The organism is Pseudomonas plecoglossicida NBRC 103162 = DSM 15088 (assembly GCF_000730665.1).
In the GTDB taxonomy this organism is placed as follows: Bacteria; Pseudomonadota; Gammaproteobacteria; order Pseudomonadales; family Pseudomonadaceae; genus Aquipseudomonas; species Aquipseudomonas plecoglossicida.
In genome coordinates, this window is the sequence record NZ_BBIV01000029.1 from 1 (window position 1) to 57,671 (window position 57,671).

47 protein-coding genes and 2 tRNA genes are annotated in these 57,671 nt (G+C 62.3%); 28 read left to right on the top strand and 21 right to left on the bottom strand.

Annotation, left to right across the window (positions count from 1 at the left end; translation table 11 throughout):
• Positions 1-60: 60 nt before the first annotated feature.
• The 3 genes from PPL01S_RS16580 to PPL01S_RS16590 form a co-directional block, all read right to left on the bottom strand.
• Positions 61-2,871, bottom strand: a complete 2,811-nt coding sequence (locus tag PPL01S_RS16580) for an FAD-binding and (Fe-S)-binding domain-containing protein (RefSeq protein WP_016391768.1) — start codon at positions 2,869-2,871, stop codon at positions 61-63.
• A gap of 74 nt (positions 2,872-2,945) precedes the next feature.
• The gene (lldD, locus tag PPL01S_RS16585) at positions 2,946-4,091 is read right to left on the bottom strand and encodes an FMN-dependent L-lactate dehydrogenase LldD (protein WP_016391769.1); all 1,146 of its coding nucleotides are present in this window, start codon (positions 4,089-4,091) and stop codon (positions 2,946-2,948) included.
• A 63-nt stretch (positions 4,092-4,154) separates the two neighbouring features.
• Positions 4,155-5,825 (bottom strand): lactate permease LctP family transporter, encoded by a 1,671-nt coding sequence (locus tag PPL01S_RS16590; protein WP_016391770.1) that lies wholly within the window; start codon positions 5,823-5,825, stop codon positions 4,155-4,157.
• Between the two features lie 257 nt (positions 5,826-6,082).
• Between PPL01S_RS16590 and PPL01S_RS16595 the strand changes: the two genes are divergently transcribed.
• Entirely contained in the window at positions 6,083-6,850 is a 768-nt protein-coding gene (locus tag PPL01S_RS16595) for an FCD domain-containing protein (protein WP_016391771.1), read from the top strand.
• 39 nt (positions 6,851-6,889) lie between these two features.
• Here the strand turns inward: PPL01S_RS16595 and smpB are convergent, their stop codons facing one another.
• Positions 6,890-7,372, bottom strand: coding sequence for an SsrA-binding protein SmpB (smpB, locus tag PPL01S_RS16600; protein WP_016391772.1), 483 nt, complete (start codon positions 7,370-7,372; stop codon positions 6,890-6,892).
• 163 nt (positions 7,373-7,535) lie between these two features.
• Between smpB and PPL01S_RS16605 the strand changes: the two genes are divergently transcribed.
• On the top strand, positions 7,536-7,970 hold the full coding sequence (locus PPL01S_RS16605; protein ID WP_016391773.1) for a type II toxin-antitoxin system RatA family toxin: 435 nt from the start codon (positions 7,536-7,538) through the stop codon (positions 7,968-7,970).
• A 64-nt stretch (positions 7,971-8,034) separates the two neighbouring features.
• On the opposite strand, the gene PPL01S_RS16610 is transcribed toward PPL01S_RS16605, so the two are convergent.
• A complete protein-coding gene (locus tag PPL01S_RS16610) occupies positions 8,035-8,583 on the bottom strand; it encodes an outer membrane protein assembly factor BamE (RefSeq protein WP_028625878.1) in 549 nt (182 codons plus the stop codon).
• A 97-nt stretch (positions 8,584-8,680) separates the two neighbouring features.
• Here PPL01S_RS16610 and fur point away from each other — a divergent pair, with 97 nt between their 5' ends.
• Positions 8,681-9,085 (top strand): ferric iron uptake transcriptional regulator, encoded by a 405-nt coding sequence (fur, locus tag PPL01S_RS16615; RefSeq protein ID WP_016391775.1) that lies wholly within the window; start codon positions 8,681-8,683, stop codon positions 9,083-9,085.
• 167 nt (positions 9,086-9,252) lie between these two features.
• Here the strand turns inward: fur and recN are convergent, their stop codons facing one another.
• Positions 9,253-10,926 carry a DNA repair protein RecN gene (recN, locus tag PPL01S_RS16620; RefSeq protein WP_016391776.1) on the bottom strand — a complete coding sequence of 558 codons (1,674 nt, stop codon included), beginning with the start codon at positions 10,924-10,926 and terminating at the stop codon, positions 9,253-9,255.
• 191 nt (positions 10,927-11,117) lie between these two features.
• On the opposite strand from recN, the gene grpE reads away from it, so the two are divergent.
• The 8 genes from grpE (at position 11,118) to PPL01S_RS16660 (ending at position 21,477) form a co-directional block, all read left to right on the top strand.
• Positions 11,118-11,672 carry a nucleotide exchange factor GrpE gene (gene grpE / locus PPL01S_RS16625; RefSeq protein ID WP_016391777.1) on the top strand — a complete coding sequence of 185 codons (555 nt, stop codon included), beginning with the start codon at positions 11,118-11,120 and terminating at the stop codon, positions 11,670-11,672.
• A 101-nt stretch (positions 11,673-11,773) separates the two neighbouring features.
• Complete coding sequence (gene dnaK / locus PPL01S_RS16630) at positions 11,774-13,699, top strand: molecular chaperone DnaK (RefSeq protein ID WP_016391778.1); 1,926 nt, start codon at positions 11,774-11,776, stop codon at positions 13,697-13,699.
• 201 nt (positions 13,700-13,900) lie between these two features.
• On the top strand, positions 13,901-15,025 hold the full coding sequence (gene dnaJ / locus PPL01S_RS16635) for a molecular chaperone DnaJ (protein ID WP_016391779.1): 1,125 nt from the start codon (positions 13,901-13,903) through the stop codon (positions 15,023-15,025).
• 13 nt (positions 15,026-15,038) lie between these two features.
• Positions 15,039-15,845 (top strand): 4-hydroxy-tetrahydrodipicolinate reductase, encoded by an 807-nt coding sequence (gene dapB / locus PPL01S_RS16640; RefSeq protein ID WP_016391780.1) that lies wholly within the window; start codon positions 15,039-15,041, stop codon positions 15,843-15,845.
• Positions 15,846-16,106: 261 nt separating this feature from the next.
• On the top strand, positions 16,107-17,243 hold the full coding sequence (carA, locus tag PPL01S_RS16645) for a glutamine-hydrolyzing carbamoyl-phosphate synthase small subunit (protein WP_016391781.1): 1,137 nt from the start codon (positions 16,107-16,109) through the stop codon (positions 17,241-17,243).
• A 106-nt stretch (positions 17,244-17,349) separates the two neighbouring features.
• On the top strand, positions 17,350-20,571 hold the full coding sequence (gene carB, locus PPL01S_RS16650; protein WP_016391782.1) for a carbamoyl-phosphate synthase large subunit: 3,222 nt from the start codon (positions 17,350-17,352) through the stop codon (positions 20,569-20,571).
• Positions 20,568-21,050 (top strand): transcription elongation factor GreA, encoded by a 483-nt coding sequence (gene greA / locus PPL01S_RS16655; RefSeq protein ID WP_008098898.1) that lies wholly within the window; start codon positions 20,568-20,570, stop codon positions 21,048-21,050. Before carB ends, greA begins: the two co-directional genes overlap by 4 nt.
• Positions 21,028-21,477 carry a hypothetical protein gene (locus PPL01S_RS16660; RefSeq protein WP_028625879.1) on the top strand — a complete coding sequence of 150 codons (450 nt, stop codon included), beginning with the start codon at positions 21,028-21,030 and terminating at the stop codon, positions 21,475-21,477. Before greA ends, PPL01S_RS16660 begins: the two co-directional genes overlap by 23 nt.
• A gap of 121 nt (positions 21,478-21,598) precedes the next feature.
• Here PPL01S_RS16660 and yhbY read toward each other — a convergent pair whose 3' ends face one another.
• Positions 21,599-21,907, bottom strand: coding sequence for a ribosome assembly RNA-binding protein YhbY (yhbY, locus tag PPL01S_RS16665; RefSeq protein WP_016391784.1), 309 nt, complete (start codon positions 21,905-21,907; stop codon positions 21,599-21,601).
• Positions 21,908-22,009: 102 nt separating this feature from the next.
• Between yhbY and rlmE the strand changes: the two genes are divergently transcribed.
• From rlmE to PPL01S_RS16745, 16 genes are all read left to right on the top strand, one after another.
• Positions 22,010-22,636, top strand: a complete 627-nt coding sequence (gene rlmE, locus PPL01S_RS16670; RefSeq protein WP_016391785.1) for a 23S rRNA (uridine(2552)-2'-O)-methyltransferase RlmE — start codon at positions 22,010-22,012, stop codon at positions 22,634-22,636.
• A 201-nt stretch (positions 22,637-22,837) separates the two neighbouring features.
• Positions 22,838-24,742 (top strand): ATP-dependent zinc metalloprotease FtsH, encoded by a 1,905-nt coding sequence (ftsH, locus tag PPL01S_RS16675; protein ID WP_016391786.1) that lies wholly within the window; start codon positions 22,838-22,840, stop codon positions 24,740-24,742.
• 8 nt (positions 24,743-24,750) lie between these two features.
• Positions 24,751-25,602 (top strand): dihydropteroate synthase, encoded by an 852-nt coding sequence (folP, locus tag PPL01S_RS16680; RefSeq protein ID WP_028625880.1) that lies wholly within the window; start codon positions 24,751-24,753, stop codon positions 25,600-25,602.
• 16 nt (positions 25,603-25,618) lie between these two features.
• Positions 25,619-26,959 carry a phosphoglucosamine mutase gene (glmM, locus tag PPL01S_RS16685; protein WP_016391788.1) on the top strand — a complete coding sequence of 447 codons (1,341 nt, stop codon included), beginning with the start codon at positions 25,619-25,621 and terminating at the stop codon, positions 26,957-26,959.
• 66 nt (positions 26,960-27,025) lie between these two features.
• On the top strand, positions 27,026-27,781 hold the full coding sequence (tpiA, locus tag PPL01S_RS16690; protein WP_016391789.1) for a triose-phosphate isomerase: 756 nt from the start codon (positions 27,026-27,028) through the stop codon (positions 27,779-27,781).
• A gap of 4 nt (positions 27,782-27,785) precedes the next feature.
• Positions 27,786-28,178 carry a preprotein translocase subunit SecG gene (secG, locus tag PPL01S_RS16695; RefSeq protein WP_016391790.1) on the top strand — a complete coding sequence of 131 codons (393 nt, stop codon included), beginning with the start codon at positions 27,786-27,788 and terminating at the stop codon, positions 28,176-28,178.
• Positions 28,179-28,199: 21 nt separating this feature from the next.
• A tRNA-Leu gene (locus PPL01S_RS16700) sits at positions 28,200-28,285 on the top strand.
• Positions 28,286-28,383: 98 nt separating this feature from the next.
• Positions 28,384-28,460: transfer RNA gene (locus PPL01S_RS16705), tRNA-Met, on the top strand.
• Positions 28,461-28,592: 132 nt separating this feature from the next.
• Positions 28,593-29,051, top strand: coding sequence for a ribosome maturation factor RimP (rimP, locus tag PPL01S_RS16710; protein WP_016391791.1), 459 nt, complete (start codon positions 28,593-28,595; stop codon positions 29,049-29,051).
• A gap of 59 nt (positions 29,052-29,110) precedes the next feature.
• A complete protein-coding gene (gene nusA / locus PPL01S_RS16715; protein ID WP_016391792.1) occupies positions 29,111-30,592 on the top strand; it encodes a transcription termination factor NusA in 1,482 nt (493 codons plus the stop codon).
• Positions 30,593-30,619: 27 nt separating this feature from the next.
• Positions 30,620-33,154: a translation initiation factor IF-2 gene (gene infB, locus PPL01S_RS16720; protein WP_016391793.1), complete on the top strand. Its 2,535-nt coding sequence runs from the start codon at positions 30,620-30,622 to the stop codon at positions 33,152-33,154.
• 116 nt (positions 33,155-33,270) lie between these two features.
• Positions 33,271-33,669 (top strand): 30S ribosome-binding factor RbfA, encoded by a 399-nt coding sequence (gene rbfA, locus PPL01S_RS16725; RefSeq protein ID WP_016391794.1) that lies wholly within the window; start codon positions 33,271-33,273, stop codon positions 33,667-33,669.
• A gap of 3 nt (positions 33,670-33,672) precedes the next feature.
• Entirely contained in the window at positions 33,673-34,590 is a 918-nt protein-coding gene (gene truB, locus PPL01S_RS16730; protein WP_016391795.1) for a tRNA pseudouridine(55) synthase TruB, read from the top strand.
• Positions 34,591-34,739: 149 nt separating this feature from the next.
• Positions 34,740-35,009 (top strand): 30S ribosomal protein S15, encoded by a 270-nt coding sequence (gene rpsO / locus PPL01S_RS16735; protein WP_016391796.1) that lies wholly within the window; start codon positions 34,740-34,742, stop codon positions 35,007-35,009.
• A 249-nt stretch (positions 35,010-35,258) separates the two neighbouring features.
• Positions 35,259-37,364, top strand: a complete 2,106-nt coding sequence (pnp, locus tag PPL01S_RS16740; RefSeq protein WP_016391797.1) for a polyribonucleotide nucleotidyltransferase — start codon at positions 35,259-35,261, stop codon at positions 37,362-37,364.
• A 260-nt stretch (positions 37,365-37,624) separates the two neighbouring features.
• Positions 37,625-37,975 (top strand): BON domain-containing protein, encoded by a 351-nt coding sequence (locus tag PPL01S_RS16745; protein ID WP_016391798.1) that lies wholly within the window; start codon positions 37,625-37,627, stop codon positions 37,973-37,975.
• Between the two features lie 76 nt (positions 37,976-38,051).
• Here the strand turns inward: PPL01S_RS16745 and PPL01S_RS16750 are convergent, their stop codons facing one another.
• Entirely contained in the window at positions 38,052-38,354 is a 303-nt protein-coding gene (locus PPL01S_RS16750) for a heme-binding protein (protein WP_016391799.1), read from the bottom strand.
• Between the two features lie 60 nt (positions 38,355-38,414).
• Between PPL01S_RS16750 and PPL01S_RS16755 the strand changes: the two genes are divergently transcribed.
• Complete coding sequence (locus tag PPL01S_RS16755) at positions 38,415-38,828, top strand: VOC family protein (protein WP_016391800.1); 414 nt, start codon at positions 38,415-38,417, stop codon at positions 38,826-38,828.
• 108 nt (positions 38,829-38,936) lie between these two features.
• Here PPL01S_RS16755 and PPL01S_RS16760 read toward each other — a convergent pair whose 3' ends face one another.
• The 13 genes from PPL01S_RS16760 to dksA form a co-directional block, all read right to left on the bottom strand.
• A complete protein-coding gene (locus PPL01S_RS16760; protein WP_028625881.1) occupies positions 38,937-41,873 on the bottom strand; it encodes a DUF748 domain-containing protein in 2,937 nt (978 codons plus the stop codon).
• Positions 41,874-41,951: 78 nt separating this feature from the next.
• Positions 41,952-42,821, bottom strand: a complete 870-nt coding sequence (locus PPL01S_RS16765) for an oxygenase MpaB family protein (protein ID WP_016391802.1) — start codon at positions 42,819-42,821, stop codon at positions 41,952-41,954.
• A gap of 42 nt (positions 42,822-42,863) precedes the next feature.
• Positions 42,864-44,798, bottom strand: coding sequence for an acetate--CoA ligase (gene acs / locus PPL01S_RS16770; RefSeq protein ID WP_016391803.1), 1,935 nt, complete (start codon positions 44,796-44,798; stop codon positions 42,864-42,866).
• A 176-nt stretch (positions 44,799-44,974) separates the two neighbouring features.
• On the bottom strand, positions 44,975-46,639 hold the full coding sequence (gene pgi / locus PPL01S_RS16775) for a glucose-6-phosphate isomerase (protein ID WP_016391804.1): 1,665 nt from the start codon (positions 46,637-46,639) through the stop codon (positions 44,975-44,977).
• A 144-nt stretch (positions 46,640-46,783) separates the two neighbouring features.
• The gene (gene panC / locus PPL01S_RS16780) at positions 46,784-47,647 is read right to left on the bottom strand and encodes a pantoate--beta-alanine ligase (RefSeq protein ID WP_016391805.1); all 864 of its coding nucleotides are present in this window, start codon (positions 47,645-47,647) and stop codon (positions 46,784-46,786) included.
• A complete protein-coding gene (gene panB / locus PPL01S_RS16785) occupies positions 47,644-48,444 on the bottom strand; it encodes a 3-methyl-2-oxobutanoate hydroxymethyltransferase (RefSeq protein WP_016391806.1) in 801 nt (266 codons plus the stop codon). Before panB ends, panC begins: the two co-directional genes overlap by 4 nt.
• Before the next feature lie 251 nt (positions 48,445-48,695).
• Positions 48,696-49,175 carry a 2-amino-4-hydroxy-6-hydroxymethyldihydropteridine diphosphokinase gene (gene folK / locus PPL01S_RS16790; protein WP_016391807.1) on the bottom strand — a complete coding sequence of 160 codons (480 nt, stop codon included), beginning with the start codon at positions 49,173-49,175 and terminating at the stop codon, positions 48,696-48,698.
• Positions 49,172-50,560: a polynucleotide adenylyltransferase PcnB gene (locus PPL01S_RS16795; RefSeq protein WP_028625882.1), complete on the bottom strand. Its 1,389-nt coding sequence runs from the start codon at positions 50,558-50,560 to the stop codon at positions 49,172-49,174. Before PPL01S_RS16795 ends, folK begins: the two co-directional genes overlap by 4 nt.
• Before the next feature lie 787 nt (positions 50,561-51,347).
• Positions 51,348-52,787: a sigma-54-dependent transcriptional regulator gene (locus PPL01S_RS16800; RefSeq protein WP_016391809.1), complete on the bottom strand. Its 1,440-nt coding sequence runs from the start codon at positions 52,785-52,787 to the stop codon at positions 51,348-51,350.
• A gap of 4 nt (positions 52,788-52,791) precedes the next feature.
• On the bottom strand, positions 52,792-55,767 hold the full coding sequence (locus PPL01S_RS16805) for a sensor histidine kinase (protein WP_028625883.1): 2,976 nt from the start codon (positions 55,765-55,767) through the stop codon (positions 52,792-52,794).
• Positions 55,751-55,927 carry a hypothetical protein gene (locus PPL01S_RS25170; RefSeq protein ID WP_003250005.1) on the bottom strand — a complete coding sequence of 59 codons (177 nt, stop codon included), beginning with the start codon at positions 55,925-55,927 and terminating at the stop codon, positions 55,751-55,753. Before PPL01S_RS25170 ends, PPL01S_RS16805 begins: the two co-directional genes overlap by 17 nt.
• A 162-nt stretch (positions 55,928-56,089) precedes the next feature.
• The gene (gluQRS, locus tag PPL01S_RS16815) at positions 56,090-56,977 is read right to left on the bottom strand and encodes a tRNA glutamyl-Q(34) synthetase GluQRS (RefSeq protein WP_016391811.1); all 888 of its coding nucleotides are present in this window, start codon (positions 56,975-56,977) and stop codon (positions 56,090-56,092) included.
• 63 nt (positions 56,978-57,040) lie between these two features.
• Positions 57,041-57,487, bottom strand: a complete 447-nt coding sequence (dksA, locus tag PPL01S_RS16820) for an RNA polymerase-binding protein DksA (protein WP_016391812.1) — start codon at positions 57,485-57,487, stop codon at positions 57,041-57,043.
• Between the last annotated feature and the right edge of the window lie 184 nt (positions 57,488-57,671).

Genomic DNA, 57,671 nt, shown 5'->3' on the forward strand with positions numbered 1-57,671 from the left:
CGCTCGATCTCGAGAGCGCCCAAAAGCTATCGCCAGGCGCCTCCAAGCCATCTCCCTATTTCAAATACTGCGCGGGCGGGTCACGCGATCTACCAGGTAGACCAGGCCGTGGTAGTCGATCCCACTATGGCTGGACAAGCCAATCTCGCAGGTCCGGCTGGTGGAAATCCCTTCACTGCAATACTGCACCGCATCCTTCAGGGTACGCAGCGAATGCGCATTGAGCTCAGGCGTGGTGAACCCCTTGTCCCCGGCAAACCCGCAGCAGTGAATACCTTCCGGAATCACCACCTGCTTGCTGCACAGCCGCGCCAGATCAATCAGCGCCTGGCTCTCGCCCAAGTGCTGGGTGCTGCAGGTCACATGCACGGCCACAGGTTCCTGCTGTGGGGTGAACTCCAGCTTGTCCACCAGATGGGTGCGAATGAAGCGCACTGGATCATAGAGATCCAGGCGCGTGTCTCCCAAATCCTGCACCAGGCGCAGGGTGCAGGGGCTGGTGTCGCAATAGATCGGGTCGAGCCCGCCGCGGCTGGCGTGCAGCAGCGCGGTGACCAGCTCCTGGCGCTTGTGCTCGGCCTGCTCGGGGTAGCCTTTGGAGGCGAACGGCTGGCCGCAGCACAGGCTGTCGGCGTTGTCGGGGAACACCACCTGGTAGCCGGCCTTTTCCAGCAGGGCGCGGGTCTTGTCGAGCAGGGAGCTTTGCTCACGGTCGGCGTAGGCGGGGCCCATCACGCGCGATACGCAGGCGGCCAGGTACACCACGCGGGGGCGGGCGTCGTTGCTTGCCGGGCCGAAGTCGATGCTGCGCAGGGGCTGCGGCATGGCCGGGGTCCATTGCGGCAAGCGGCCTTTGCTGGCTTTGCTCAAGCTGGCGCTCAGGCGGCTCAGGCGCGGGGCACCGAGCAGTTTGCGCGCGGTATTGGCGGCGGTGAGGGTCAGGCGGGCGCCGCCCAGGGCGGTGTGGAAATGCTCGGCCAGCCAATCGGCTGTCTTGCCGTGCTCGGCGGCCTGGCTGCGCAGCTTCTTCACCAGCTCGCCGGTGTTGATACCCACCGGGCAGCGCTGGGCGCACAGGCCGGTGGCGGCGCAGGTGTCGATGCCCTGGTACTGGTAGGTCTGCAGCAGCTCGCGGGTGTCGATGCCGGCGCGTTTCTTGGCCTGGATATCGCGCCACATGACGATGCGCTGGCGCGGGCTCAGGGTCAGGCCTTTGGATGGGCAGACCGGTTCGCAAAAGCCGCATTCGATGCACTTGTCGACGATCTCGTCGGCAGCCGGAAGCGGCTTGAGGTTCTTCAGGTGAATGTCGGGATCTTCGCTCAGCACCACATCGGGGTTGAGGATGCCATTGGGGTCGAGCAGGTGCTTGAGTGCCCACATCAGCTGGTAGGCATCGTGCCCCCACTCCAGCTCCACGAACGGCGCCATGTTGCGCCCGGTGCCGTGCTCGGCCTTGAGCGAGCCGCCGAACTCCACGGCCACCAGTTGCGCCACGTCGTCCATGAAGGCCTGGTAGCGTGCGACTTCCTCGGCGCTGTTGAAGCCCTGGGTGAAGACGAAGTGCAGGTTGCCCTCGAGCGCATGGCCGAAGATGATCGCTTCGTCGTAGTGGTGCTTGTCGAACAGCTGGATCAGGCGGTTGACGCCCTCGGCCAGTTGCTCGATGGGGAAGGTCACGTCTTCGATGATCACCGTGGTGCCGGTCTGACGCACAGCGCCGACGGCGGGGAAGGTGTCTTTGCGGATTTTCCACAGCTGGTTGTACACCGCCGGGTCTTCGCTGAAGTCGACCTTCTGTTCCAGCGGGTAGTCGTCGATCGACGCCATGACCTGTTGCAGCTGCTCATGCAAAAGGCTCTGGCTGGCGGCGCGGGATTCGATCAGCAGGGCGCAGGCGTTGTCCGACAGGCCTTTCACCCACAGCGGCATGCCCGGCATGTTCTGTACCGAGCGCAGGCTGCGGCGGTCCAGCAGCTCCACGGCAGACACGGGCTGGCGCTTGAGTACGGTGACTGCGCGGCAGCAGCTTTCCACGCTGGGGAATACCAGCAGGGCGCTGGCCTTGTGCGGGTGGTCGGGCACGGTGTCGTAGGTGACGGCGCTGATGAAGGCCAGCGTGCCTTCGGAACCGACCAGCAGGTGCTGCAGGATATCCAGCGGCTGGTCGTAGTCCACCAGTGCGTTGAGCGACAGACCGGTAGTGTTCTTCAGTCGGTACTTGTGCCGGATGCGGTCGGCCAGTTCGGTGTTGGCGCGGGTCTCGCGGCCGAGGCGGGCCAGTGATTCGAGCAGGTCGGCATGGCTCTTCTCGAAGGCCGCGACGCTGGACGGGTCTTCGCTGTCGAAGCGGGTGCCGTCGGCCAGCACCAGGCGCAGGCCGGCGAGGGTGTGATAGGTGTTCTGCGCAGTGCCGCAGCACATGCCGCTGGCATTGTTGGCGACGATGCCGCCGATCTTGCAGGCGTTGATCGAGGCCGGATCCGGGCCGATCTTGCGCCCGTAAGGGGCCAGCCAGGCGTTGGCCTGGGCGCCGATCACACCGGGTTGCAGGCGGATCTGCTCGCCCTGGCCGCGAATTTCCTTGCCGCCCCAGTTGTCGCCGAGCACGATCAGTACCGAGTCGCTGATGGCCTGGCCGGAAAGGCTGGTGCCGGCGGCGCGGAAGGTGACCGGCACGCGCTCGCGCTGGGCCAGCTGGATCAGACCGACCACTTCGTCCTCGGACTCGACGCGCACCACCAGCTTGGGGATCAGGCGGTAGAAGCTGGCATCGGTGCCAAAGGCCAAGGTCGAGGTCGGGTCGTCGAAGCGGCGTTCGGCGGGAATCAGGTGCTCGACATCACGCAGGAACGCGGCGGGCAGGCTCATGCAATCTCCTCGCGGGGCCACGGCGTCTGGCGCGCCGTGTGCCCCGGTCATTCAGGCGGTGTGGTGGCGGGCGCTCAGGCGCCCAGTTCGCGGACCAGCGAGTCGCGGCTGATTTCGCTGATCGACTTGGCGCCGGTCAGCACCATGGCCACGCGCATTTCCTTCTCGAACAGCTCCAGCAGGTTCTTCACCCCGGCCTGGCCATGTACGGCCAGGGCCCAGAGGAAGGCGCGGCCGATCAGCACGGTGTCGGCGCCCAGGGCGATCATGCGCACCACATCGAGGCCGCTGCGGATGCCGGAGTCGGCGAGGATCTTCAGGTCGCCTTTGACCGCATCGGCAATCGCCGGCAGGGCGCGGGCGCTGGACAGCACGCCGTCGAGCTGGCGACCGCCGTGGTTGGACACGACGATGCCGTCGGCGCCGAACTTGACTGCGTCACGGGCGTCGTCGGCGTCGAGGATGCCCTTGATGATCATCGGGCCGTCCCAGAATTCGCGGATCCACTCCAGGTCCTTCCAGGAAATCGACGGGTCGAAGTTGGCGCCCAGCCAGCCGATGTAGTCGGCCAGGCCCGTGGGGTTGCCACGGTACTTGGAGATGTTGCCCAGGTCATGCGGGCGGCCCATCACGCCAACGTCCCAGGCCCATTCGGGGTGGGTCATGGCCTGCAGCACGCGGCGCATCGGCCCGTTCGCTCCGCTCATGCCGGAGTGGGCGTCGCGGTAGCGGGCGCCGGGCACCGGCATGTCCACGGTGAACACCAGGGTCTTCACGCCGGCGGCCTTGGCACGTTCCAGGGCGTTGCGCATGAAGCCGCGGTCCTTCAGCACATACAGCTGGAACCACATCGGCCGGTCGATGGCTGGCGCAACCTCTTCGATCGGGCACACCGAGACGGTCGACATGGTGAACGGAATGCCATGGGCCGCCGCCGCACGCGCTGCCTGCACTTCGCCACGGCGGGCGTACATGCCAGTGAGGCCGACCGGGGCCAGGGCCACGGGCATGCTCAGGGTTTCGTCGAACAGCTTGGTTTCCAGGCTGAGCTCGGACATGTTCTTCAGCACGCGCTGGCGCAGGGCGATGCTGGCCAGATCCGAGACGTTGTGGCGCAGGGTGTGCTCGGCGTAGGCACCGCCGTCGGCGTAGTGGAAGAGGAACGGGGGCAGCTTGCGTTGGGCCGCGGCGCGATAGTCGGTGGAGGCGGAAATGATCATGGATTCTCGCAGCGTGGGTTGAAGGAGATGCCGGGCGCGCAATGGCGCCCGGCCCCTTTCACTTTAGTGATGAACCAGCATGCCGGTCAGCCAATAGGCCTGGATCAGGGTGATCAGGCCGACGATGGTGGCGAAGAACAGGCTGTGCTTGACGGTGAAGCGGAACAGGTCGGATTCCTTGCCGACCAGGCCTGTGGCCGCGCAAGCCACGGCGATGGACTGCGGCGAGATCATCTTGCCGGTCACGCCGCCGCTGGTGTTGGCCGCCACCAGCAGGGTGTCGTTGACCCCGATCTGGTGCGCGGTAGTGGCTTGCAACGAGCTGAACAAGGCGTTGGACGAGGTGTCCGAGCCTGTCAGGAACACACCCAGCCAGCCGAGGAACGGCGAGAAGAACGGGAACGCGGCGCCGGTACCGGCCAGGACCAGGGCCATGGTCGAGGACATGCCCGAGTAGTTGGTGACGAAGGCGAAGGCCAGCACCATGCCGATCGACAGGATCGGCCAGCGCAGCTCCCAGAAGGTCTCCTTGAAAGTGGTCAGACCAGTTTTGAAGTTGATCTTCAGCACCATCATGGAAATCAGCGCGGAAAGGAAGATCGCCGTGCCGGTGGCGGAGATCGGGTCGAGCTTGAACACCGCTGGCATGGCGGTCGGCGCGGTGACGATCGGGGCGGTCTTGATCACCAGCTGGTCAAGGTGCGGGATGGCGAAGTTGAACACGAAGTTGTACATCGCGCCGCCCGGGGCGAAGGCCGCCTTGAACGGTTTCAGGGTCCAGATGGTGACCAGCACGGTGAGGATCAGGAACGGCGACCAGGCCTTGAAGATCTCGCCGAAGCTGTACGGGGTCGGCTGGCTGCCACTCGGTTGCACGACGGCGGCGCCGACGCTGCCCTTGGCCTGGGCGAACGAACGCTTGGGCTGCCAGACCTTGAGGAACAGGGTGAGGCAGATCAGGCTGGCCAGAGCCGAGGTGATGTCCGGCAGTTCCGGGCCGATGAAGTTGGAGGTGAAGTACTGGGTCACGGCGAAGCTCAGGCCGGCGACCAGGGCGGCAGGCCAGGTTTCCTTGACGCCGCGCAGGCCGTCCATCATGAACACCAGCCAGAACGGCACGAACAGCGACAGCAGCGGCAGCTGGCGACCGGTCATGGCGCCGATGTGGAAGGCGTCGATGCCGGTGACCTGGCCGGCCACGATGATCGGGATGCCCAGGGCACCGAAGGCCACGGGGGCGGTGTTGGCGATCAGGCACAGGCCGGCGGCATACAGCGGGTTGAAGCCCAGGCCCACCAGCAGCGCAGCGGTGATGGCCACCGGGGCACCGAAGCCGGCCGCGCCTTCGAGGAAGGCACCGAAGCAGAAGCCGATCAACAGCACCTGCAGGCGCTGGTCGTCGGTGATCGACAGCACCGAGCTGCGGATCACTTCGAACTGGCCGCTCTTGACCGTGAGTTTGTACAGGAACACCGCGGCAACGATGATCCAGGCAATTGGCCAGAGGCCGTAGAGGAAGCCGTAGCCCGCTGCGGCGAGGGCCATGTCGACAGGCATCTGGAAGGCGAAGATCGCCACCAGGATCGACAGGGCCAGGGTGATGCTGCCGGCGACGTGGCCCTTGAGGCGGAACACGGCGAGGGCGAGGAAGAAGAACACGATAGGGATGACCGCCGCCAGTGCGGACAGGCCAAGACTACCAAGCGGGGTATAGAGTTGTTGCCAGGTTTGCATATGGGGTGACCCCTAATTGTTGTTGGTGTTCGCACTGGCATTGGATAATTGGTAAGACCAATTTACAATGGCTGGTCGCTAGGTTAAAAGCGCTGTCGTGGGTGTGTCAATTTGTCCCGCGCGAAACTTTGCTCCTGAACTGATGAATGGCCGGTTGATCAGCAGGGAAAATCCTTGGCTGATGGGTGCTGGCGCGGGCTGGATCGGCGAGAATGAGCGCCCCCTGAAATCTGCCGGGGGTTTGTGGAGAGCATGTGATGGTTTTTGATCAGGTCCGCCAACGGCGCCTGTCCGACGACATCGTCGATCGGTTGGAAGGGATGATTCTCGAAGGCACGCTGACCTCCGGGCAGCGGCTGCCGGCCGAGCGCGTTCTAGCCGAGCAGTTCGGCGTGTCGCGCCCGTCACTGCGTGAGGCGATTCAGAAGCTGGTGGCCAAGGGCTTGCTGGTCAGTCGCCAAGGTGGCGGCAACTACGTGGCCGAGTCGCTGGGGTCGACCTTCAGTGACCCGCTGTTGCAGTTGCTCGAGCACAGCGCCGAGGCGCAGCGGGATCTGCTGGAGTTTCGCCATACGCTAGAGGCGTCCTGCGCGTATTACGCGGCCCAGCGCGCTACCGAGCCTGATCGCGTTCGGCTGAAAGCGGCGTTCGATACCTTGCAGGACTGCTATGCCCGGGTAGATGAGGTGACCCGTGCAGAAGAGGGGGCGGCGGATGCGCGCTTTCACCTGGCGATTGCCGAGGCCAGCCACAATGCCGTGCTGCTGCATACCATTCGTGGATTGTTCGACCTGCTCAAGCGCAACGTGGTGACCAACATTGGCGGCATGTACCAGCAGCGTAGCGAGACGCGCGACATGCTGATCGATCAGCACCGCGAGTTGTACCAGGCGATTGTCGAGGGCAGGGCAGAGGATGCGCGAGAGGTGTCCAGCCGGCACATTCTGTATGTGCAGGAAGTGCTGGAAGAGGCCCAGGACGAGGCGCAGCGGGTGGCGCGGGCGGAGCGGCGCAGCGGGCGGTGATCTGCGCCGGCGATGAGGCCGGTCCAGGCCAAGGAAGTCTTACTCTTCCTTGCCCTTGTTGCGCACTGCACGCTGCAGCTCGCGGTTGGAATCGCGCTCGCGCATGGTGTCGCGCTTGTCGAATTCCTTCTTGCCCTTGCCCAGTGCGATCTCGCACTTGATCAAGTGCTTGCTCCAGTACAGCGCCAGGGCCACGCAGGTGTAGCCCTTCTGCGCCACCGCAGCCTCCACGCGCTCCAGCTCACGCTTGTTCAGCAGCAGCTTGCGAGTGCGGGTAGGGTCGGCGATGACGTGGGTGCTGGCGGCGGTCAGCGGGGTGATGTGGCTGCCGAACAGCCAGGCTTCGCCATCCTTGAGCAGCACGTAGCTGTCGGTCAGGTGCGCCTTGCCGGCCCGCAGGCTCTTTACTTCCCAACCGGACAGGACCAGCCCGGCCTCGAACTTGTGTTCGATGAAGTAATCGTGTCGCGCTTTCTTGTTTTGCGCGATGGTCCCGGTCGGATGTTTCTTTTGCTTAGCCATAGGGGCGGCATTATAGGCAAGTCACTGCGTCGTCGGCTACGGGATTTAGGTGAGCTTGAGCCACTGCAATGAATACCGGACAATACAGACCCTGTCGTATGCACAGAACCTGTTTTCGGCACGCTGCGAAGCGCCGCCACCCAGCCTTGGAAGTGACGCCTGGATGACTACCCATATTCAACGCTCCGCCCTGCTGCCGTACCCCGCCCAGGCGCTTTACGATCTGGTCAACGATGTGGCCAGCTACCCGCAATTTCTGCCCTGGTGCTCGGCCTCGACAGTGATCGAGGCCAGCGACACGCACATGCGTGCCAAGCTGGAGGTGGCCAAGGGCGGCATGAGCCAGCAATTCGTCACGCGCAATGTGCTGGTGCCGGGGCAGTCCATCGAGATGAACCTTGAAGAGGGGCCGTTCACCCAGTTGCACGGTCTGTGGGTGTTCAAGCCGCTGGGTGAAAAGGCCTGCAAGATCAGTCTGGATCTGTCCTTCGATTACGCCGGCCCCATCGTGCGGGCGACCCTGGGGCCGCTGTTCAACCAGGCGGCCAATACCCTGGTGGATGCGTTCTGCCAACGGGCCAAGCAGCTCAATACCTGATCGTCGCTGAAAGACGCGCACAAAAAAGCCCGGACTGGTCCGGGCTTTTTCATGTCGCCTGCATTTACTGCGGCGAGGTTTCCAGCGGGGCGGGAGTCGGCACCGGGGTGGTCTCGATGGTGTCGATTTCGCGCTGGATGCTTTCTTCCACCGAACCTGGCTTGGCAGGTTTCTCTTCTGGTTGCTTCTGCGCTGGCTGCGGCACTGGCTGCTCGGACGGCGTCGCCGGGCTGACCGTGGTGTCGCTGCTGCCACCAAGGATTTCCTGATCCTTGCTGACACCTGGCATGAAGTCACCCGACAGACTGGCCAGTTGGTCGTTGTCGTTGAAGAAGATGCTCATGCGTTCCTGCTGGCGTTGGCCGCCACCAGGCTGCAGACTGTACAGGTAGTCCCAGCGGTTGGTGTTGAACGTATCCTGAATGAGCGGATTGCCCATGATAAACCTTACTTGCCGTCGGGTCATTCCCGGGCGCAATTGGTCTATCATGTCTTGCGTAACGACATTGCCCTGCTGGATGTCGATTTTGTAAACCCCGGGAAACGAGCAACCGGCGAGTGCGAGCAGTCCCGCGAGGGCGAGGCTGTTTAGCAAGAGCTTGGTGTTTTGCATCGGTGGGCGACTTCCACTATCTTGGCTGGACAACGTAAACCCCGATCATACCCGTATTAAGAGAAGCTGCGAAGCAGCATCGGCGAGAAAGCTGACCATGGTTGAAAATAGCGAATTGCGCAAAGCCGGTCTCAAGGTGACACTGCCTCGAGTCAAGATCCTTCAGATGCTCGATTCGACCGAGCAACGTCACATGAGTGCCGAGGATGTCTACAAGGCGCTGATGGAGGCTGGCGAGGACGTCGGTCTGGCAACCGTCTATCGCGTACTGACCCAGTTCGAAGCAGCGGGCCTGGTAGTACGGCACAACTTCGACGGCGGTCACGCGGTGTTCGAGCTGGCTGACGGCGGTCACCACGACCATATGGTCAACGTGGAGACCAGTGAAGTGATCGAATTCATGGATGCCGAAATCGAGCGGCGTCAGAGGGAGATCGTGGCCGAGCATGGCTACGAGCTGGTGGACCATAACCTGGTCCTGTATGTGCGTAAGAAAAAGTAACGATTTAGATCGTTATGAATAGCGAAGGCGACCCTAGGTCGCCTTTGTGCTTTCTGGGTTTGGCTGGAAATGTGGGGTGGTTTTGCTGGCCTCATCGCCGGCAAGCCGGCTCCTACAGGTACAGCGCTAAGCGTGAGGGCGGTGGAGGAGGATCAGTGCAGGCAGCCTCAAGCCTTGCCGGACACCACCATCTTGCGCGCATGGGCCAGCGATTCCTTGGTCAAGTCGATACCGCCAAGCATGCGCGCCACTTCCTCGACCCGCTCCCGCTTGCCCAGGCTGGCCACTGCGGTATGCGTGGTATCACTGTTGCGCACCTTGTGCACGAACAGGTGGTGATGCCCCTGTGCCGCCACCTGTGGCAGGTGGGTCACGGTCAGCACCTGGCCGCGCTCGCCCAGCCGGCGCAGCAATTGCCCGACGATCTCGGCGGTCGGGCCGCCGATGCCGACATCGACCTCGTCGAACACCAGGGTCGGAATGCGCGAGGTTTGTGCGGTGATGACCTGGATCGCCAGGCTGATACGTGACAGTTCGCCACCCGAAGCCACCTTTGCCAGGCCCTTGAGTGGTTGCCCGGGGTTGGCGCTGACCAGCAGCTCGATCTGTTCCAAGCCATGGGGAGAAAGGTCGCTGGCTTCGTTGGGCGTGAGTTCGATGCAGAAGCGCCCGCCAGGCATGCCCAGTCGCTGGATTTCCTGTTCGACGGCAATCGCCAGTTGCTGTGCGGCCTGCTGGCGCAAGGCACTCAGCTCGATGGCCCTTTCCTGGTAGTGATGGGCAAAGGCTGCCAGCTCTTCACCCAGGCGTTCGATCGACTCGTCACTGGCGTTCAGGCCCTCCAGCTCTTCCATCAATCGCTGTTGCAGATGCGGCAACTCGGTCGGGTGCACGCGGTGCTTGCGCGCCAGGGTATAGATGGTGTCGAGGCGCTCCTCGAGGGCTTGCAGGCGCATCGGGTCGGCATCGAAATTGTCGAGGAAGCGGTTGAGTTCGCCCACTGCTTCTTCTATCTGGATCTGTGCGCTGGCGATCAGGTTGGCTGCCTCGCCCAGTGCCTTGGGTGAATTGGCCGCGGCGCCCAGGCGGTTGAGGCTGGAGGTGAGGGCGCTGAGCACATTGCCCGAATCGCTCTCGCTGCACTGGTCGATGACCTGGCGGCAGATGCCGAACAGGGCCTCGGCGTTGGTCAGGTTCTTGTGCTCCTGCTCCAGCTGCTCCAGTTCGTTCTCGCCCAGGCCGAGGTTGTCCAGCTCTTCGAGTTGATAGCTGAGCAGTTGGTGGCGGGCGCGCTGTTCGTCACCGGAGTTGGACAGCCGCTCCAGCTCCAGCCGGGTCTGGTTCCAGCGCTTGGCCGCCAGTTGCACCTGGCGGGAGAGATCGACGGCGCCGGCATATTCGTCGAGCAGGCGGCGGTGGGTGTCGGTCTTGAGCAGCGACTGGTGCTCGTGCTGGCTGTGGATGTCGATCAGCAGCTCGCCGAGCGCCTTCAGGTCGCCCAGGGGGCAGGGCGTGCCATTGATATAGCCGCGGCTGCGCCCCTCGGCGGTGATGACGCGGCGCAGGATGCACGGCCCGTCGTTGTCCAGGTCGCGTTCGGCGAGCCAGCTGTGCGCTTCGGGAATGTCCACCAGGTCGAAGGTGGCGAGGATGTCCGCCTTGTCGGCGCCGGGACGCACCACGCCGCTGTCGGCGCGATCGCCCAGGGCCAGGCCGAGGGCGTCGAGCATGATCGATTTGCCGGCGCCGGTCTCGCCGGTGATGACCGACATGCCGCGGGCAAGCTCGAGATCGAGGTGTTCGACGATGGCGTAGTTGTGAATGGACAGGTGCACCAGCATGGGGGCGGCTCCCGAAGATCAAGTCTGGTTATTTATACAGTACTTTTTTCGACGCTGCCAATGCCCCTCGGCGGATTCTGCGCGTGCCCGGAAAAGCCGATTGCCCCTTGAAGCTGGTTTTTCCGGCCCCATATAGCCGGCAGACACGGCGAGCTTTGCTCGTACAACAGAAATTGCGGAGGAGAGACCCCATGGCTGACGAACAGCTGAACGAGAAAGACCTTAATGCCGAAGAGGCCGCTGCAGTGGATAACGGCGCCCGCGTTCAGGAGCTCGAGGAGCAGCTGGCCGCCGCCAAGGATCAGTCCCTGCGTGTCGCTGCAGAAGCGCAGAACAGCATTCGTCGCGCGGAACAGGAGGTCGACAAGGCGCGCAAGTTCGCCCTCGAGAAGTTCTCTGGCGACCTGCTGCCGGTGATCGACAGCCTGGAAATGGCCCTGGCGCACCTCAACCCTGAGGACGAACAGGTCAAGAACACGCGCGAAGGTGTCGAGCTGACCCTGAAGATGTTCCAGGACACCCTCAAGCGCTACAACCTCGAAGCCATCGACCCGCACGGCCAGCCGTTCAACCCTGAGCACCACCAGGCGATGGCCATGCAGGAAAACGCCGAGGTCGAGCCGAACAGCGTGCTCAACGTGTTCCAGAAAGGTTACCTGCTCAACGGCCGCCTGCTGCGCCCCGCCATGGTGGTGGTCAGCAAGGCACCAGCCGCCCCGCAACCTTCGATCGATGAGAAGGCTTGAAATCCAACGGGGCATCCCCATCTAGGTGTCAAGCCTTCAAGTATTTCCGCAGTTGGCCAAATTAGTCGCTGCTACCAAATTCAAGTTTCGGGAGAGTAAACATGGGCAAAATCATCGGTATCGACCTGGGGACCACCAACTCGTGCGTCTCCATTCTGGAAAACGGTAACGTCAAGGTCATCGAAAACGCCGAAGGCGCGCGTACTACCCCTTCGATCGTGGCCTACGCCAACGACGGCGAAATCCTGGTAGGTCAGTCGGCCAAGCGTCAGGCTGTCACCAACCCGCACAACACCCTGTTCGCAGTGAAGCGCCTGATTGGCCGCCGCTTCGAAGAAGATGTCGTGCAGAAAGACATCAAACTGGTGCCGTACAAGATCGTCAAGGCAAGCAATGGCGATGCCTGGGTACAGGCCAGCGGCAAGGACATGGCGCCGCCACAGATCAGTGCCGAAGTCCTGAAGAAAATGAAGAAGACCGCCGAAGACTACCTCGGCGAGCCTGTCACCGAAGCGGTCATCACCGTTCCGGCGTACTTCAACGACAGCCAGCGTCAGGCCACCAAGGATGCCGGTCGCATCGCAGGTCTGGACGTGAAGCGCATCATCAACGAGCCGACCGCCGCTGCGCTGGCTTACGGCATGGACAAGGCCAAGGGCGACCACACTGTCATCGTCTATGACCTGGGTGGTGGTACCTTCGACGTATCGGTCATCGAAATCGCCGAAGTCGACGGTGAGCACCAGTTCGAAGTACTGGCCACCAACGGCGACACCTTCCTGGGTGGCGAAGACTTCGACATGCGCCTGATCGACTACCTCGTCGACGAGTTCAAGAAAGAGTCGGGCATGGACCTGAAGAACGATCCTCTGGCCCTGCAGCGTCTGAAAGAAGCCGCTGAAAAAGCCAAGATCGAGCTGTCCTCCGCTCAGTCGACCGATGTCAACCTGCCCTACATCACTGCAGATGCCACCGGTCCCAAGCACCTGAACGTGAAGATCTCCCGCGCCAAGCTGGAATCGCTGGTCGAAGACCTGGTCAAGCGCACCATCGAGCCTTGCCGCATCGCCCTGAAAGACGCTGGCATCGACGCCAGCAAGATCGACGACGTGATCCTGGTCGGCGGTCAGACCCGTATGCCGCTGGTGCAGAAAGAAGTTGCCGACTTCTTCGGCAAGGAAGCACGTAAAGACGTCAACCCGGACGAAGCGGTCGCCATGGGTGCTGCCATCCAGGGTGCGGTACTGGCCGGTGACGTGAAGGACGTACTGCTGCTGGACGTCAGCCCGCTGACCCTGGGTATCGAAACCATGGGTGGCGTGATGACCGCGCTGATCGAGAAGAACACCACCATCCCGACCAAGAAGTCGCAGGTGTTCTCGACTGCCGATGACAACCAGGGCGCCGTGACCATTCACGTGCTGCAGGGTGAGCGCAAGCAGGCTGCGCAGAACAAGTCGCTGGGCAAGTTCGACCTGGCTGACATTCCGCCAGCACCACGTGGCGTTCCACAGATCGAAGTGACCTTCGACATCGACGCCAACGGCATCCTGCACGTGGGTGCGAAAGACAAGGCCACTGGCAAGACCCAGTCGATCGTGATCAAGGCCAACTCCGGCCTGTCGGACGAAGAGATCGAGCGCATGGTGCGTGACGCCGAGGCCAATGCCGAGGAAGACCGCAAGTTCGAAGAGCTGGCCGCTGCCCGTAACCAGGGCGACGCACTGGTTCACTCGACCCGCAAGATGGTCGCTGACGCCGGTGACAAGGTCACTGCCGAAGAGAAGACTGCGATCGAAGCGGCCGTGGTTGCCCTGGAAGCCGCTGTCAAAGGCGACGACAAGGCTGCCATCGACGCCAAGGTCGAGGAGCTGTCCAAGGTCTCCGCTCCGGTTGCCCAGAAGATGTACGCCGAGCAGTCGGCTGAACAGCCTCAGGGCGGCGCGCAGCAGGCCGAGCCGGAAGCCAAGCGCGACGACGTGGTTGACGCCGAGTTCGAAGAAGTAAAAGGCGACGACAAGAAGTAATCGTTGCATGTTGTCGGCCAGTTCACCGCCGTTTGGCGGTGAACTGGTAGGATGTCGCCGCGCGGGGGCTTGCTCCCGCGTTGGTGTGTCTGGAATACGAGAATTTTTACAGCATCTGTCAAAGCCTTCGGGGCGGCAGGTGCTGCGGCACAGCGCATAGCGCAGAGGTATGCCGAACGCCCTCAAGAGTGCAAATGACCTATGGCAAAGCGTGATTATTATGAGGTCCTGGGTGTCGAACGTGGCGCCAGTGAAGGTGATCTCAAAAAGGCCTATCGCCGTCTGGCGATGAAGTTCCACCCTGACCGCAACCCGGGTGACAAGGAGTCGGAAGAGCAGTTCAAGGAGGCCAACGAGGCCTACGAAGTGCTGTCCGATGCGAGCAAGCGCGCGGCATACGACCAGTACGGTCATGCCGGCGTCGACCCGAGCATGGGTGGCGGGGGTGCCGGCTTCGGCGGCGCCAACTTCTCCGACATCTTCGGTGATGTCTTCAGCGACTTCTTTGGTGGCGGCCGCGGCGGCTCGCGTGGCGGCGCTCAGCGCGGCAGCGACCTGCGCTACACCCTGGAGCTGAACCTGGAAGAAGCGGTGCGTGGCACCACGGTCAATATCCGCGTTCCCACGCTGGTCAACTGCAAGCCTTGCGACGGTTCCGGCGCCAAGAAAGGTTCGACCCCGGCCACCTGTCCGACCTGTGGTGGTATCGGCCAGGTGCGCATGCAGCAGGGCTTCTTCTCGGTGCAGCAGACCTGCCCGCGCTGCCATGGCCAGGGCAAGATCATCACCGACCCTTGCGGTTCGTGCCACGGCGAGGGCCGTGTCGAGGAATACAAGACCCTGTCGGTCAAGGTACCGGCTGGCGTCGATACCGGCGACCGCATTCGCCTGTCGGGCGAAGGCGAGGCGGGCACCCATGGCGGGCCGACCGGTGACCTGTACGTGGTGATTAATGTGCGCGAGCACGAGATCTTCCAGCGCGACGGCAAGCACCTCTACTGCGAAGTGCCGATCAGCTATACCGATGCCGCCCTGGGCGGCGAGCTGGAAGTGCCGACCCTCGATGGTCGTGTGAAACTGAAGATTCCCGAAGGCACCCAGACCGGCAAGCAGTTCCGCCTGCGTGGCAAGGGTGTGGCGCCGGTGCGTGGTGGTGGGGCAGGTGACCTGTTGTGCCGTGTGGCGGTGGAAACGCCGGTCAACCTCAGCCGCCGTCAGCGCGAGCTGCTCGAAGAGCTGCGTGACTCGCTGGAGGGCGACAGCTCTCACTCGCCCAAGGCCAGCGGCTGGTTCGATGGCGTGAAGCGCTTCTTCGGCGATCTCTGACAAGGAAATGGCTATGCGACGTATTGCAGTGATGGGCGCGGCTGGGCGGATGGGCAAGACCCTCGTCGAGGCCGTGCAGCAACAGGCACCGCAGGCCGGCTTGACCGCCGCGGTCGATCGCCCCGACAGCTCGCTGGTCGGCGCCGATGCAGGCGAGCTGGCGGCCCTGGGCCGTATCGGTGTACCGATCTCCGATGACCTGACCAAGGTCGCCGACGAGTTCGATGTGCTGATCGACTTCACCCATCCTTCGGTAACCCTGAAGAACCTGGCCTTCTGTCGCAAGGCAGGCAAGGCGATGGTGATCGGTACAACCGGCTTCACGTCGGAAGAAAAGCAGCAGCTGGTCGAAGCGGGCAAGGAAATCCCGATCGTCTTCGCCGCCAACTTCAGCGTTGGCGTCAACCTCAGCCTGAAGCTGCTGGACATGGCGGCGCGGGTGCTGGGTGATGATGTCGATATCGAGATCATCGAGGCGCACCACCGGCACAAGGTCGATGCGCCGTCAGGTACCGCGCTGCGCATGGGCGAAGTGGTTGCCAATGCCTTGGGGCGTGATCTGCAGGAAGTGGCGGTGTATGGCCGTGAAGGCCAGACCGGCGCGCGTGATCGCAAGACCATCGGCTTTGCTACCGTGCGTGCCGGCGATGTGGTCGGTGATCACACCGTGCTGTTCGCCGCCGAGGGTGAGCGCCTGGAAATCACCCACAAGGCTTCCAGTCGCATGACCTTTGCCAAGGGTGCCGTCCGTGCGGCGCTGTGGCTCGATGGTCGCGAGCCTGGCCTGTATGACATGCAGGATGTGCTGGAGCTGCGCTGATCCTTGTGGCCCCATCGCCGGCAAGCCGGCTCCCACAGGTAAGGGGGTGCAAAGCACCCCTTGTCGCATTCATGTGTTTTAGAGACACATCTACGGTAGACCCAAAACGCACTTTTCTGTAAGCTACAGCTTTAGTGTGTCCACTAAAAGCGCGCAGCGAATTGAATTCAGCACATGAAAGCGGGGTGACGTGTCCATACGTCACTCCGCTTTTTTGCAACCTGCGATCGCCCTTTCATGCTTGATTTACGGGAGGTCTTCTTGACAAAGCCAGCCATACTCGCCCTTGCCGACGGCAGTATTTTTCGCGGTGAAGCCATTGGTGCCGACGGTCAGACCGTTGGTGAGGTGGTATTCAACACCGCTATGACCGGCTACCAGGAAATCCTTACAGACCCTTCCTACGCGCAGCAAATCGTTACCCTGACCTACCCGCACATCGGCAACACCGGCACCACGCCGGAAGACGCCGAGTCGAACCGTGTCTGGTCCGCTGGCCTGGTCATCCGTGACCTGCCGCTGCTGGCCAGCAACTGGCGCAACACCCAGTCGCTGCCTGAGTACCTCAAGGCCAACAACGTCGTCGCCATCGCCGGCATCGACACCCGTCGCCTGACCCGTATCCTGCGTGAAAAGGGCGCCCAGAACGGTTGCATCCTCGCCGGCGACAACATCAGCGAAGAAGCCGCCATCGCCGCCGCCCGCGGTTTCCCAGGCCTGAAGGGCATGGACCTGGCCAAGGTCGTTTCCACCAAGGAACGCTACGAATGGCGCTCCAGCGTTTGGGAACTGAAGACCGACAGCCACCCGACCATCGAAGCTGCCGACCTGCCGTACCACGTGGTCGCCTTCGACTACGGCGTCAAGCTGAACATCCTGCGCATGCTGGTCGCCCGTGGCTGCCGCGTGACCGTGGTGCCTGCCCAGACCCCGGCCAGCGAAGTGCTCGCCCTCAACCCCGATGGCGTGTTCCTGTCCAACGGCCCTGGCGATCCCGAGCCATGCGACTACGCGATCCAGGCCATCAAGGAAATCCTTGAAACCGAGATCCCGGTATTCGGCATCTGCCTCGGCCACCAGCTGCTGGCCCTGGCTTCCGGCGCCAAGACCGTGAAGATGGGTCACGGTCACCACGGTGCCAACCACCCGGTCCAGGACCTGGACACCGGCGTGGTCATGATCACCAGCCAGAACCACGGCTTCGCCGTCGACGAAGCTACCCTGCCGGGCAATGTCCGCGCCATCCACAAGTCGCTGTTCGACGGTACCCTGCAGGGCATCGAGCGCACCGACAAGAGCGCGTTCAGCTTCCAGGGCCACCCTGAAGCGAGCCCAGGCCCGACCGACGTCGCGCCACTGTTCGATCGTTTCACCGATGCCATGGCCAAGCGCCGCTGAGCATCCTGCATCAAGGCCCCGGGCCGGCGTATGCCGCGCCCGGAAGCGCCTGACCCAGATTGTTCAAGACGGCTTGCCGACTGACCCGCGGATTTGAGTGACAACCATGCCAAAACGTACAGACATCAAAAGCATCCTGATTCTCGGCGCTGGCCCGATCGTGATCGGCCAGGCCTGCGAATTCGACTACTCCGGCGCCCAGGCCTGCAAAGCCCTGCGCGAGGAAGGTTTTCGCGTCATCCTGGTGAACTCCAACCCGGCCACCATCATGACCGACCCGGCCATGGCCGACGCCACCTACATCGAGCCGATCAAGTGGCAGTCGGTGGCCAAGATCATCGAGAAAGAGCGCCCTGACGCCGTATTGCCGACCATGGGTGGCCAGACCGCACTGAACTGTGCCCTGGACCTGGAGCGCCACGGCGTTCTGGAGAAGTTCGGCGTAGAGATGATCGGTGCCAACGCCGACACCATCGACAAGGCCGAAGACCGTTCGCGGTTCGACAAGGCCATGAAGGACATCGGCCTGGAGTGCCCGCGTTCCGGTATCGCCCACAGCATGGAAGAGGCCAATGCGGTCCTCGAGAAGCTCGGCTTCCCCTGCATCATCCGTCCATCGTTCACCATGGGCGGCACTGGCGGTGGTATCGCCTACAACCGTGAAGAGTTCGAGGAAATCTGCACCCGTGGTCTGGACCTGTCGCCGACCAAGGAGCTGCTGATCGACGAATCACTGATCGGCTGGAAGGAATACGAGATGGAGGTGGTCCGCGACAAGAAGGACAACTGCATCATCGTCTGCTCCATCGAGAACTTCGACCCGATGGGCGTGCACACCGGTGACTCGATCACCGTTGCGCCGGCACAGACCCTGACCGACAAGGAATACCAGATCATGCGCAACGCCTCGCTGGCGGTGCTGCGTGAAATCGGTGTCGAAACCGGTGGTTCCAACGTGCAGTTCGGTATCTGCCCGAACACTGGCCGCATGGTCGTGATCGAGATGAACCCGCGCGTTTCGCGTTCCTCGGCCCTGGCATCCAAGGCTACCGGCTTCCCGATCGCCAAGATCGCCGCCAAGCTGGCCATTGGTTACACCCTCGACGAACTGCAGAACGACATCACCGGCGGCCGTACCCCAGCCTCCTTCGAGCCGTCGATCGACTACGTCGTCACCAAGCTGCCACGCTTCGCCTTCGAGAAATTCCCGAAAGCCGACGCCCGCCTGACCACCCAGATGAAATCCGTGGGTGAAGTCATGGCCATCGGCCGTACCTTCCAGGAATCCCTGCAGAAAGCCCTGCGCGGCCTGGAAGTCGGCGCCTGCGGTCTCGACCCGAAAGTCGACCTGGCCAGCCCTGAAGCTGCCGGCATCCTCAAGCGCGAGCTGACCGTGCCGGGCGCCGAGCGTATCTGGTACGTGGCCGACGCCATGCGTTCGGGCATGACCTGCGAAGAGATCTTCGCCCTGACCGGCATCGACATGTGGTTCCTGGTTCAGATGGAAGATCTGATCAAGGAAGAAGAGAAGGTCAAGACCCTGGCCCTGTCGGCGATCGACAAGGACTACATGCTGCGCCTCAAGCGCAAGGGCTTCTCGGACCAGCGCCTGGCCAAGCTGCTCGGTATCACCGACAAGAACCTGCGTCGTCACCGCCACAAGCTGGAAGTGTTCCCGGTGTACAAGCGCGTCGACACCTGCGCCGCCGAGTTCGCCACCGACACCGCCTACCTGTACTCGACCTACGAGGAAGAGTGCGAGGCCAACCCGTCGACCCGCGACAAGATCATGATCCTGGGTGGCGGCCCGAACCGTATCGGCCAAGGCATCGAGTTCGACTACTGCTGCGTGCACGCGGCCCTGGCGCTGCGTGAAGACGGTTACGAGACCATCATGGTCAACTGCAACCCGGAAACCGTATCCACCGATTACGACACTTCTGACCGCCTGTACTTCGAGCCGTTGACGCTGGAAGACGTGCTGGAAGTCTGCCGCGTCGAGAAGCCGAAAGGCGTGATCGTCCACTACGGTGGCCAGACCCCGCTGAAACTGGCTCGCGCCCTGGAAGAGGCGGGCGTGCCGATCATCGGTACCAGCCCTGACGCCATCGACCGCGCCGAAGACCGCGAGCGTTTCCAGCAGATGGTTCAGCGCCTGAACCTGCTGCAGCCGCCAAATGCCACCGTGCGCAGCGAAGAGGAAGCCATCCGTGCCGCTGGCGGCATCGGTTACCCGCTGGTCGTTCGCCCATCCTATGTACTGGGTGGTCGTGCCATGGAAATCGTCTACGAACTGGACGAGCTCAAGCGCTACCTACGCGAAGCGGTGCAGGTTTCCAACGACAGCCCGGTGCTGCTCGACCACTTCCTCAACTGCGCCATCGAGATGGACGTGGATGCGGTCTGCGACGGCACCGACGTGGTGATCGGCGCGATCATGCAGCACATCGAGCAGGCCGGTGTTCACTCCGGCGACTCCGCGTGCTCGCTGCCGCCGTACTCCCTGAGCAAGGAAGTGCAGGACGAAGTGCGCGTCCAGGTCAAGAAAATGGCCCTGGAGCTGGGCGTGGTTGGCCTGATGAACGTTCAGCTGGCCCTGCAGGGTGACAAGATCTACGTGATCGAAGTCAACCCGCGCGCCTCGCGTACCGTGCCGTTCGTCTCCAAGTGCATCGGCACTTCCCTGGCGATGATCGCTGCCCGCGTGATGGCTGGCAAAACCCTCAAGGAGCTGGGCTTCACCGAGGAAATCATCCCGAACTTCTACAGCGTCAAGGAAGCCGTCTTCCCGTTCGCCAAGTTCCCGGGGGTTGACCCGATCCTCGGCCCTGAGATGAAATCCACCGGTGAAGTCATGGGTGTCGGCGACAGCTTCGGTGAAGCGTTCGCCAAGGCCCAGATGGGTGCCAGCGAAGTGCTGCCGACCGGCGGTACCGCGTTCATCAGCGTGCGTGACGACGACAAGCCGCAAGTGGCTGGCGTTGCCCGCGACCTGATCGCCCTGGGCTTTGAAGTGGTTGCGACTGCAGGTACCGCCAAGGTCATCGAGGCGGCCGGCCTGAAAGTGCGCCGCGTCAACAAGGTGACCGAGGGTCGCCCGCACGTAGTCGACATGATCAAGAACGACGAAGTGTCGCTGATCATCAACACCACCGAAGGTCGTCAGTCGATTGCCGACTCCTACTCGATTCGTCGCAATGCGTTGCAGCACAAGATCTACTGCACCACCACCATTGCGGCGGGTGAAGCCATCTGCGAAGCGCTGAAATTCGGCCCTGAAAAGACCGTTCGTCGCTTGCAGGATCTGCATGCAGGACTCAAAGCATGAGCATTACCAAATACCCGATGACCGTCCAGGGCGCTCGCGCCCTGGAAGAGGAGCACCTGTTCCTGAGCAAGACCGAGCGCCCGCGCCTGAGCCAGGCGATCGGTGAAGCACGCGAGCTGGGCGACCTCAAGGAGAACGCCGAATACCATGCTGCCCGTGAGGAGCAGGGCATGGTCGAGGCACGTATCCGTGATATCGAAGGCCGTCTGCAGAACTCGGTAGTGATCGATGTGACCACTATCCCTCACACCGGCAAGGTAATCTTCGGCACCACCGTGGTGCTGGCCAATACCGAAACCGATGACGAGGTGACCTACCAGATCGTCGGCGAGGATGAAGCCGACGTGAAGCAGGGCAAGCTCTCGAGCGGTGCGCCGATTGCCCGTGCCATCATCGGCAAGGAAGAAGGTGATACCGTCGTCGTCAAGACGCCGAGTGGCACGGTCGAGTACGAGATTGTCGAAGTCAAGCACATCTGACCGGCGCCTGCGGGCGCCATCCCTCGAGGGGATCCTCTGGCAACTGGCCCAGGTGTTCTGGGTCGGTGGCCTGTGGGTGTTCCATGTCGGGTTGGTGCCGGCGCTCAAGGTCAGTGGCCTGGCGCCCTTGCTGGTACAGGACGTCGCCGGGCAGATCGACCGCTGGTTGATTGGCGTGGCGTTGCTTGGGCTGCTCACGCAGCTTGCAGTGCTGGCGAGGGTCGACGGCCTGTCGGCCTGGTGGCGGCAGTTCCGTGGCCAGATGCTGTTGCTCGGCTTCGGTGCCTGCGTGGGGTACTACACCTTGCGCTACGGCATCTCGGTCGGCGAGCGCTGGCAGATGTTCTGCTTCCTGGTGCTGGGCTTCTCCGGCATCGTGCTGGTGGCCCAGCCGGTCCCGGTCAGGGTGCGCAAGGCGCGCCACTGATCGAGCTGCAGGGTGCCGTTGTGGGAGCCGGCTTGCCGGCGATCACCGGCATGGCCGGTGCCAGGTACCGCGGTGCCTTCATCGCCGGCAAGCCGGCTCCCACAGGGTTCCCACAAGGCCGTTACTTGTAACGGTGGATGTTCGACAGCTGCTTGTTCGGCTGCGGATTCTTGCGGTAGATCAGCGCCTTCTTGCCGATGGTCTGCACCAGCTCGGCGCGGCCGGCCTTGCACAATTCGGCAATGGTGGCGGCACGTTCTTCGCGATCTTCCGAGCGAATCTCGACCTTGATCAGCTCATGGTCGGTGAGCGCACGCTCCAGTTCGCCGATGACGCCTTCATTCAAACCGTTGCCAGCAACGATCAGGACCGGCTTCAGGTCATGACCAATGGACTTGTATTGCTTCTTCTGCTCGTTATTGAGCGGCATAATCTGACCCTTTCCGTCTGATTCTGTAAAATTGACGGGCATTTTACCCGAGGGCCACCGGCTCCGCCCAGTCAATCACGACGCATATCATCGAGGTGCCCCGTGGTACAACGTTCCAAAAGCAGCGCCAACTGGCTGCGAGAACATTTCAACGATCCTTTTGTGAAGCAGGCGCAGAAGGACGGCTACCGCTCGCGTGCGAGCTACAAGCTGCTGGAGATCCAGGAAAAGGACCGCCTCATCCGTCCAGGCATGAGTGTGATCGACCTGGGCGCGGCCCCGGGAGGCTGGTCGCAGGTGACCAGTCGTCTGATTGGTGGCCAGGGGCGGCTGATTGCTTCCGACATCCTGGAAATGGACTCGATCCCCGACGTGACCTTCATTCAGGGCGACTTTACCCAGGACGAAGTGCTGCAGCAGATTCTCCAGGCTGTCGGCGATTCGCACGTAGACCTTGTGATTTCCGACATGGCCCCCAATATGAGTGGTACGCCTGCGGTGGACATGCCGCGTGCCATGTTCCTCTGCGAGCTGGCTCTCGATCTGGCGACCCGCGTGCTCAAGCCCGGTGGCGATTTCCTGATCAAGATCTTCCAGGGCGAAGGCTTCGATGTATACCTCAAGGACGTGCGCAGCAAGTTCGACAAGGTGCAGATGCGCAAGCCGTCGTCGTCGCGGGATCGCTCCCGTGAACAGTACCTGCTGGCCAAGGGCTTCAAAGGGGCATGAGGCGTGTTGCGGGGTAGCCGATAGTTATTTCCAATTGGCTGCCCCGTCTGGATTGTCCGAACTTCGTGTAGTCTAGCTTTCACAAAGGGTTACAGACGGTGCCTGCGGATGCGTAGGTAATGTAGTAAGTTAGGGCGATGAATATCATGCGAGGCACGGCTGCGTCGTGCGCCGGCCTCAGAGGGTAGCGAATTGAACGACATGGCAAAGAATCTGATCCTGTGGTTGATCATCGCGGCTGTCCTGGTGACGGTGATGAACAACTTCTCCAGCCCTAACGAGCCGCAGACCCTCAACTATTCCGACTTCATCCAGCAGGTCAAGGATGGCAAGGTCGAGCGTGTGACCGTCGACGGCTACATCATTACCGGCAAGCGCGCCGATGGCGACAACTTCAAAACCGTCCGCCCGGCCATTACCGACAATGGCCTGATCGGCGACCTGGTCGACAACCACGTGGTCGTCGAAGGCAAGCAGCCCGAGCAGCAGAGCATCTGGACCCAGCTGCTGGTGGCGAGCTTCCCGATCCTGGTGATCATTGCCGTGTTCATGTTCTTCATGCGCCAGATGCAAGGTGGTGCTGGCGGCAAGGGCGGGCCGATGAGCTTCGGCAAGAGCAAGGCGCGTCTGCTGTCCGAAGATCAGGTCAAGACTACCCTGGCTGACGTTGCGGGTTGCGACGAGGCCAAGGAAGAGGTTGGCGAGCTGGTCGAGTTCCTCCGCGACCCGGGCAAGTTCCAGCGCCTGGGTGGTCGTATCCCGCGTGGTGTGCTGATGGTCGGCCCGCCCGGTACCGGTAAGACCCTGCTGGCCAAGGCCATTGCCGGTGAAGCCAAGGTTCCGTTCTTCACCATTTCCGGTTCCGACTTCGTCGAGATGTTCGTCGGCGTGGGTGCCAGCCGCGTGCGCGACATGTTCGAGCAGGCGAAGAAGCATGCGCCATGCATCATCTTCATCGACGAGATCGACGCCGTTGGTCGCCACCGTGGCGCCGGCATGGGCGGTGGTCACGACGAGCGTGAGCAAACCCTCAACCAGCTGCTGGTAGAGATGGACGGCTTCGAAATGAACGATGGCATCATCGTCATCGCCGCCACCAACCGTCCGGACGTGCTCGACCCGGCGCTGCTGCGTCCTGGCCGTTTCGACCGCCAGGTGGTGGTTGGCCTGCCGGACATTCGGGGTCGTGAGCAGATCCTCAAGGTGCACATGCGCAAGGTGCCAGTCGGTGAGAGCGTCAACCCGGCGGTCATTGCCCGTGGTACTCCAGGCTTCTCCGGTGCTGACCTTGCCAACCTGGTCAACGAGGCCTCGCTGTTTGCCGCACGCTCCAACAAGCGCCTGGTCGAGATGAAGGAGTTCGAGCTGGCCAAGGACAAGATCATGATGGGCGCCGAGCGCAAGACCATGGTCATGTCCGAGAAGGAAAAACAGAACACCGCTTACCACGAGGCCGGTCACGCCATCGTTGGTCGCCTGGTGCCTGAGCACGACCCGGTCTACAAGGTATCGATCATCCCGCGCGGTCGCGCGCTGGGTGTCACCATGTTCCTGCCCGAGGAAGACCGTTACAGCCTGTCCAAGCGTGCACTGATCAGCCAGATCTGCTCGCTGTACGGCGGCCGTATCGCCGAAGAGATGACCCTGGGCTTCGACGGCGTCACCACCGGTGCATCCAACGACATCATGCGGGCCAGCCAGATCGCCCGTAACATGGTCACCAAGTGGGGCCTGTCCGAGAAGCTCGGCCCGCTGATGTACGCGGAAGAAGAGGGCGAAGTGTTCCTCGGCCGCAGCGCGGCCAGCCAGCACGCCAGCGTGTCCGGTGAAACCGCCAAGCTGATCGACTCGGAAGTGCGCAGCATCATCGACCAGTGCTATGCCACTGCCAAGCAGCTGCTGACCGACAACCGCGACAAGCTCGACGCAATGGCCGAAGCGCTGATGAAGTACGAGACCATCGACGCCGAGCAGATCGACGACATCATGTCCGGTCGCCCGCCGCGCGAACCGCGTGACTGGGACGACGACAAGACCTCGGGCACTCCTGCTGCCCAGAATGATCGTCCGGAATCGCCGATCGGCGGCCCAGCGGCTCAACACTAAGGGCATCTATGAGCTCGAAGCTGTACCCAACCCGGTTGCCTTGCGGCAACCGGGTTCTTGATTTGTCCCGTACCCATGTCATGGGTATTCTCAATATCACCCCCGACTCCTTCTCCGATGGCGGGCGCTTCAATCAGCGCGACGAAGCGTTGCGCCATGCCGAGGCCATGGTCGCGGCGGGCGCTACGCTGATCGATATCGGTGGAGAATCGACGCGGCCCGGTGCCCGGGCAGTGTCGGTGACCGAAGAGCTGGAGCGGGTAGCGCCGATGGTCGAGGCCATCAACAGCCGGCTCGACGTGGTGATTTCGGTCGACACCTCCACGCCTGCCGTGATGCGTGAGTCGGCGCGTCTAGGCGCCGGTCTGATCAACGACGTGCGTGCCCTGGAGCGCGATGGCGCTCTGGATGCAGTCGCGGATACCGGCTTGCCAGTGTGCCTCATGCACATGCGTGGTGAGCCTGGGAACATGCAGGATGACCCGCATTACGAGGATGTCACCGCAGATGTGACCCGTTACCTCGAGCAGCGCATGGCGGCTTGCGCGGCGGCGGGCATTGATGCGCAGCGGATCATCCTCGACCCGGGCTTCGGTTTCGCCAAGACGCTGGCGCACAACCTGAGCCTGTTCAAGCATATGGAGGCGCTTTATCGCCTCGGTCGCCCACTCCTGGTGGGTGTTTCGCGCAAGAGCATGATCGGCCTGACGCTGGATCGTCCGGTCGCTGAGCGTCTGTCTGGCAGCCTGGCGCTGGCGGCCTTGGCCATGACCAAGGGGGTCAGTATCCTGCGCGTCCATGATGTGGCCGAGACCGTCGATGTGGTGCGCATGATTGCTGCAGTGCAGAACGCCGAATAAGAACATTGGAGCCCCTATGAGCAGAAAATACTTTGGTACCGACGGCATTCGTGGCCGCGTCGGCGAATACCCGATCACTCCGGACTTCATGCTGAAGCTGGGTTGGGCGGCGGGCATGGCCTTCCGCAAGCAGGGCAATTGCCGCGTGCTGGTAGGCAAGGACACGCGTATTTCCGGTTACATGTTCGAGTCGGCTCTCGAGGCCGGTCTGTCGGCTGCTGGCGCTGACGTGCTGCTGCTCGGCCCGATGCCGACCCCGGCGATCGCCTACCTGACCCGCACCTTCCATGCCGAGGCCGGCATCGTCATCAGTGCTTCGCACAACCCTCACGACGACAACGGCATCAAGTTCTTCTCGGGCCAGGGCACCAAGCTGCCGGACGAGGTCGAACTGATGATCGAAGAGCTGCTCGACCAGCCGATGACGGTGGTCGAGTCCAGCAAGCTGGGCAAGGTTTCCCGCATCAATGACGCCGCTGGCCGCTACATCGAATTCTGCAAGAGCAGCGTGCCGAGCAGCACCAGTTTCGACGGCCTCAAGCTGGTGGTCGACTGCGCCCATGGCGCCACCTACAAAGTCGCGCCAAGCGTGTTCCGCGAGCTGGGCGCCGATGTCACCGTGCTGCACGCGCAGCCTGATGGCCTCAACATCAACGAAGGTTGTGGCTCGACCCATATCGAATCGCTGCAGGCCGCGGTGCTGGTTGGTCATGCCGACCTGGGCATCGCCTTCGATGGCGACGGCGACCGGGTACTGATGGTCGATCACACCGGCGCCATCGTCGACGGTGACGAATTGCTGTTCATCATCGCCCGCGACCTGCACGAGCGCGGCAAGCTGCAGGGCGGCGTGGTCGGTACGCTGATGAGCAACCTGGGCCTGGAGCTGGCGCTCAAGGAGCTGGATGTTCCGTTCGTGCGGGCCAAGGTCGGTGACCGCTACGTCATGGCCGAACTGCTTGAGCGCGACTGGCTGGTGGGTGGCGAGAACTCCGGACACGTGGTGTGCTGCAACCACACCACCACTGGCGACGCGATCATTGCCGCGCTCCAGGTGCTGATGGCGCTCAAACGCCGCGGAGAGACCCTGGCGCAGGCGCGCCAGGTCCTGCGCAAATGCCCACAGGTATTGATAAATGTGCGCTTCGGAGCGAGCAAGGTCGATCCGTTGGAGCATCCCGCGGTCAAGGAAGCCTGTGCCAAGGTCACCGAGGATATGGCCGGGCGGGGTCGCGTGCTGCTGCGCAAGTCCGGAACCGAGCCGCTGGTGCGCGTGATGGTCGAGGGCGACGACGAAAGCCAGGTGCGCACGCACGCCGAAGCCTTGGCCAAGCTGGTCGCAGAAGTTTGTATCTGAAAGAGGCTTGCCAGCGCAGATCGGGTTGGGTAAGATCTGCGCCCACTTTGACCGACGAGGTAAAGCATGCGTCGCCCCATGGTAGCTGGTAACTGGAAGATGCACGGTACCCGCGCCAGCGTCGCTGAGCTGATCCAGGGCTTGGGCAGTATGCCCCTGCCGAGCGGTGTTGAAGTCGCGGTGTTTCCACCGGCCCTGTTCATCAATCAAGTCATTGATGGGCTGCAAGGCAAGGGGATCACTGTCGGAGCACAGAATTCTGCAGTACAGCCCGAACAGGGCGCGCTGACTGGCGAAGTTGCGCCAAGTCAGTTGGTTGAAGCAGGTTGCAAGTTGGTGTTGATTGGTCACTCCGAGCGTCGTCAGATCATTGGCGAAACTGAAGCGGTACTAAAAGACAAGTTTGCAGCCGCTCAACTTAGTGGTTTAATACCGGTGCTCTGCGTAGGGGAAACTCTCGAGGAGCGCGAAGCAGGCAAGACGCTTGAAGTTGTCGGGCGTCAACTAAGCAGTATCATCGAAGCATTCGGTGTTAAGGCTTTTGCCAATGCTGTAATTGCCTATGAGCCTGTTTGGGCCATTGGCACAGGTTTGACAGCCTCGCCTCAGCAAGCCCAGGATGTGCACGCAGCCATCCGGGCGCAGTTGGCGGCCGAGGACGCCGAAGTTGCCGCGAACGTGCAGCTTCTTTACGGCGGCAGCGTGAAGGCGGCCAATGCGGCCGAACTGTTCGGCATGCCGGATATCGATGGGGGGCTCATTGGTGGAGCGTCCCTGAACGCAGACGAATTCGGTGCAATTTGTCGCGCCGCAGGAAACTGAACAAATGCTGGAAACAGTCATCGTTGTTTTTCATCTGTTGGCAGCGCTGTCGCTTGTAGTGCTGGTTCTGTTGCAACAGGGTAAGGGTGCGGAAGCAGGTGCATCTTTCGGCGCAGGTGCTTCTAATACTGTGTTCGGAAGCCAGGGTTCTGCTACCTTCCTGAGTAAATTCACTGCTGTACTTGCTGCCACTTTCTTTTTGACAGCACTTGGGTTAGGATACTTCGCGAAGCAACAAGCTCACCAGCTGAGCCAAGCGGGTCTTCCGGATCCGGCGGTCTTGGAAGTGAAACAGCCAAAGCCGGCAGTAAATGATGATGTACCGGTGCTCCAGGAGCAGAAGAGCGAAACCACCAACGCTGGTGATGTACCTCCTCCATCCGAAGAGCAGAAGTAACGGGTTTCAAGTAGTAGTATTGCCGAGGTGGTGGAATTGGTAGACACGCAACCTTGAGGTGGTTGTGCCCATAGGGTGTAGGGGTTCGAGTCCCCTTCTCGGTACCAATTGAAGCTTGAGAGCCCGCTTTAGCGGGCTTTCTTGTAGGTGGAGGTTAGATTGACCCAGCAACGGGTTCGGTCTTATACTTTCGCCCCAGCTTTGTCGCGGGGTGGAGCAGCTTGGTAGCTCGTCGGGCTCATAACCCGAAGGTCGTTGGTTCAAATCCAGCCCCCGCAACCAGCTTCAGCGGAGCCCCTTTTCAGGGGCTTTTTGCTAGCCGAACAGTTTTTACGGCGTCGTTGTCCAACGGCGCTTTCAGGGATGGGCGCTTCGCCCATTTTTTATTTGCACAGCATGCACGAGGGGGTTCAGGTGTCGAGCAAGCTAGAACAGTTGCAGGCCTTGTTGGCCCCGGTTGTCGAGGGTCTGGGCTATCAGTGCTGGGGGATCGAATACGTATCCCAGGGTAAGCATTCGGTATTGCGCATCTACATTGACAAGGAAGGCGGCATCCTGGTGGAAGACTGCGAAGCGGTCAGCCGTCAGGCCAGCGCCATCCTTGATGTCGAAGATCCGATCAGCAGTGAATATACCCTTGAGGTGTCCTCACCAGGCATGGATCGCCCGCTGTTCACTCTGGAACAGTTTGCCTCGCATGCCGGCGAACAAGTGAAGATCAAGCTGCGTACGCCCTTCGAAGGTCGTCGTAACTTCCAGGGCCTTCTCCGCGGTGTGGAGGAACAGGACGTTGTGGTCCAGGTGGACAATCACGAATTCCTGTTGCCGATCGACTCGATCGACAAGGCCAATATTATTCCCAGTTTTGACTGAGACGTGCCGGGCCCGGCGGATTTTCCGGGTCCAATGGCTTGCGCAAGGCGAGGCGTACGATGAGCAAAGAAGTACTGCTGGTTGTTGAATCGGTATCCAACGAAAAAGGTGTACCGCCCGGCGTCATTTTCGAAGCGCTGGAAGTGGCCCTGGCCACTGCAACCAAGAAACGTTTTGAGGACGAAGTCGACCTGCGTGTGGAAATCAACCGCCACACCGGTAGCTATGAAACCTTCCGTCGCTGGACCGTGGTCGACGAAGCCGATCTGGACGATCCGGCCATCGAGACCTGGTTGGCGAAGATTCACGAAACCCACCCTGAGGCCAAGGTCGGTGACGTGATCGAAGAGAAGATCGAGTCCATCGAGTTCGGTCGTATTGCCGCCCAGACCGCCAAGCAGGTGATCGTGCAGAAGGTCCGCGAGGCCGAGCGCGCACAGGTGGTCGATGCCTACCGCGAGCGTGTGAACGAGATCATCTCGGGCACCGTCAAGAAAGTCACCCGCGACAACGTCATCGTCGACCTGGGCAACAATGCCGAGGCGCTGCTGGCCCGCGAGGACATCATTCCACGTGAGACCTTCCGGGTTGGCGTACGCTTGCGTGCGCTGCTCAAGGAAATCCGCACCGAGAACCGCGGCCCTCAGCTGATCCTGTCGCGCACTGCGCCACAGATGCTGATCGAGCTGTTCCGTATCGAAGTGCCGGAAATCGCCGAAGGCCTCATCGAAGTCATGGCAGCATCCCGTGATCCGGGATCGCGTGCCAAGATCGCCGTCCGCTCCAAGGACAAGCGCATCGACCCGCAAGGTGCCTGTATCGGCATGCGCGGTTCGCGCGTCCAGGCCGTATCCGGCGAGCTGGGTGGTGAGCGTGTGGATATCGTCCTGTGGGACGAGAACCCGGCGCAATTCGTCATCAACGCCATGTCGCCGGCCGAAGTCGCGGCGATCATCGTTGATGAAGATGCCCATGCAATGGACATCGCCGTTGCCGAGGACAACCTGGCCCAGGCCATTGGCCGTGGTGGTCAGAACGTTCGTTTGGCCAGTCAGTTGACCGGCTGGACCCTGAACGTGATGACCGAGAAGGACATCCAGGCCAAGCAGCAGGCAGAAACCGGTGACATCCTGCGCAATTTCATCGATGAACTGGAAGTCGACGAGGAGCTGGCCCAAGTGCTGGTCGACGAAGGCTTCACCAGCCTCGAAGAAATTGCCTACGTACCGTTGGAAGAAATGCTCAACATCGATGGCTTTGACGAGGAAATCGTCAATGAGCTCCGCGCTCGAGCCAAGGACCGTTTGTTGACCAAGGCCATCGCTACCGAAGAAAAACTGGCAGACGCCCATCCGGCCGAAGACCTGCTCTCCCTCGAGGGCATGGACAAGGACCTGGCGGCGGAACTGGCGGTGCGCGGCGTGGTTAACCGCGAAGACCTGGCCGAGCAGTCGATTGACGACCTGCTCGACATCGACGGCATCGACGAAGAGCGTGCCGGCAAGTTGATCATGGCCGCCCGAGCCCACTGGTTCGAGTAATTAGGCGCGGCCTGAGGAGAGAAGTGCATGACGCAAGTCACGGTGAAAGAACTGGCCCAAGAGGTCGAGGCACCGGTAGAGCGCCTGCTGCAGCAGATGCGTGAGGCAGGTCTGCCGCACACCGACGCCGGTCAGGTAGTGACCGACAATGAGAAGCAGACTCTGCTGACCCATTTGAAGAGCAGCCACAAGAGCAAGGCGGAAGAGCCGCGCAAGATTACCTTGCAGCGCAAGACCACCAGCACCCTGCGTGTCGCCGGTAGCAAGAGCATCAGCGTAGAAGTACGCAAGAAGAAAGTATTCGTCCAGCGCAGCCCTGAAGAAATCCAGGCTGAGCAGAAGCGTGAGCAGGAAGAGCGCCGTGCGGCTGAAAATGCTGCGCGCGAGAAGGTCGAGGCCGACGCTCGCCAGCGCAACGAAGAGCAGGCCCGTCGTCAGGCGGCCGAAGCCCCTGCGGCTGCTCCTGCGCCGGTTGCCAAGGCAGAGCCGGCTCCGGCCTCCGCTCCGGCTCCGGTAATGGCCGAGGCACCAGCGTCGGAAGACGCCGCTGCCCGTGCTGCCGAGCGCAAGAAGGACGAGACGCGTCGCAACGAAAGCCGCACCCGCGACGAAGACCGTCGTGGTAATCGTGGCGAAGCACCGCGCGTGTCGATCAAGGTCAAGGTCAAGGAGAAGGAAAAGGCGCCTACGCCTCGTGCCGCTCCTCGCACTACCGATGAAGAGAGCGATGGCGCTCGTCGTGGTCGTGGTGGCAAGGGCAAGCTGAAGAAACGCAATCAGCATGGCTTCCAGAACCCGACCGGCCCTGTCATCCGTGACGTGACCATCGGCGAGACCATCACCGTCTCCGAACTGGCCAACCAGATGTCCGTCAAGGGCGCTGAAGTGGTCAAGTTCATGTTCAAGATGGGCACTCCGGTCACCATCAACCAGGTGCTCGACCAGGAAACCGCTCAGCTGATCGCAGAAGAGCTGGGCCACAAGGTCACCCTGGTCAGCGACACCGCCCTGGAAGATTCCCTGGCCGAATCGCTGAAGTTCGAAGGTGAAGCCGAGTCGCGTGCACCGGTCGTTACCGTCATGGGTCACGTTGACCATGGCAAGACCTCGCTGCTCGACTACATCCGTCGTGCCAAGGTTGCCGCGGGCGAAGCCGGTGGCATTACCCAGCACATCGGTGCCTACCACGTGGAAACCGACCGCGGCATGGTCACCTTCCTCGATACCCCGGGCCACGCTGCGTTCACCCAGATGCGTGCCCGTGGTGCCAAGGCCACCGACATCGTCATCCTGGTTGTAGCGGCTGACGACGGCGTGATGCCGCAGACCCGTGAGGCTGTGCAGCATGCCAAGGCAGCTGGCGTTCCGCTGGTGGTCGCGGTCAACAAGATCGACAAGCCGGGTGCCGACCTCGATCGCATCCGCAACGAGCTGGCCGTCGAAGGCGTGACCTCCGAGGACTGGGGTGGTGACACGCCATTCGTCAAGGTTTCGGCGAAGATGGGTACCGGCGTCGACGAGCTGCTCGAAGCCGTCCTGCTGCAGGCCGAGATCCTCGAACTGACCGCTACCCCGACCGCTCCGGGTCGTGGTGTGGTCGTCGAATCGCGCCTGGACAAGGGCCGCGGCCCAGTGGCCACCATCCTGGTTCAGGACGGTACCCTGCGTCAGGGCGACATGGTCCTGTGCGGCTCCAACTATGGCCGCGTGCGTGCCATGCTCGACGAGAACGGCAAGCCTGTGAAGGAAGCCGGCCCGTCGATTCCGGTCGAGATCCTCGGCCTGGATGGCACGCCGGAAGCCGGTGACGAGCTGTCCGTGGTTGCCGACGAGAAGAAAGCCCGCGAAGTTGCCCTGTTCCGTCAAGGCAAGTACCGCGAGGTCAAGCTGGCCCGTGCTCACGCCGGCAAGCTGGAAAACATCTTCGAGACCATGGGTCAGGAAGAGAAGAAGACCCTCAACATCGTCCTTAAGACCGACGTGCGCGGTTCCCTGGAAGCACTGCAGGGTTCGCTCGGCGGCCTGGGCAACGACGAAGTTCAGGTTCGCGTCATCGGTGGCGGCGTCGGTGGTATCACCGAAAGCGATGCCAACCTGGCGCTGGCGTCCAATGCGGTGCTGTTCGGCTTCAACGTGCGTGCCGATGCCGGTGCGCGCAAGATCGTCGAGCAGGAAGGTCTGGATATGCGTTACTACAACGTGATCTACGACATCATCGAAGACGTCAAGAAGGCCCTGACCGGCATGCTCGGCAGCGATGTTCGCGAGAACATCCTGGGTGTCGCCGAAGTGCGTGACGTGTTCCGTTCGCCGAAGTTCGGCGCCATCGCTGGCTGTATGGTCATCGAGGGTACCGTTCACCGCAACCGTCCGATCCGCGTACTGCGCGACGACGTGGTGATCTTCGAAGGCGAACTGGAATCGCTGCGTCGTTTCAAGGACGACGCCGCCGAAGTACGTTCGGGCATGGAGTGCGGTATTGGCGTCAAGAGCTACAACGACGTCAAGGTCGGCGACAAGATCGAAGTCTTCGAGAAAGTCCAGGTTGCTCGTACCCTCTAAGGGCGAGCAGGGCGCCAGCCCCCGCCGCAGGGCGGTGGGCAACGCCTCGGTAGGTAGCGCCCGGTCAGGCTTCAGCCTGACCGGGCGTTTGCCGCTTTAAGTTACAGGTAGCAAGAATGGCCAAAGAATACAGCCGTACCCAACGTATCGGTGATCAGATGCAGCGCGAGCTGGCCGAGCTGATCCGCCGTGAAGTCAAGGACCCACGCGTCGGCCTGGTGACCATCACCGCCGTGGACGTCAGCCGCGACCTGGGCCATGCCAAGGTCTTCATCACCGTCATGGGTGAAGAAACCCCGGACGCCGTGCAGCAGTCGCTCAAGGCACTGAACAGTGCCGCCAGCTTCCTGCGCCTGCACCTGGGCCGCTCGATGCAGCTGCGCAGCGTGCCGCAATTGCATTTCCACTTCGATGAAAGTGTCAGCCGTGGTGTACACCTGTCGGCACTGATCGAGCGTGCAGTGGCCGAAGACCGCCTGCACAAGGATGCCGACGAGCTGGACACCAAGGAGTAAGCGGTGGCCCAGGTCAAACGTATCCGCCGCAACGTCAGCGGCATCATCCTGCTCGACAAGCCGCTGGGGTTCACCTCCAACGCCGCGCTGCAGAAAGTCCGCTGGTTGCTCAATGCCGAGAAGGCTGGGCATACCGGCAGCCTCGACCCGCTGGCCACTGGCGTGCTGCCACTGTGCTTCGGTGAAGCGACCAAGTTTTCCCAGTACCTGCTCGATTCCGACAAGGGCTACGAAACGGTCATGCAGATGGGGCAGACTACCAGCACCGCGGACGCTGAGGGCGAAGTCCTGCAGACCCGCGAGGTGACCGTTGGTCGCGCCGATATCGAAGCGGTTATCCCGCGTTTTTGCGGTGAAATCCTTCAAGTACCGCCGATGTACTCGGCGCTCAAGCGCGATGGCCAGCCGCTGTACAAACTGGCACGTGCAGGAGAGGTAGTGGAGCGCGAGGCGCGTTCTGTTACTATTGGTCGCTTGGAGTTGCTCGAGTGCGAAGGCACCCGTGCGCGATTGTCGGTCGGTTGCAGCAAAGGCACCTATATTCGCACCCTGGTGGAGGATATCGGTGAGGTCCTGGGCTGCGGCGCCTATGTCGCCGAGCTGCGCAGGACCCAGGCCGGGCCCTTCGCGCTGGCACAGACGGTCACCCTCGAGGAACTCGAGCAGGCCCACGCCGAAGGCGGCAACGAAGCGCTCGATCGCTTCCTGATGCCATCCGACAGCGGGCTGCAGGACTGGCCACTGGTCTGCCTGTCCGAACACAGTGCGTTCTACTGGCTGCATGGCCAGGCAGTACGTGCACCGGACGCGCCGCAATTCGGCATGGTCCGGGTACAGGATCACAATGGTCGCTTCATCGGTATCGGTGAAGTGAGCGAAGACGGGCGCATCGCGCCGCGTCGACTGATTCGGTCGGAATGACCGAACCCGCAGGTCGAGGCTTAGGCTGACACCGGCGGATACAAGGGTGGCTGTCAGTAGGCACGGTCACACCTTTCTTATTAATACAGGGATTTGTCCCTGGCCTATTGGACCCCGGTAACGGGATCCGTTTAATCAGGAGAAGCCTCATGGCCCTCAGCGTTGAAGAAAAAGCTCAGATCGTTGCCGATTACCAGCAAGCCGCCGGCGATACCGGTAGCCCGGAAGTGCAGGTTGCTCTGCTGACCGCCAACATCAACAAGCTGCAAGGCCACTTCAAGGCCAACGACAAAGACCACCACTCCCGTCGTGGTCTGATCCGTATGGTCAACCAGCGTCGTAAGCTGCTGGACTACCTGAAGGGCAAAGACACCACTCGTTACAGCGCCCTGATCGGTCGCCTGGGCCTGCGTCGCTAATAGCGGCCTGGTCAGTGGTGTGCATGGCGTGTCGCATGCTTCGGGAACGCTGCCTGGCAGCGTTTTCGTTGGACACGTCACGCGTATCTCCGAGGTTGGCAGCCTGGCAATGCTGAGCGGATTTTCCGCTCGGCGCCAGGCTCCCAGCCTCGTGTTGTATCTGGACGGTCAATGGGGCCGATTCCCTGTTCTGCCCAAGAATTCGCAAGAAACCAGTTCCCCCAGAGCCACTGAAAAAGGTAGGAAACCGTGAACCCGGTAATCAAGAAATTCCAGTTCGGTCAATCGACCGTTACTCTCGAAACGGGCCGTATCGCCCGTCAGGCGACCGGCGCCGTGCTGGTGACCGTCGACAACGACGTTACCGTGCTGGTGACCGTGGTCGGTGCCAAGCAGGCAGACCCGGGCAAGGGCTTCTTCCCGCTGTCGGTCCACTACCAGGAAAAGACCTACGCCGCTGGCAAGATCCCAGGTGGCTTCTTCAAGCGTGAAGGCCGTCCTTCCGAGAAAGAGACCCTGACCTCGCGCCTGATCGACCGTCCGATCCGCCCGCTGTTCCCTGAAGGCTTCATGAACGAAGTCCAGGTCGTCTGCACCGTGGTTTCCACCAGCAAGAAGACCGATCCGGACATCGCTGCGATGATCGGTACCTCGGCTGCCCTGGCCATCTCCGGCATTCCGTTCGAAGGCCCGATCGGTGCTGCCCGTGTTGCTTTCCACGAGAGCACCGGCTACCTGCTGAACCCGACTTACGAGCAGCTGCAGGCTTCGAGCCTGGACATGGTCGTGGCCGGTACCGAATCCGCTGTACTGATGGTTGAATCGGAAGCTCAAGAGCTGACCGAAGACCAGATGCTGGGCGCCGTACTGTTCGCCCACGATGAATTCCAGTCGGTCATCCAGGCTGTCAAGGAACTGGCCGCCGAAGCTGGCAAGCCGACCTGGGACTGGAAACCGGCCGTTGCCAACACCGAGCTGTTCAACGCCATCCGCGCCGAATTCGGCGAAGGCGTTTCGCAGGGCTACACCATCACCGTCAAGGCCGACCGTTACGCGCGCCTGGGCGAGCTGCGCGATCAGGCGATCGCCAAGTTCTCCGGTGAAGAAGGCCAGCCTTCGGCTTCCGAAGTCAAAGAAATCTTCGGTGAAATCGAATACCGCACCGTTCGCGAAAACATCGTCAACGGCAAGCCGCGTATCGATGGTCGTGACACCAAGACCGTGCGTCCGCTGAACATCGAAGTCGGCGTGCTGCCGAAGACTCACGGTTCGGCGCTGTTCACCCGTGGCGAAACCCAGGCCCTGGTCGTCGCGACCCTGGGTACTGCCCGTGACGCCCAGCTGCTGGACACCCTCGAAGGCGAGAAGAAAGACCCGTTCATGCTGCACTACAACTTCCCGCCGTTCTCGGTAGGCGAGTGTGGTCGCATGGGTGGTGCCGGTCGTCGTGAAATCGGTCACGGCCGTCTGGCCCGTCGTTCGGTCCAGGCCATGCTGCCTGCTGCTGACGTGTTCCCGTACACCATCCGCGTGGTATCGGAAATCACCGAGTCCAACGGCTCCAGCTCCATGGCTTCGGTCTGCGGTGCTTCCCTGGCCCTGATGGACGCCGGTGTGCCGATGAAGGCACCGGTTGCCGGTATCGCCATGGGTCTGGTCAAGGAAGGCGAGAAATTCGCGGTCCTGACCGACATCCTGGGTGACGAAGACCACCTCGGCGACATGGACTTCAAGGTAGCCGGTACCGCCAAGGGCGTCACCGCGTTGCAGATGGACATCAAGATCAACGGCATCACCGAAGAGATCATGGAAATCGCCCTGGGCCAGGCCCTGGAAGCGCGCCTGAACATCCTCGGTCAGATGAACCAGATCATCGGTGAGTCGCGTACCGAGCTGTCGGCCAACGCACCGACCATGATCGCGATGAAGATCGACACCGACAAGATCCGTGACGTCATCGGTAAAGGCGGCGCCACCATCCGCGCCATCTGCGAAGAAACCAAGGCCTCGATCGACATCGAAGACGACGGCTCGATCAAGATCTTCGGCGAAACCAAGGAAGCGGCCGAGGCAGCTCGCCAGCGCGTCCTGGGCATTACTGCCGAAGCCGAGATCGGCAAGATCTACGTGGGCAAGGTCGAGCGCATCGTCGACTTCGGCGCCTTCGTCAACATCCTGCCTGGCAAGGACGGCCTGGTGCACATCTCCATGCTGAGCGATGCTCGCGTAGAGAAAGTCACCGACGTGCTGAAAGAAGGTCAGGAAGTCGAAGTGCTGGTACTGGACGTGGACAACCGCGGCCGTATCAAGCTTTCGATCAAGGACGTTGCCGCGGCCAAGGCCTCGGGCGTCTAAGCGACTGACGCGCAACAGGAAAAGGGCCCTTCGGGGCCCTTTTTTATTTTGCCCTGAAACCTTTTGCGGACTTGCATCTTGCATGCAGCTTTTGCCGGCTGATTGCAAAATGCACGACGGCCGTTTGCCATCTACTTAGCTAAGTCCCTGATTTTCAAGGAAACAAGCGAAACGGGAAAGCTGGCACACGGCGTGCAACTACACTGTTACCTGCCGCCAAGAGACACGGCGCAGACCTTTCAATAACAGGAGTGACCCACATGAAGAAGTTCGCCATTGCTGCCGCTACTGCTACCGCTCTGACCCTGACCATGGCTAACGCGGCTTTTGCCCAGCAGTCCACCCAGGCCCCGATGACGCTGGCGGCCGGTGAGATGGACAAAGCCCAGGAGGCGACCTCCGATACCTGGATCACCACCAAAGTGAAATCGGACCTGATGACTGAAAAGGGTATTCCAGGTACTGACATCAAGGTCGAGACCAACAAGGGTGTGGTTTCGCTCTCTTCGGACACTGCAGTTACCGAGTCTCAGAAAGAGACTGCAGTTTCCATCACCAAGAACATCAAAGGCGTCAAGGCTGTGTCGGCTGACGGCCTGAAAGCCGAATAAGGATTGTCCCGTCGGCCATAAGGATTTGGCCACTTTACCCCAAGCCCCGGCCTCGGCCGGGGCTTTTCATTGCGGCTCAGTTCACGGGGTTGCGCGCCAGTACGTCGCTTTCGAAGCATTCCTGTTCGAGTATCAGTGGCTCGACCAGCGGGCGGCTGTCGCGAAAGTGCGCAGTGCGGGTATGCGCTTCATAGGCTTCGTCGTCCTGATAGATCTCGTACAGGTAGATCACATCAGGATCGACTCGGTCCTGGGATACGTCGAATACCAGGCAACCGGGTTCGTTAGCCACCGAGGCGGCGGCGTTGATATTGATTGCTGCAAGAAAGTCCTTGGCGCAACCGGGTTTTACACGAGTCTTGATGAACAGGCTGTACACAAGGCGCTCCTTTTGTTTTAAATTCATATATGAATTGTATACAAAAATGGAGCCGCGCCAATGTCTGAATTACCTGCACGTCCTGGTCGCCTGAACGGCCTGCGTCATATCGCCTTGCTGGTGCCTAATCTGGAAGAGTGCGAGCGTTTCTATGTCGATGTGCTGGGGATGGAGGTGCTGAACCGCGCCAACGAAGACCTGGTCTACCTGACCTGTGGCAATGACAACCTGTCGCTGGGGCGAGGTGCGGGGGCGTCGAATGGGCTGCAGACGCTGGACCACTACGGGTTCATCGTCGACAGCGTCGAGGAGCTGGAAGCGTGGTATCAGTACTTCAAGGCGCACGGGGTGACATTGCTCGACCGGCCCTTCAACCATGGTGACGGGGCGCGCAGCTTCCACCTGCTGGACCCGGCGGGGAACAAGGTGCAGCCTTTGTATCACCCAGCGGTGTCGGGGCAGCGGTTGGTCTGAAGTGTTCAAGGGCCCTATCGCCGGCAAGCCGGCTCCCACATGCACAGAGCCCTGCCGATCATGTGGGAGCCGGCTTGCCGGCGATAGGGCCAGTGCAGACGACCCGCGTCACTCGGCATCCAGATGCATCGGGGTAATCACCCGACCATCCTTCTCAGCCTGACCCAGCGTGGTATCGATGAAGTACACCCGGTCATCCTCGAGCTTGCCCTTGTCGACCAGGTAGTCCTTGATGCTGCTGGCCCGTTCCTGGCCCAAGGTGCGCAGCAGGGCAGTGCTTTCGGCCCATGACTTGATCACCGCCTCATGCAGCTTGGCGGTGCGCTCGTCACGACCAAGCTGTTGCCATTCGGCGGGCGGCTGCTGCTTCAGGCGATTACGGTAGATGCCTTCGAGCATCGCTGGCTTGTCACTGTCGTCGACCACCAGCATCGAGGCGTTGGCCGGCACCTTGTCGCCACGGCGTTGCAGGATCTTGTACCAGGTCGCCTGGTATTCGCGCTCCAGGCGCTGCTGGGCGATCAGTGGACCGTCGCTGCTCTGGGCGCTGGTACCTTCGATCTCCAGGCGCAGCTCAGGGCGCTCCTTGAGCGCCGAAGCCAGCTTGTCCAGGGCCGCTTGCGCCTCGCCGTTGAGCTCGCTGGAGCCTGGAGCGAAGGAGACATTGCCAAGGTCTTCCGAGCCGCCGCCGGCAATCAGCCCGCCGATGAACTTGAAGGGCGCCTGGGCGGCGCGAAGCACCAGGTTGCGCAAGGTCTGCCAAACGATCGGCATGACGCTGAACTGCGGGTTGTTGAGGTCTCCGGAGACCGGCAACTCGATGGAGATCTTGCCTTCGGTGTCCTTGAGCAGGGCTACCGCCAGGCGAATGGGCAGGTCCACCGCATCCGGGCTGTCTACCTTCTCGCCCAGTTGCAACTGCTCGACCACCACCTTGTTCTCGGCCTGGAGCTGGCCATTGGTGATCTTGTAGTGCAGGTCCAGGTTCAGGCGGCCCTTGCGGATACGGAAGCCCGCGAATTTACCGGAGTAGGGGGTCAACGTGGTCAGCTCGACGCGCTTGAAGCTGGTGGCGATGTCCAGGCTGGCCAGCGGGTTGAAGGGGTTCAATGCGCCCTTGATGGTGACCGGCGCATAGCGGTCGACCTTGCCCTTGACGTCCACCTTGGCCGGCGCTGGCTTGCGGTTGTCGATGGTGCCGATCTGGCCATTGAGCTGCTGGACGGCGGTGGCGAAGTTGGGGGTCAGAGTCAGGTCGGCGAAGTTGGCCGAGCCATCGTTGATGTTGATCTGACCGATGCGGATGCCCATTGGCTTGCTCGCTGGAGCACTGGCTGCCTTGGCCTGGCTGCTTGAGGCCGCGCCGGCCGGCTGCGGGATCAGCAAGTCATCGACGTTGGTGGTGCGGTCTTCGTTGATGATGAAGCGCGCATAGGGCTGCAGCAGGGTCACCTTGTCGATCGCCACGGCATCGCCGTGGACGTAGTACAGGCCGTCCACATTCAGTTGCTGCCATTTGACGAAATCGCGGTCCTTGATGGTGTCCAAGGTGTGCAACTGGTTGACCTGGGCCTTGCCGGCCACGGTGAATGCCAGGGGCTCGGTGCTCTTGAGGTCGACCTTCAGGTCGCTGGCGAGCATGCCGCTGCGCAGCTCCAGGCGGATGAACGGGCTCAGGTAGGCCTGGGCGATGCGCAGGTCGATGTCGCGGGTGCTGACATCCAGCTTGGCCGTCACAGGGGCCAGATTCACCTCGCCTGCGGCTTGCAGCTTGCCTTGCTTGCCGATGCCCGTGTCGAGCTTGAGGTTGAAGGGCGATTGATTGAGGCTGTCGAAGCCCTGCAGGTCGACGTTCAGTGGCCCGACGTCGAGCGCGACCGGCTCTTTCTGGCTGCGATCGGCCAGGTGCACCTGGTAATTGCGCAACTGCACGTCTTGCAGCAGCACCTGCCACGGCTTGCTCGGTTGCTTGGCGGCCTGCTCTTCGGGGGTCGGTTCGGCGGCGGCGGGTTCGGTCTTTTCCTTTGGCGTGGCCTTGGCCGGCTGGCTGGCGAACAGTTTCTGCCAGTCGAGCTGGCCATCCCTTTCCAGGGCGGCCCAGGTTTCCAGCTTCTCGCTGCGGACCTTGCCCACGGTGACCAACTGCTTGGCCAGGTCGATGGACGTTTCGCTCACTTCCAGGTTGGCCAGGCGGACCAGCGGTCGGCCATCCGGTGCCTTGATGGCGAACGGTGCGATGCGCATCGAGGTTTTGTCCAACAGCAGTTCGGTGGTCTTGGACAGGTTGAGCTTGTAGTGGGTGTCGAGGTTGAACACGCCTTCTTCGAGGACCAGCGGCACGGCGTCTCGCACATAGGGCCAGAACAGCTTCATCTTGCCATCGGTGATCTTGAGGGTACCTTCCGAGGCGATCGGCGCCAGGCTCAAGGTACCGCTCCAGTCCACGCGCCCGCCGTTGGGCCCGCGCGCCACCAGGGTCATGTCGGCGTTATCGTCGGGCAGGGTGCTGAGGTTCTTCAGCTCCAGGTTCATGTCGTCGTAGATGAACTCGATCGGCTCGCTCGGCCGCTGGTCGGCAAAATGCAGGTAGCCGCCGCTGAGCTTGATGCTGCCGATACGCAGGGGGAACGGGTCACTGGGCGGTTGCTCGGACTTCGGCTCGCTGGCCGGGAGCTTGAACAGCTGGGTCAGGTTCAGCGTACCGTCCTTGGCGAACAGCACTTCATTTCGTGGTTTGTCGAGCTCCACCGCCTGCAGGTGCAGGGCGCCTTTCCACACGCTGTCCAGCGCAAGGTTGGCGTAAAGCCGTTCGAAGCCGACCTGTTCCTTTCCCGGCTCGCCGATCTGCAAGCCCCACACCGTCAGCTCGAGGCTGAACGGGTTGAACTCGATACGTTGCAACTGCGCGGGCACAGTGGCGTACTGCGCCAACTGCTGGTTGGCGATGCGCAGGCCGACACCGGGGAGAATCAGAAAACCAAGCAAGCTGTAGAGGGCCACGAGAGCCAGCATGGCGCCGAGGGCGCGAGTCAATCCTTTGTACATGTGTCGCATCGTCTGTCTAAGCAGGAGTGGTTGGAGTATGGCACGTTAAATCGGTTCCGCTGGTGCGACCAATTTCCCTTAGTCGATACCCATGCGCCGCTTCGCCCGTTGCGCCGAGCCATTGCGCATCGCCCAGCGCAGCACCGGGGCCGTGCGCTCGAAGCCCAGTCGGATCAGGCGCTGCTGCAGCGGGCCATGCTGCAGGCCGAGCATGGCCTGGGCCCATTCCGGCAACAGATCGATACCGGCATGCAGCATAAGCTTGCCCACGGGCTGGGCCAGGCGGCTGGGAGCCGGGGCCTGGAGCAGGATCTCGACCACCTCGAGACTGCGCTGGTCGCAGTGCAGTTGTGCGCGCATGTGCCGCAGGTAATCGTCGACCTGATCGCATGATCGCGGTACATCACGCGCGCCAAGGCGCTCGGCGATCAGGGCGATTTCCGCGTAGTAGGCGTCCTGGTCGGCGCGTGACAGCTGTGGGTCGCGATAGCGCAGGTGGGCCGCCAGGAAGCTGCTGACTTCCGCCACATGTACCCAGGTCAGCAGGTCGGGGTCGCTGGCGGCATAGGGCCGGCCGTCCGGCGCGTTACCGGTGACCTGCAGGTGGATGGTGCGCACCTTGTCGATCAGCCATTCGGCATCCCGGGTCGAGCCGAACGTGGTGCCGGAGATGAACTGGCTGGTGCGGCGCAGGCGGCCGAGCAGGTCTTCGCGGAAATTGGAATGGTCCCAGACCCCGGCCAGAGCCAGAGGGTGCAGCAACTGCAGCAGCAGGGCGCTGATGCCACCCGCCAGCATGCTCGGAAAATCGCCATGCACGCGCCAGCTGAGGCTGTGCGGGCCGAACAGGCCCGGGTCGCCCTTGGGTGATTCCAGGTCGAGCTGGCCGAGGGCGACCCCGGTAAGGCTCATGACTTGTGTTTCGATACGGCGACGTAGGACTTCCATGGCGGCCTGCGGTTCAAGGCGGCCACGAGCGCTGGCCGCCAGCTAGTGATTGAGTCGGGTGTCGATCAACCCCTGTACCACGCTCGGGTCGGCCAGGGTCGAGGTGTCGCCAAGGTTGTCCAGCTCGTTGCAGGCGATCTTGCGCAGTATGCGGCGCATGATCTTGCCGGAGCGGGTCTTGGGCAATGCTGGTGCCCACTGGATCAGCTCGGGCTTGGCGAAGCTGCCGATTTCCTTGCTGACCAGGGCCAGCAGTTCGGCCTTGAGTGCGTCGTCAGGGCTGATGCCGTTCATCGGGGTGACGAAAGCATACACGCCTTGGCCCTTTAAATCATGTGGGTAACCGACCACGGCAGCCTCGGCGACACTGTCGTGGAGCACCAGGGCGCTTTCCACTTCGGCAGTGCCGATGCGATGGCCGGAGACATTGATCACATCATCGATGCGGCCGGTGATCCAGTAGTCGCCATCGGCGTCGCGGCGGGCACCGTCGCCGGTGAAGTAGTAACCGGGCATGGGTTTGAAGTAGGTGTCGAGCATGCGCTGGTGGTCGCCATAGACACTGCGGATCTGCCCTGGCCAACTGGCCTTGATCACAAGCAGGCCAGCCCCCGGGCCCTCGATCAGTTTGCCTTGCTCATCCAGAAGTGCCGGTTGCACGCCGAACATGGGCTGGGTTGCGCAGCCTGGCTTGAGCTTCTGCGTGCCAGGCAGCGGCGTCATCATGATGCCGCCGGTCTCGGTCTGCCACCAGGTGTCGACGATGGGGCAGCGCTTTTTCCCGACTTCCTCGAAATACCATTCCCAAGCCTCGGGGTTGATTGGCTCGCCGACGCTGCCGAGCAGGCGCAGGCTATTGCGCGAGGTGGTCTGCAGCGGCGCGGGACCTTCGCGCATCAGCGCGCGCAAGGCGGTGGGCGCGGTGTAGAAGATGTTCACCTGATGCTTGTCCACCACCTGCCAGAAGCGTGATGTGTCGGGGTAGTTGGGCACCCCTTCGAACATCAGGGAAATCGCGCCGTTGGCCAGCGGGCCATAGACGATGTAGCTGTGGCCTGTGACCCAGCCGACATCGGCGGTGCACCAGAACACCTCGCCGTCGCGGTAGTCGAACACCACCTTGAAAGTCATCGTCGCCTGCAGCAGGTAGCCACCGGTGGTGTGCAGCACGCCCTTGGGTTTACCGGTGCTGCCGGAGGTGTAGAGGATGAACAAGGGGTCTTCGGCGTCCATCGGCTCTACTGTGCAATCGTCAGCGACGTTTTCGGTGGCATCGTGGTACCAGAGGTCACGGCCTTCGCTCCAGGCGATATCACCACCGGTGCGGCGCACCACCAGCACGCTGCTGACTGCAGGACAACTGGCCAAGGCCTTGTCGACGTTCTGCTTGAGCGCAATGCGCTTGCCACCACGCACGCCCTCATCGGCGGTGATCACGGTGCGGCAGTCGGCGTCGAGAATGCGGTCGCGCAGGGCATCCGGAGAGAAGCCGCCGAACACCACGGAGTGGATGGCACCGATGCGGGTGCAGGCCAGCATGGCGTAGGCGGCTTCGGGAACCATCGGCATGTAGATGCACACCCGGTCACCCTTTTTCACGCCCCGCGCCTTCAGGGCATTGGCCAGGCGGCACACCTGGCGGTGCAGTTCGCGGTAGGTGATGGCCTTTGAATCGTTGGGGTCGTCGCCTTCCCACAGCAGGGCGGTCTGATCGCCGCGCTGGGCCAGGTGACGGTCGATGCAGTTGAAGCTGACGTTGAGTTGGCCGCCGTCGAACCAGCGTGCCTTACCGGTCTTCAGGTCGCATTGCTGCACGCTGGACCAAGGTTTGATCCAGTCCAGGCGCTTGGCTTGTTCGGCCCAGAATGCGTCCGGGGTCTCGGCCGACTGGCGGTAGAGGCGGCGGTATTCGTCGGGTGAGAGGGTGGCGCACTGGCTGACGGCCAGGGCCTCGGGGTAGTTGCGGATATCGAACATGGCGGTGGTCCTTGCGCTTGTCGGGGGCGATGGACTGCAACGGCTATTCGATTGGACAGTGTAGCTGGCGCTGGTGTTCAGCCTTCACCGGCCTCATCGCCGGCAAGCCGGCTCCCACAGGGTTCGGTGTTGACCGCCCTGTGGGAGCCGGCTTGCCGGCGATGAGGCCTACAGGATCAACCGCGGTGACGGCCGCGGAAGTAGTTGATCAGGCCTTGGGTCGAGCCGTCTTCGGCACTGTCTTCCAGGCTGCCCACCAAACGCTGGTAGACGCCCTTGCCCAGCTCCTTGCCCAGCTCCACGCCCCACTGGTCGAAGGCGTTGATACCCCAGATCACGCTCTGCACGAATACCTTGTGCTCGTACATGGCGACCAGTGCGCCCAGGCGACGCGGGCTGATGCGTTCGACCACCAGGGTGTTGCTCGGACGGTTGCCGGGAATGACCTTGTGCGGTGCAAGCTTCTCGATATCCGCTTCGTTCAGGCCCTTCTGGCGCAGTTCTGCCTCGGCTTCCTCACGGGTCTTGCCGAGCATCAGCGCCTGGCTTTGCGACAGGCAGTTGGCGTACAGCCATTGATGATGATCGGCCACCGGGTTGAAGCTGACCACCGGGACGATGAAGTCCGCCGGAATCAACTGGGTGCCTTGGTGCAGCAACTGGTGATAGGCATGTTGGCCATTGCAGCCGACACCACCCCAGATCACCGGGCCGGTGTCGGTCTTCACCGGGGTGCCGTCCTGCAGCACGCTCTTGCCGTTGGACTCCATGTCCAGCTGCTGCAGGTGCTTGGTGATGTTGCGCAGGTAGTGGTCGTAAGGCAGGATCGCGTGGCTTCGTGCGCCCCAGAAGTTGCCGTACCAGACGCCCAGAAGGGCCAGCAGCACCGGCATGTTCTTGTCGAACGGCGCGGTCTGGAAGTGCTGGTCCATGGTGTAGGCACCCGACAGCAGCTCCTTGAAGTTGGCGGTGCCGATGGCCAGTGCGATCGGCAGGCCGATCGCAGACCACAGCGAGTAGCGCCCACCGACCCAGTCCCACATCGGGAAGATGTTTTCTTCGCGGATGCCGAAAGCTACGGCCGCGGCCTTGTTGCTCGATACCGCGATGAAGTGGCGGTACAGCTCGGCTTCCGAGCCGCCCTGGGCCAGGTACCAGGTGCGTGCGGCCATGGCGTTCTTCAGCGTCTCGAGGGTATTGAACGATTTCGACGAGACGATGAACAGGGTGGTTTCGGCGCGCAGGTTGGCCGACAGCTCATGGAATTCGCTGCCGTCGATGTTCGCCAGGTAATGGCATCGCACGCCACGTTGGGCATAGGGCAACAGGGCTTCGGAGACCAGTTCCGGGCCGAGGAACGAGCCGCCGATGCCGATGTTGACCACATCGGTGATGGGCTTTTCGCTGTAGCCGCGCCACAGGCCGTCGTGGATGCGGCCGACCAGTTCGGTGATCTGGTTGAGCACTTTGTGCACTTCCGGCATCACGTTCACGCCATTGACGCTGAGCTTGTCGCCCACCGGGCGGCGCAGCGCCGTGTGCAGGACCGGACGGCCTTCCGAGGCGTTGACGATCTCGCCGCTGAACATCGACTTGATCGCGTCCTGCAGGCCGACCTGTTCGGCCAGGTTCACCAGCAGATTACGGGTTTCATCGGTGATCAGGTTCTTCGAGTAATCGAGGAACAGGCCGCAGCTGCTCAGGGAGAACTGCTCGAAGCGCTTGCCATCGGCGGCGAAGGCTTCGCGCATGCTGAAGCCTTGCATGGCGTCGCGGTGCTGTTGGAGAGCCTGCCAGGCAGGCAGGGCCGTAACATCGTGGGGTGTACGGTAATACGCCATTGCGCAGAGTTCCTTGATGCGTGGTGGTGCTTGGACAGGGCAGTGTTTGCCGGGTTCAGGCTGGCCATCATTATAGGCAAAGGGCTGGCGTAGGGAATGGGGGGCGGGGGAATTGAGAGGGGGCTGCAAAGCAGCCCCAAAGCATTACGCGGTATTGTCTTCCACGTGCAGGTACAGGTTGTCGATGAGTCGGGTATTACCCAGATAGGCCGCCGCAATCACCACCAGGTCGCGGTCATCCAGCTGCGCCGGGCGCAAGCTGACGGCATGACGCACTTCCAGGTAATCCGGGCGCATGCCCGCTGCGCTCAACTGCGCCTGGCCGTCGGCAACCAGTGCCGCGAAATCACGCTGGCCCCGGCCGATGGCTGCGCCGATGTGCTGCAAGGTACGGTACAGCGCCGGCGCGGCAGACCGCTGCTCAGGCGTGAGATAACCGTTGCGAGACGACAGCGCCAAACCGTCCTCGGCGCGCACGGTGGGCTCGCCGATGATCTGGATGGGCATGTTCAGGTCGCGCACCATGGCGCGGATCACGGCCAGTTGCTGGAAGTCCTTCTCGCCGAACACGGCAAGGTCGGGCTGCACCATGTTGAACAGCTTGCTCACCACTGTGGCCACACCCTCGAAATGCCCCGGGCGGCTGGCGCCACACAGGCCTTCGGAGAGGTTCGGCACGCTGACGCGGGTCTGCACGCCCATGCCATCGGGGTACATCTCTTCGACGCTGGGCGCGAACAGCAAGTGGCAGCCGGCCTCGAACAGGCGCTGCTGGTCGGCGGCGAGGGTGCGCGGGTACTTGTCCAGGTCTTCGTTGGCGCCGAACTGCAGCGGGTTGACGAAGATGCTGGCGACCACGAAATCAGCACGCTGGGCGGCCTTGGTCACCAGGGCCGCATGGCCGCTGTGCAAGTTGCCCATGGTCGGCACGAAGCCGATCCGCTTGCCTTCACCGCGGGCTCGGGCAATGGCGGCGCGCAGTTCGAGGACGGTCTTGACTGTATTCATGCGCTGAACCCGTGTTCGCTGCCTGGGAAGCTGACGTCCTTGACCGCCGTGACATAGGCGGCAATGGCGCTCTGGATATCCGGCTGGCCGGCCATGAAGTTCTTGACGAACTTCGGCACTCGCCCGCTCAGCGACAACCCGAGCATGTCGTGCAGCACCAGCACCTGGCCATCGGTGGCGCTCCCGGCGCCGATGCCGATCACCGGGATACTCACCGCCTGGGTGATTTCCGCGGCCAGCTCGCTGGGTACGCATTCGAGCAGCAGCATGGCTGCACCGGCCTGTTCCAGGGCGATGGCATCGGCACGCATCTGCCGAGCCTGCGCTTCCTGGCGCCCTTGGACCTTGTAGCCGCCAAGGACATTGACGGTCTGTGGCGTCAGGCCCATGTGCGCGCACACCGGCACGCCGCGCTCGGCCAGCAGGCGAATGGTTTCGGCCAGCCAGGCGGCGCCTTCGAGCTTGATCATGTGGGCGCCGGCCTGCATCAGGGTGGCGCAATTGGCGAACGCCTGCTCAGGCGTGGCATGGGCCATGAAGGGCAGGTCGGCGAGAATCAGCGCGCCCTCGTTGCCTCGTTTGACGCACGCGGTGTGATAGGCCATTTCGCTGGTGGTGACGGGCAATGTGCTGTCATGGCCCTGCAGAACCATCCCCAGCGAGTCGCCTACCAGCAGAATTTCGACGCCAGCCTGGCTGGCAGCCTTGGCAAAGGTCGCGTCGTAGCAGGTCAGCATGGTGATCTTTTCACCCTTGGCCTTGAGGCCATTCAGGGTGGTCAGGGTTACTTCAGGCATGTAGGAAAATCCTCGTTCAGGCGCTGTGAAAAACGACTGCAAACAACGCGTGTAGTCATCTTCCGGAGCGGCACATCATCGCGCGTGATGTTCGGGCACAGGTCCGTCCGGGCCTAAATACGGGTGTGCGGCACTTTGGTGCCACACGGGACGCCTATAGTCGTGAGCGAGGTGGGGGAAGTCAATCACCCTGTTACCGCATTGTTACTAACAAGGTGTTACTGGCGTTACCTCAGGCCGGAGCCCCCGTATTACAAGCGCTCCAGACCGACGTACGGGCAAGCTGCGAGCAGCTGGGAGAGGGTGCGGCCATCGGCCAGCTGGAAGTCGTGGGGGACCAGCTCGGCCAGCGGATACAGCACGAAGGGACGGGCATGCATGTGGTAGTGCGGCACCTGCAGGCGCGGCACATCGATGACCTGGTTGCCGTACAGCAGGATATCCAGGTCCAGTGTGCGCGGCCCCCAACGCTCTTTGCGCACGCGGCCCTGGTCAAGTTCGATGGCTTGCAGGGCGTCGAGCAGGGCCAGCGGTTCCAGCGAGGTATCCAGTGCGGCGACAGCGTTGGTGTAGCGTGGCTGGCCCGGCAGCAGTGAGTCACTGGTATACAGGGCCGACGCCGAGGCCAGGCGGGTAGCCTCCAGCTGGTCCAGGGCCTGCAGGGCGCTGCGCAACTGCTCGGCCGGGGCATCCAGGTTGCTGCCCAGGCCAACATAGGCGCGCGTGTTCACTCGAACGCCTCGTCACCGCCGCGTTTGCGCTTGCTGGGGCTGCGCTTGCGTTTGCGCGGGCTGGCTGCGGAGCCTTCATCACGATTGCCCAGTTCGCGGATCATGTCGCGGCGCTGGCTGTCGTTGGCGTCCTGATAGTCGGTCCACCACTGGCCGAGGTCGTCGGTTTCCTCGCCGGCGCTTTCACGCAGCAGCAGGAAGTCGTAACCGGCGCGGAAACGCGGGTTGTCCAGCAGCATGTCGGCACGTTTGCCGCTGCGCCGTGGCAGGCGTTCCTGCATGTCCCAGATTTCGCGAATCGGCAGGGTGAACCGCTTGGGAATGGCGATGCGGGCGCACTGCTCGGCGATCAGGTCGTGGGCTGCGCCGTTCATGGCCGGAATCGGCGGCACACCTTGGTTCTGCAGGTGCAGCACGCGGCTTGGCAGGGCTGGCCACAGCAGTGCGGCGAAGAGGAAGGCCGGCGTTACCGGCTTGCCTTGCTTGACGCGCAGGTCGGTGTTGTTCAGCGCCTGGCTGATCAAGGTGTGGGTGTAGGTCGGGCGCTCTTCCAGGGCGTGGGCACTGGCTGGGAACAACGGCTCGAACAGTTCCAGGTCGACCAGCATTTCGAAGGCGATCGCGCCCTGGCCGGAGAGGAACAGCTTGAGGCATTCCTCGAACAGGCGGGCAGGCGGGATTTCGCGCAGCATCGGCGCCAGTTCGCGGATCGGCTTGAAGGTGTGCTTCTCGATACCGAAGTCGAGCTTGGCCGCGAAACGCACCGCACGCAGCATCCGCACCGGGTCTTCCTGGTAGCGGTGTGTCGGGTCGCCAATCAGGCGCAGCAAGCGGTTACGGATATCGTGCACGCCGTTGGCGTAATCGAGTACCCGCTCGCTGACCGGATCGTAGTACAGGGCGTTGATGGTGAAGTCGCGACGTTGTGCGTCTTCTTCCAAGGTGCCGTAGACGTTGTCACGCAGGATGCGGCCGCTGGCATTGTGCGACGAACGGTGGCTGTCGCCCTGGTCGTCATCGGAATGATGGGCGCGGAAGGTGGCGACCTCGATGATCTCGCGACCGAAATGCACGTGGACCAGCTTGAAGCGCCGGCCAATGATGCGCGCATTACGGAATTCGGCGCGGACCTGCTCTGGCGTGGCGCTGGTGGCGACGTCGAAGTCCTTGGGCGTGATGCCCAGCATCAGGTCGCGGACACAGCCACCGACCAGGTAAGCCTGGTAGCCCGCACTCTGCAGGCGTTCGACGATGTTCACCGCGTGGCGGCTGAACTGGTGGCGCTGCAGCGAATGTTGGCTCTTGTTGATCACCTCAGGCGTGGTGCGCTTGTGGTGCTGGCCCGGTACGGGTGGGCGGAAAGACTGGAACAGCTTCTTCAGCATGGGATGCACTGTGTGAAGGAATGTTCGGCCAAGAATAGGAGAATGGCCGCATGATGGGCGGGGATTCTAGCATTTACTCGGGGAATGGTGTAGGCGATCGCAGAATGGCCTGCCGGAAGGGAGAAACGACAAGGGGAGCCGAAGCTCCCCAAGAAATGTCGTTGCGTGCTCTTATTGTTTTTTTGCTGGGCTTCTTGTTTTTGTTGAGTGCCCTGTCCACAAAACGCAAAGCTTGTGAACGACCCCCAATCCAGGGGTTAAGAGCAAACGGATTGCTTTGGCCGCTGATGACACGTTGATCTCTCGATCCAACCAGTTCAGGCGCTGCTTTTTAGTGCAGTTTTTGTTGTTCTCTGCCTGGTCGTGGGGCAAGCCCCAAACACGCATCCTCTCCAAAAGAATCAGTTAGCTGCGCCTCCGCCGTCTTGTTTTTATTGTGCGTGAGCCGTTTCGTCTTGTTCTTATTCTGAGTTGCAGTGCTTGTTATTGTTCTTGTACCAGACATATAGCAGGTGCCGTGCCAACTTTTGAAAAATCAATGAAATCAGGGGTTTGCGCGGAATTAGGGAGGCTGGGCGGGCCAGAAATGTCGAAATTTCGTTACCGTATGCCTCGGGGACTGTTACGCCGAGAAGGGTGGGTAACAGATTTTTGCGGAAACTGATGTGTTACCTGAGGGGGGGTGGCCACGGGCCCCATCGCCGGCAAGCCGGCTCCCACAGGATGGATGTGGCCTACCTGTGGGAGCCGGCTTGCCGGCGATGAGGCCTGAGAGGCCAAAGCGAGATCACTCGCTGGTGGCGTTGCTCTTGCGGCGCGGAATGCCCAGGCGCTGGCGACGTTCCCACAGGCACTTGCGGCTTACCCCCAGCTTGCGGGCCAGCTCGGTCTCGGTCATGTGGTCCTGATGCTCGAGCACGAAGTGCTGGAAGTAATCCTCCAGCGACAAGTCTTCGGTCGGCTCATGGCTGGCATTGTTGGCGCTGGCGCTGGTCGCGACCATGGCATTGTCGAGCAGGTCGTCGTCTTCCAGGTCGCTCAGCTCGATATCGATGCCCAGCAGCTCGGCAGAGATTTCCGCGCTCTCGCTGAGAATCACCGCACGCTCGACGGCGTTTTCCAGTTCGCGCACGTTGCCAGGCCAGCTGTAGTGACGAATGGCCTGTTCGGCTTCGGCCGAGAAGTGCAGGTCGTCACGGCCGATGCGCGCGCTCTGGCGGGCGAGGAAGGCATTGGCGATTTCGTTGACGTCGCTGCCGCGCTCGCGCAATGCAGGGAGCTTCAGGGCGATCACGTGCAGGCGGTAGTAGAGGTCCTCGCGGAATTGCCCGGCCTTGGCCAGGTTCTTCAAGTCACGGTGGGTCGCGGCGATCAGGCGCACATCGACCTTCTGCGACTGCACCGACCCGACGCGGCGGATCTCGCCTTCCTGCAGCACGCGCAGCAACCGGGCCTGGGCCTCCAGCGGCAGTTCGCCAATCTCGTCGAGGAACAGCGTGCCGCCGTCAGCTGCTTCCACCAGGCCGGCGCGTCCGGCGCTGGCACCAGTGAATGCGCCTTTCTCGTGGCCGAACAGTTCCGACTCGATCAGGGTTTCGGGAATGGCCGCACAGTTCACCGAGATCATCGGCGCCTTGGCCCGTCGCGACAGGTTGTGCAGCGCGCGGGCGACCAACTCCTTGCCGGTGCCGGACTCGCCCTGGATCAGTACGTTGGAATCGGTGGGCGCCACCTTGCGGATCTTGCTGTACATGTCCTGCATCGGCGGACAGGAGCCGATGATGCCGATCTCGCCATTGGCCGATGCCGGGCTGGCCTTGTCGGCTGGCGCGCCCTTGCCATTGGTGCGAGGCTCGGCGACCGGGGCAGGCGCGTGCTGTCGGTCGCGCAGGATGCGGGCTACCGCCTGGAGCATCTCGTCGTGGTCGAAGGGTTTGGCGATGTAGTCCACCGCGCCCATCTTCATCGAGTCCACCGCCGAGCGCAGGCTGGCGTAGCTGGTCATGATCAGCACCGGCGTGCCCTGGCCGAGCTTGATCAGCTCGGTGCCCGGGGCGCCGGGCAGGCGCAGGTCGCTGACGATCAGGTCGAAGGTCGCAATGCTGAACCGTTCCTGGGCTTCCTGAACCGAGCCGGCCTCGCTGACCTGGTACTGGTTCCGCTCGAGCAGGCGACGCAAGGCCGAGCGGATGATGGTTTCGTCTTCGACGATCAGAATGTGCGGCATTGATTCAATTCTCTCGACGGTCTCGAATTTCTGGGGACGTCGCTACGACATGCCGGGGCAGGGTCACGCGGATCCGGGTGCCACGTTGCCGTTCGATATCGGCCGGGCTGTCGATGGTGATTTGCCCATAATGCTCTTCCACGATGGAATAGACCAGAGCGAGCCCCAGTCCGGTGCCTTCGCCCGGATCCTTGGTGGTGAAGAACGGTTCGAACAGGCGGTCCATGATGTTCTTCGGGATCCCGCTGCCCTCGTCTTCGACGATCAGGTCCACCGTGTGCTCGTTCGCTTCGCTGCGCACGCGCACGGCGCTGCCGGGCGGTGAGGCGTCGCGGGCGTTGGAGAGCAGGTTGATCAGCACCTGGGCCAGGCGTTGCGGATCCCCCTCGGCCCAGTGCTCGGGGTCGCAGAGGTTGAAGAACTGTACTTCGAAATTGCGCCGGTTCAACGCCAGCAGACCGATGGCGTCCTGCGCCACCTCGGCCAGGCACACGGGCTCTTCGCTGTTCTGGTGGCTGCCGCCGGCGTGGGCGAAGCTCATCAACGACTGGACGATGCGCGATACCCGTTTGGTCTGCTCGAGGATCTGGCTGGACAGCTCGATGATTTCGCCATCGCCTTCGCGTTCCTCACGCAGGTTCTGCGCAAGGCAGGCGATGCCGGTGATCGGGTTGCCGATCTCATGGGCGACGCCAGCCGCCAGGCGACCGATACTGGCCAGGCGCTCGGAGTGCACCAGCTTGTCTTCCAGGGCCTGGGTTTCGGTGAGGTCCTCGACCAGCAGCACCAGCCCGCTGTTACCCGGTGCCAGCGGCTCGTCGATGGCCGCCTTGTGCAGGTTCAGCCAGCGCGGCTGGCCATCCAGCGCGAGGCGCTGCTTGTGCAGGTGTTCGTCGGGCACATTGATGAAGCCTTGCAACAGACCGCGCCACGGCTCGCTGATGGTCACCAGGCGCGAGCCGACCACGTGCTTGGCGGCGATGCCGGTCAGCTCCTCCATGGCCTTGTTCCACATGAGGATTTCCTGGTCCTTGGCCAGCGAGCAGACGCCCATGGGCAGTTCCTGCAAGGTCTGGCGGTGGTAGCGGCGCAAGGCATCGAGCTCGGCTGCAAGGCCGGTCAGGCGCGAATGGTAGTCTTCCAGGCGGCTTTCGATGAAGTGGATGTCTTCGGTGACGTAGTTCTCGTTGCCCGACTTGTACGGCAGGAAGGTCTCGACCATGTCCTGGGCCACGCTTGGCCCCATCAACCCCGAGAGGTTGGCCTCGATGCGGTCGCGCAGGCGACGCAGGGCATAGGGGCGGCGTTCGTCGAACGGCAGGTAGAGGTCGCGCAATGCCTGCTCGACTTCCTTCTGCGCGGCCTTGGCCCCCAGCGGCTTGGCCAGCTGGGTGGCGAACTCCTGCGGCGAGGCGGCGTGCAGCTCTCGGCGCTGGGGCCGGCGCACGTTGTCCACGGCACAGGCTTCGGCGGCGCTGACTTCCTCGGTGCTGGCATTGGTGAACAACGAGATCAGCGTGAACAGCAGCACGTTCGCCGCCAGCGAGGCGATGGCCGCCATGTGCCAGCTGGTGTCGTCGAGTACATAGATCATGTCCAGCAGCGGGATGTAGAAGCCCTGCAGATTGCCCAGCAGCGGCAGCAGCATGGTCACCATCCACACCAGGGTGCCGGCCAGCAGGCCGGCAATGAAGCCGCGGCGGTTGGCGGTCGGCCAGTACAGCACCGACAGCACGCCGGGCAGGAACTGCAGGGTCGCGACGAAGGCGACGATGCCCAGGTTGGCCAGGCTCTGGTGATTGTTCTGGGTCAGGTAGAACATGAAGCCGGCGGTGATGATCGCGACGATCAGGGCGCGACGGGTCCATTTCAGCCAGCGGTAGATGTTGCCTTCGGCCGGTGGCTGGTACAGCGGCAGCACCAGGTGATTGAGGGCCATCCCCGACAGCGCCAGGGTGGTGACGATGATCAGCCCGCTCGCGGCGGAAAGCCCGCCGACGTAGGCCAGCAACGCCAGCGCTTCATTGTTTGCCGCAATGCCCAGGCCCAGGGTGAAGTACTCGGGGTTGGTGCTGGCGCCCAGGCGCAGACCAGCCCACAGCACCAGCGGCACGGCCAGGCTCATCAGCAGCAGGAACAGTGGCAGGCCCCAGCTGGCGCTGACCAGCGAGCGTGGGTTGAGATTTTCGGTAAAGGCCATGTGGTACATGTGCGGCATGACGATGGCCGAGGCGAAGAACACCAGCAGCAGCGTGCGCCACGGGCCTTCCTGCAGTGGGGTGTGCAGTGCCGCCAGGGCGGTCTGGTTCTGCAGCAGCCAGACCTCGAGGCCATGCGGGCCTCCGAACACGCCATACAGGGCGTACAGGCCGATGCCGCCCAGGGCCAGCAGCTTGATCACCGATTCGAAGGCGATGGCGAACACCAGGCCTTCGTGTTTCTCGCGCGTGGCGATGTGCCGCGAGCCGAAGAAGATGGTGAACAGGATGATCAGGGCACAGAAGGCGAATGCCACCCGCGCCTTGACCGGCTCGCCGGTGAGGATGCTGATCGAGTCGGCCACGGCCTGGATCTGCAGGGCCAGCAAGGGCAGCACGCCAATCAGCATGATGACCGTGGTCAGCGCACCGGCCCAGGTGCTGCGAAAGCGGAAGGCCAGCAGGTCGGCCAGCGACGACAGCTGGTAGGTGCGGGTGATCTTGAGGATCGGATACAGCAGCACCGGCGCCAGCAGGAAGGCACCGGATACGCCCAGGTAACAGGCGAGGAAGCCGTAGCCATATTGATAGGCCAGGCCCACTGAACCGTAGAAGGCCCAGGCACTGGCATACACGCCGAGCGACAGGGTGTAGGTCAGCGGGTGGCGAATGATCGAACGGGGAATGAGCCCGCGCTCGCTGATCCAGGCCACGCCGAACAGCACCATCAGGTACGCGGCGCTGATCAGGATCATCTGGGTCAGGCTAAAGCTCATCGGCATCTCGTTGGCTCTGCAGGATGAAGGTGACGACGATCAGGATCAGCCAGAGCAGGTACGGGCGGTACCAGGCACCGGTCGGTTCGATCCACCAGTCCATGATGGCCGGTGAGAACAGGTAGATCCCCACGACCAGAAGCAGGACCAAACGATAGATGTACATGCTGGCCTCGATGGTTGGGCGCTGCGGGCTTGAACTTATTATTGGCGCAAATGGCTGGGGCGATGCTAGCGGGATTCGGTAGCGTTCGCCAAGGGTTTGAAATTATTGGGCTTTTGAATTTCAGGGTGGGTTGCCTGTTCTGGCCTAATCGCCGGTGATGCCTCAGCGCAAATCCGCCTCGGGCACCGTGGTGCGCTGCGCAATCGCTTCCGGCCGCCAGCGCTGCCGCGCCACCGCCAGCACCTCTGCCGGTGTCGCCATCGACAATCCAGGCTCGGCCTCCTGCCCCAACGCCCGCAGCGCCCTCAGCAACAACGGCGTGGCCTGGTCGGCCTCGAGTGGCGGCGAACGGTATGACTTGCCCAGTTTGTGGCCATCCGGTTGCACGATCAGCGGAATGTGCAGGTAGCGCGGCTGCGAGAAGCCCAGCAGTTCCTGCAGGTACAGCTGGCGCGGCGTGTTGTCGAGCAGGTCGGCGCCGCGCACGATATCGGTAACGCCCTGCCACGCGTCGTCCAGCACCACGGCCAGTTGATAGGCATACAGCCCGTCCCGGCGCTGGATGATGAAGTCGCCCACCTCGCGGCCCAGGTGCTGCTGGAAATCACCTTGCACCCGGTCCTTGAAGCGGTAGATCAGCTCGGGCACCCGCAAACGGATCGCCGCGCCTTCGCGGGCATGCCCTGCGTTACGACAAAAGCCCGGGTAAATGCCGTCGTAGCCCTCCAGCTGCTTGCGTGAGCAAGTACACGCATAGGCCAGACCCATGTTGAACAGGCGGTCTACCACTGCGGCGTAGGCGTCGTGTCGCTGGCTCTGGTAGACCACCTCGCCATCCCATTGCAGCCCGTAGCGTTCGAGTGTCTGCAGGATCGCGTCACGGGCACCGGGCATTTCCCGAGGCGGGTCGGTGTCTTCCATGCGCAGCAGCCAGCGGCCATTGACGGCGCGGGCATCGAGCCAGGAGGCGAGGGCGGCGACCAGCGAGCCGAAATGCAGGAAGCCGCTGGGAGTGGGGGCGAAACGCCCGATGTAGGGGGAGTCGTTCATGGGCCGTGCTGGGTCACAAATGAAACGGGGCGCCTGATGCGCCCCGTTCGGATGGGAGAACGGTCAGCCTTTGCCGACGGTCTTTTCCTTTTTCTCCGCGATTTCCTTGCAGTCGAAGCACAGGTCGGCAGTCGGACGGGCTTCCAGACGGCGCAGGCCGATCTCGATGCCACACGAATCGCACCAGCCGTATTCCTCGTCCTTGATCTTGTCGAGAGTCTTGTCGATCTTCTTGATCAGCTTGCGCTCGCGATCGCGGTTGCGCAGCTCCAGAGCGAACTCTTCTTCCTGACTGGCGCGGTCGGCCGGGTCCGGGAAGTTGGCTGCCTCATCCTTCATGTGGTCCACGGTGCGGTCCACACTCTGCATGAGCTCGCCCTTCCAAGCATTGAGCAGCTTGGTGAAGTGCTTCCTCATGGGCTCGCCCATGTACTCTTCGCCTTTGGTTTCCTTATAAGGTTCGACACCGTACATGGTCTGACCGGCTTTTTGCTTTTCTACGGTGGACATGAATAGACCGCCTCTCACTCATCTGATCCAATGCGCAGGCTGCTCCATCTCCGGCACCCGCCGGCCCTGCGACTGCGAGCCGCCGAACTTACCAGATAGATCGGGGGTGCGCTACCCCGCCCGATCCTAGGTATTGACAGCGCCGTGAGGCGCACGTTCGATCCCGCGCAGAGGTAGAATCACC

What these genes read in the sequence shown, in the direction of transcription:
- lldD (WP_016391769.1), bottom strand. Translation starts at nt 4,091, where the DNA reads ATGATCATTTCCGCCTCCACCGACTATCGCGCCGCGGCCCAACGCAAG.
- PPL01S_RS16765 (WP_016391802.1), bottom strand. Translation starts at nt 42,821, where the DNA reads ATGGAAGTCCTACGTCGCCGTATCGAAACACAAGTCATGAGCCTTACC.
- smpB (WP_016391772.1), bottom strand. Translation starts at nt 7,372, where the DNA reads ATGGCTAAGCAAAAGAAACATCCGACCGGGACCATCGCGCAAAACAAG.
- panB (WP_016391806.1), bottom strand. Translation starts at nt 48,444, where the DNA reads ATGCCTGAAGTAACCCTGACCACCCTGAATGGCCTCAAGGCCAAGGGT.
- pgi (WP_016391804.1), bottom strand. Translation starts at nt 46,639, where the DNA reads ATGGCGTATTACCGTACACCCCACGATGTTACGGCCCTGCCTGCCTGG.
- PPL01S_RS16610 (WP_028625878.1), bottom strand. Translation starts at nt 8,583, where the DNA reads ATGCAAAACACCAAGCTCTTGCTAAACAGCCTCGCCCTCGCGGGACTG.
- dapB (WP_016391780.1), top strand. Translation starts at nt 15,039, where the DNA reads ATGCGACGTATTGCAGTGATGGGCGCGGCTGGGCGGATGGGCAAGACC.
- panC (WP_016391805.1), bottom strand. Translation starts at nt 47,647, where the DNA reads ATGAATACAGTCAAGACCGTCCTCGAACTGCGCGCCGCCATTGCCCGA.
- PPL01S_RS16580 (WP_016391768.1), bottom strand. Translation starts at nt 2,871, where the DNA reads ATGAGCCTGCCCGCCGCGTTCCTGCGTGATGTCGAGCACCTGATTCCC.
- carB (WP_016391782.1), top strand. Translation starts at nt 17,350, where the DNA reads ATGCCAAAACGTACAGACATCAAAAGCATCCTGATTCTCGGCGCTGGC.
- dnaJ (WP_016391779.1), top strand. Translation starts at nt 13,901, where the DNA reads ATGGCAAAGCGTGATTATTATGAGGTCCTGGGTGTCGAACGTGGCGCC.
- secG (WP_016391790.1), top strand. Translation starts at nt 27,786, where the DNA reads ATGCTGGAAACAGTCATCGTTGTTTTTCATCTGTTGGCAGCGCTGTCG.
- folP (WP_028625880.1), top strand. Translation starts at nt 24,751, where the DNA reads ATGAGCTCGAAGCTGTACCCAACCCGGTTGCCTTGCGGCAACCGGGTT.
- PPL01S_RS16795 (WP_028625882.1), bottom strand. Translation starts at nt 50,560, where the DNA reads ATGCTGAAGAAGCTGTTCCAGTCTTTCCGCCCACCCGTACCGGGCCAG.
- rbfA (WP_016391794.1), top strand. Translation starts at nt 33,271, where the DNA reads ATGGCCAAAGAATACAGCCGTACCCAACGTATCGGTGATCAGATGCAG.
- PPL01S_RS16605 (WP_016391773.1), top strand. Translation starts at nt 7,536, where the DNA reads ATGACTACCCATATTCAACGCTCCGCCCTGCTGCCGTACCCCGCCCAG.
- grpE (WP_016391777.1), top strand. Translation starts at nt 11,118, where the DNA reads ATGGCTGACGAACAGCTGAACGAGAAAGACCTTAATGCCGAAGAGGCC.
- PPL01S_RS16595 (WP_016391771.1), top strand. Translation starts at nt 6,083, where the DNA reads ATGGTTTTTGATCAGGTCCGCCAACGGCGCCTGTCCGACGACATCGTC.
- PPL01S_RS16745 (WP_016391798.1), top strand. Translation starts at nt 37,625, where the DNA reads ATGAAGAAGTTCGCCATTGCTGCCGCTACTGCTACCGCTCTGACCCTG.
- yhbY (WP_016391784.1), bottom strand. Translation starts at nt 21,907, where the DNA reads ATGCCGCTCAATAACGAGCAGAAGAAGCAATACAAGTCCATTGGTCAT.
- tpiA (WP_016391789.1), top strand. Translation starts at nt 27,026, where the DNA reads ATGCGTCGCCCCATGGTAGCTGGTAACTGGAAGATGCACGGTACCCGC.
- ftsH (WP_016391786.1), top strand. Translation starts at nt 22,838, where the DNA reads ATGGCAAAGAATCTGATCCTGTGGTTGATCATCGCGGCTGTCCTGGTG.
- acs (WP_016391803.1), bottom strand. Translation starts at nt 44,798, where the DNA reads ATGTTCGATATCCGCAACTACCCCGAGGCCCTGGCCGTCAGCCAGTGC.
- PPL01S_RS16755 (WP_016391800.1), top strand. Translation starts at nt 38,415, where the DNA reads ATGTCTGAATTACCTGCACGTCCTGGTCGCCTGAACGGCCTGCGTCAT.
- rpsO (WP_016391796.1), top strand. Translation starts at nt 34,740, where the DNA reads ATGGCCCTCAGCGTTGAAGAAAAAGCTCAGATCGTTGCCGATTACCAG.
- fur (WP_016391775.1), top strand. Translation starts at nt 8,681, where the DNA reads ATGGTTGAAAATAGCGAATTGCGCAAAGCCGGTCTCAAGGTGACACTG.
- nusA (WP_016391792.1), top strand. Translation starts at nt 29,111, where the DNA reads ATGAGCAAAGAAGTACTGCTGGTTGTTGAATCGGTATCCAACGAAAAA.
- PPL01S_RS16760 (WP_028625881.1), bottom strand. Translation starts at nt 41,873, where the DNA reads ATGTACAAAGGATTGACTCGCGCCCTCGGCGCCATGCTGGCTCTCGTG.
- PPL01S_RS25170 (WP_003250005.1), bottom strand. Translation starts at nt 55,927, where the DNA reads ATGTACATCTATCGTTTGGTCCTGCTTCTGGTCGTGGGGATCTACCTG.
- PPL01S_RS16805 (WP_028625883.1), bottom strand. Translation starts at nt 55,767, where the DNA reads ATGCCGATGAGCTTTAGCCTGACCCAGATGATCCTGATCAGCGCCGCG.
- greA (WP_008098898.1), top strand. Translation starts at nt 20,568, where the DNA reads ATGAGCATTACCAAATACCCGATGACCGTCCAGGGCGCTCGCGCCCTG.
- PPL01S_RS16590 (WP_016391770.1), bottom strand. Translation starts at nt 5,825, where the DNA reads ATGCAAACCTGGCAACAACTCTATACCCCGCTTGGTAGTCTTGGCCTG.
- infB (WP_016391793.1), top strand. Translation starts at nt 30,620, where the DNA reads ATGACGCAAGTCACGGTGAAAGAACTGGCCCAAGAGGTCGAGGCACCG.
- glmM (WP_016391788.1), top strand. Translation starts at nt 25,619, where the DNA reads ATGAGCAGAAAATACTTTGGTACCGACGGCATTCGTGGCCGCGTCGGC.
- PPL01S_RS16800 (WP_016391809.1), bottom strand. Translation starts at nt 52,787, where the DNA reads ATGCCGCACATTCTGATCGTCGAAGACGAAACCATCATCCGCTCGGCC.
- gluQRS (WP_016391811.1), bottom strand. Translation starts at nt 56,977, where the DNA reads ATGAACGACTCCCCCTACATCGGGCGTTTCGCCCCCACTCCCAGCGGC.
- dksA (WP_016391812.1), bottom strand. Translation starts at nt 57,487, where the DNA reads ATGTCCACCGTAGAAAAGCAAAAAGCCGGTCAGACCATGTACGGTGTC.
- dnaK (WP_016391778.1), top strand. Translation starts at nt 11,774, where the DNA reads ATGGGCAAAATCATCGGTATCGACCTGGGGACCACCAACTCGTGCGTC.
- recN (WP_016391776.1), bottom strand. Translation starts at nt 10,926, where the DNA reads ATGCTGGTGCACCTGTCCATTCACAACTACGCCATCGTCGAACACCTC.